Source organism: Streptomyces sp. NPDC025651, assembly GCF_055558735.1.
Map to the genome: position 1 here is coordinate 308,554 of NZ_JBVHLZ010000010.1, position 56,538 is coordinate 365,091.

A 56,538-nucleotide genomic window follows, 5' to 3' on the forward strand; every position below is an offset into this window, starting at 1 on the left:
TTGTCCAGGACCACCAGGCTGCCGCCCGCGACGACATTGCCGTCCGAGGTGCCGAAGATGCCGCTGACCTTGGCTTCCTTCACCGGTCCGTCGGTGGAGTAGCGGACGGTGTCGCCGACCTTGTAGCCGGTGCGCTCGGCGGTGCGCGAGTCCAGGCCGATCTCGCCCGCGGACTTCGGGGCGGCGCCCTCGGTGAAGTCGTAGCGCGGGTCCTTGCCGTCCTTGCCGGGGTAGTAGTTGGCGCCGGTGGTGCCCCACTCGCCGCCCACCAGCTTGCCGTCCTTGTCGGCGAGCGCGGTGAAGCCGGAGACGGAGCCGATGGCGGAGTCGGCGCCGGGCAGCTCCCGGGTCTTCTTCAGAAGGGAGTCGGTGAGCCGGGGCTGCTGCTTGGCCTCGTCACCGTCGCCGGAGCCGCCGTCGGAGAGGACGGCGACGGAGACGTGGTCGTAGCTCTTCGCCGACTTGTTCTTGTAGGCGTTGCCGAAGGTGTCGGTGAAGACCAGGGTGCCGGAGACGAACGCGACGCCGAGCATGACGGCGAGCACGGTCATCAACAGCCTGGCCTTGTGCGCGAGCACGTTGCGCAGGGCGGTACGGAACATGGTTTCTGTCCTGGGGAGAGAGGGCCTGGGGGCGTGCCCCGTCAGGGGCGCGGGGAACTGCGCGACCAGCCACGACGGGCCCGCGGAAGGAGAACCCGCGGACGTCGCACGGTGCTCAGCTGGTCCGCCCCTTGGCGTCGAAGTGCTTCATCCGGTCGAGCACGCCGTCCGCCGTGGGCCGGTGCATCTCGTCCACGATCCGCCCGTCCGCCAGGAAGATCACGCGGTCCGCGTACGACGCGGCCACCGGGTCGTGGGTGACCATCACGACGGTCTGCCCGAGGTCCCGCACGGAGTTGCGCAGGAAGCCGAGGACCTCGGCGCCGGAGCGCGAGTCGAGGTTTCCGGTGGGCTCGTCACCGAAGATGATCTCCGGCTGCGAGGCCAGGGCGCGGGCCACGGCCACGCGCTGCTGCTGGCCGCCGGAGAGCTCGGTGGGCCGGTGGCTGAGCCGCCCCGAGAGGCCGACCATCTCGATGACCTGCTCGAGCCACTGCTTGTTCGGCTTGCGGCCCGCGATGTCCATCGGCAGCGTGATGTTCTCAAGTGCCGTCAGGGTCGGCAGCAGGTTGAACGCCTGGAAGATGAAGCCGATCTTGTCCCGGCGGAGCTTGGTGAGCTGCTTGTCCTTGAGCGTGGACAGCTCGGTCTCGCCGATCCGCACGGATCCCGAGCTGAAGCTGTCCAGGCCCGCGACGCAGTGCATCAGCGTCGACTTGCCGGAGCCCGAGGGGCCCATGATCGCGGTGAACTCGCCCTGCCCGAAGTCGACGGAGACGCGGTCCAGGGCGACCACCTGGGTCTCGCCCTGTCCGTACACCTTGGAGAGATCCGTGGCACGCGCGGCCACGGCGGTGGCGCGGGCGGCGAAGGGGGTGGTGGTCACGGGACGGTGCTCCTGTCGGGACGACGAGTGGGGACGTACTCCATCGTCCTGGCCGATCCGTGCCCTGGAGTCAGCCGCTGTTCCGGTTCCGGGGGCCCTCTCGAGTCGGACCCGGGGGCGGGTTGTCATACCTGGGGATGACGTCCGCCCCTGAGAGGGGAGGGCCGGGGACGGGAACGTACGGGCGGCTAAATTCCGTCATTCCGTACGGAGACCCTCACGACCGGACCGGAGGGGGGAAAGGCCTCCGGCAAGTACCGATGGACCGTACCTGCGGCTGATGCACCCTCAGACGTCAATAAAATAAGACAACATCGGGAAGTCCTTCCGCTGTTCGGGGGATGCCTCCCGATAGGGTCGAATCCTCGACGCGGAGCCCATGGCCTGCCCGGATGGTGGAATGCAGACACGGCGAGCTTAAACCTCGCTGCCCCTCGGGGGCGTGCCGGTTCGAGTCCGGCTCCGGGCACCTCCGTTGCTCCTCCGCCGCTGTTTCGTACGCGGCCCCTTCCCTTTTCTGATGGTTCGTCAGATGGCCCCCCGGGGCGCGGTGTTGTCGCGTCAGTGCATGTGTACGTGGTTGAAGCGGGCCGCGGTGTGCAGGTCGGCCTCGATCGCCGCCGCCGTCGCGCGCAGCTCGGGGAGCAGGGCGTCGCGGGTGTGGGCCAGGGGTGCGGTGCCCGCGTGCCGCGCGACGTTCAGGGCGGCGACCACCCGGCCCGCCGCGTCCCTGACCGGCACGGCGACCGAGCGCAGGCCCTCCTCCAGCTCCTGGTCGGCGGTGGCGTGGCCGTCGGCGGCGGCCCGGTCGAGGAGGCGGGCCAGCTCGCCGGGGTCGGTCACCGTGCGCGGAGTGAGGGCGCGCGGCGGGTGCGACGCCAGCCTGCGGGCGCGCTCCGCCGGGGGGAGTCCGGCGAGCAGGACCCGGCCCATGGCGGTGGCGTACGCGGGGAAGCGGGTGCCGACCGTGATGTGGACGCTCATGACGCGGACCGTCGCCGCCCGCGCGACGTACAGGATGTCCGCCCCGTCCAGGACCGTGACCGACGCCGACTGGTGGACGCGGTCGGTCAGTTCGCGCAGGTGCGGCTCGGCGAGCTCGGCGAAGGTGAGGCGGGACAGGGCGGCGTGGCCCAGTTCCAGGATGCGGGGGAGCGGGCGGTAGAGGCGGCCGTCGTGCGCCGCGTACCCCTGCAGGACCAGGGTGTGCAGGCAGCGCCGCGCGGTGGCCCTCGGCAGGCCCGTGGCCGCGGCGATCTCCGTGAGCGGCAGCCCGTCCCCGCGCGCCCCGCCCAGCGCGCGCAGCACGGCGAGGCCGCGCGCGAGGGACTGCAGGAACTCGGGGCCCAGCTCGGCCTTGGCGGCGGTGGGGTCGGCGGGAGTGCTGGGGCTGGTGGGGTTGCTGGGGCAAGCCGAGTCGGTCGGGTCAGTGGGACCAGTGGGACCAGAAGGGGAGGCGAGTACGGGGCGGCCTGGGGGCGAGGGCTGCCCCGGCCCGGGCTCGGCCCGCCCCGGTTCGTCCGGCCCGGGCTCGGCCCGCCCGTCAAGATCCTCCAAGTGCTTCGCCTCGGCGCGCAGCCGGGGCAGCATCGCCTCCGCCAGCTCGTCCGCCGAGTGCCTGCTCGTGTGGCTCACCACCGACAGGGCGTAGCGCACGCGCCCCGCGGTGTCGTGCACCGGGACCGCCACCGCGACCAGGCCCGGCTCGATCAGCTGGTCGTCCAGGGCCCGGCCCGTCTCGCGCGCGTGGGCGACGCGGGCCGCGAGGTCCGGGGTGTCCTCGGGCGCGGGCCCCGGCGGCAGCGCGGGAAAGGCGTCCTCTGCGGGCCCCGCGGCCACGCGCGCACGCCATGAGGCCCACTGCCCCTCGTCCCACGCGGCGGCGAACAGGGCGCCCGGCGCGCACCGCTCGGGCGGCAGCAGGTCCCCGATGCGGAAGGCCACCGACATGGCGCGGCGCCGCGCGGCCTGCGTCACGAAGCGGACGCCGTCGCCGTCGGGCACGGAGAGGGACACCGACTCGTCGAGCTCGTCGGCGAGCCGTGCGGTGCGCGCCGCCACCTCGCCGGTCAGGCCGCTGGCCGCGAGGTAGGCGTTGCCGAGCTCCATCAGGCGCGGCGAGAGGCGGAGCTCCTGGCCGCGCACGCGTACGTAGCCGAGCCGGACCAGGGTCGCCACGACCCGGTCGACCGTGGAGCGGGCCAGGCCCGTGGCGCGCGCCAGGTCGCCGGCGCGGGCCCCGTCCTCGCGCGTGAGCGCGCGCAGGACGGCGAGGCCGCGCTCAAGGGGACGTACGCCCTGTTCGGACTCCGCCTGTCCGGACTCTGCTGGCACGGCGCCGCTCCTCGTCTCGTGGAATCGGATGCCGCACGACCGTTGACAGCGCACAGGCCCGGCCGGAGACTCCCGTCAGCACATTATGAACAAAAGTTCACCAGGCGAACAAGGCCGAGCCGAAGGGGCGATCGATGCGCACCACCGTCGGGATCATCGGGGCAGGACCGGCAGGGCTGCTCCTCGCCCGCCTCCTGCACAACGCCGGCGTCGAATCCGTCGTCCTGGAGAGCCGCGACCGCGCCTACGTGGAGCGGCGCCAGCGCGCGGGGATCCTGGAGCAGGGCACCGCCGACGTGCTGCGCGAGGCAGGCGCGGGCGCCCGCATGGACCGCGAGGGCCTCCCGCACGACGGCATCGAGCTGCGCTTCGACCGCCGCAGGCACCGCGTCGACTTCCCCGCGCTGACCGGCGGCCGCTCGGTGACGGTCTACGCCCAGACCGAGGTCTGCAAGGACCTCATCGCCCTCCGGCTCGCCGACGGCGGCCCGCTGCTCTTCGGGGCCGAGGCGCTGGCCGTGGAGGGCGCCGCGTCCGAGAACCCTCGCGTCCGCTTCCGCCGCGAAGGCGTCGAGGACGTCCTCGAATGCGACTACGTGGTGGGCTGCGACGGCTTCTGGGGCGTGGCCCGCAAGGCGGTGCCCCAGGCGCTCGCGCGGACCTTCGAGCGCACGTACCCCTTCGGCTGGCTCGGCATCCTCGCCGACGTGCCGCCCTCGCACGACGAGCTGGTCTACGCCCGCCACGACCGCGGCTTCGCCCTGCTCTCCATGAGGCCCGCCCGTCTCCCGCCACCGCCCCTCCAAGGAAGTCGCTCCGCTCCCTTGCTCCCTGCCGTCACGCGCGCCTACCTCCAGGTCCCGGACGGCACGGACGCCGACGACTGGAGCGAGCAGGAGATCTGGGACGAGCTGGACCGCCGCCTGGAGACCGACGACCCGGCGTGGGCACTGCGGCGCGGGCCCGTCACCGCCAAGTCCGTCACGCCCATGCGCAGCTACGTCCACGAGCCCATGCGGCACGGCCGGCTCTTCCTCGCGGGCGACGCCGCGCACATCGTCCCGCCGACCGGCGCGAAGGGCCTCAACCTCGCGGTCGGCGACGTCGTCACCTTCGCCCGCGCGCTGGTCCTGCTCCGCGACAAGGGCGACGCGAGCCTCCTCGACGCGTACTCCGAGACCTGTCTGCGCCGCGTCTGGCAGGCCGAGCGCTTCAGCTACGCGATGACGACGATGCTCCACCGCGCCCCCGACGCCACCCCCTTCGACGACCGCATCCAGCGCGCCCGGCTCGACCGGATCACCACCGCGCGCTCCGCCGAGGCCGACCTCGCGGAGGCCTACACCGGATTTCCCCTCGACTAGCGCGACTGGAAGGACAAGCCCGTGACCCCTCCGCGAAGCTTCGGGGACGTCGCCCCGGTCATCGCCCTGTGCTGGCTCGTCGTCTTCTTCGACGGCATGGACGTCAACATCTACGGCGCCGTGCTGCCGCACCTCATCGACGACGACGGCCTCGGCTTCACCGCCTCGACCGCGGGCACCGTCGGCTCCTGGACCACCTTCGGCATGCTCGTCGGCGCGCTCGGCTGCGGCACCCTCACCGACTGGGCCGGGCGCAGGCCGATGGTGACGGGCAGCGTCGTCCTCTTCTCGCTGGGCTCCGCGCTGTGCGCGCTCGCGCCGAGCGCCGCCGTCTTCGGCGCGGGACGCTTCGTCTCCGGGCTCGGGCTCGGCGGCCTGATGCCGATCGGGCTCGCGATCGTCGCCGAGTTCGCGCCGCCGCGCAGGGCCGCGCTCGCCACCGGGCTGATGATGACCTCGTACCACGCGGGCGGCATGGCGGCGACGGGCCTCGGGCTCGCGCTCGGCCCCGACCACGGCTGGCGCGTCGTCTTCTGGTTCGGCGTGATCCCCGCGGTGATCGCCGTCCCGCTGGTCCTGAAGTGGCTGCCCGAGTCGCCCGGCGTGCTGCTCGCCAAGGGGCGTACGGAGGCGGCCGATGCCGTCGCCGCCCGCTACCGGCTGCCCGCCCCGACGCCCGCCGAGGCGCCCGAGGCCGGCGCGAAGGGCCGCTTCTCCGCCGTCGCCTCGCTCTTCGGCCCCGGCCGGCGGCTCGCGACGCCGCTGATGTGGACCGCCTCCTTCGCCGGACTGCTCCTCGTCTACGGCGTCTCGACCTGGCTCCCCGAGCTGATGCGGGCCTCCGGCTACTCCCTCTCCTCCTCCGTCACCTTCCTGATGGTGATCAACGCGGGCGGCATCGTCGGCATGCTCGTCGCGGGCCGGACGGCGGACCGCTTCGGCGCGGTCAAGGTCTCCGCGGTCTGGTTCCTGCTCACCGCGTGCGGCGCCTTCCTGCTCAAGGCCCAGCTGCCGCTCGGCGTCGCCTACGCCATCGTCTTCGTCACCGGCATCTGGCTCTTCTCCGCGCAGGTCATGGTGTACGCGGCCGCCCCTTCCGTCTACACGCCCGCCCAGCGCGCCACGGGGCTCGGCTGGGTCACCGGCGTCGGACGCACCGGCGCGGTCGTCGGGCCGTGGCTCGGCGGGGCGGTCGTGGCGGGCGGGAACGCCTCGCTCGGCTTCACCACGTTCGCGGTGGCCGCGGTCCTCGGGGCCCTCGCCATCTCGCTGGTGCCACTCGCGCGGCGGAACGGTTCCGATCCGGGAACAGTGCGGGCGGTCCCGGGCGTTCTCCGTCACAGTGAGGGAAAGATCCTCCCCAAGCACTAGGCTCATCCCTTTGCCTACGCATTACTCTTGAACCAAAGCCACGCACGGTGGCCATGGAGGAGTGAAATGAGGAGCAGTAACCCGGTCTTCTCGCGACGGGGGTTCAGCCGCGACAACGGCTTCGCCGGCTTCGGCCAGCAGCCGCAGGCCGGGGGACCCGCAGGCGGCGCGACCCAGACCCAGCAGGGCAACCCGTACGCGCAGGGCAATCCGTACGCCGGCGGCCAGCAGGCCCCCGCGGGCAACCCCTACGCCACCAACCCGTACGCCCAGCAGGACGTGCAGCACGGCGCCCCCCAGGCGCCCGTCACCACCGCCGGCCGCATGACGATGGACGACGTCGTCATGCGCACCGCCACCACGCTCGGCACGCTCGTGGTCACGGCCGCGCTCGCCTGGGCGCTGCTGCCGGTGGACGACGCCAACATCAGCAAGTCGTACGGCATCGCGATCGGCGCCGGCCTCGTCGCGATGGTGCTCGGCCTCGTGCAGTCGTTCAAGCGCAAGGCCTCGCCCGCGCTGATCATCCTGTACGCCGCTCTTGAGGGTGTCTTCCTCGGCGTCGTCTCCAGCGTCGTCGACAACCGCATCGCGAGCGGCGCGGCCATGCAGGCCGTGCTCGGCACGATGGCGGTCTTCATCGGCGTCCTCGTGGCGTACAAGGCGGGCTGGATCCGCGTCAACCGTCGCTTCTACGGCTTCGTGATGGCCGCGGCGATGGGCTTCCTGCTGCTGACCGCCGTGAACCTGCTGTTCATGGTCTTCGGCGGCGGCGACGGCCTGGGCTTCCGCAGCGGCGGCCTCGGCATCGTCTTCGGCATCGTGGGCATCCTGCTCGGAGCGTGCTTCCTGGCCCTCGACTTCAAGCAGGTCGAGGACGGCATCGCGTACGGCGCCCCGAAGGAAGAGGCCTGGCTCGCGGCGTTCGGTCTGACGATGACGCTCGTCTGGATCTACCTCGAGTTTCTGCGCCTGATCGCGATTTTCTCGGGCAACGACTGAGACGGACGCTGAGGCCGGGGCGCCGCACAGGCGCCCCGGCCCACCGAAGGGCCCGTGGACCGATTCCGGTCCACGGGCCCTTCGCCGTGTGGTGTGAGGGAACTGATGAGGGTCGTTCGGGGGAACGTGGTCAGAGGAGCTTGCGGGCGGCCCGCCGTAGGTCGTACTCGTGGATGATCGCCTTCGCGTGGCCGTACGCGAGGTTGTGTTCTGCGCGGAGCCAGCTGACCTTCTCCTCGAAGCGGAAGAGAGAGGGGCCTTCGTCCACGGCGCGGAGCCAGTCGGAGACTTCACGACCGGTGCAGTGGGGGATTCGGGCGAGCAGGTTGCGGTGGGTCTCCTCGGAGAAGACTTGGGACATCGGCGCCTCCGGACGCGTCGCGATGTGTTCCGTCCTTCACGCCACCGTGCCTGAGCGTTGGGGCGTTGGCAACAGTCCGGGAAAGGCGCATAAGGTCGCGGGGTGCTCGATACGACGCCTTTGACGGCCGCAGTGGACCATTTCGCCGACCGCCTGCGGGCCGCGCCGCAGAGCCGGCTCCAGCGCGGCGCCGCGGCCGAAGCGCTGGCGCTGGCCAGGGAGTTGGCGGTGCGGGCCCAGCGCATTGAGGCGCCGGATGCGGCGCCGCGGGAGATGCCGGACGCGGGGATGTTCGCCGCGGCCGATCAGATCACCGTCGCGGGGCGGGATCTGGCTCTCGTCCTCGATGATCCCGCGGGGCTCGCGGAGGCGCTGGAGCTTGTGGCCGAGGCGCAGAAGAGGGCTGGGGTGTAGGGGCGTTCGGCGTCTGCGGGGCGAGTGTGGCTCGTCGCGCAGTTCCCCGCGCCCCTTACGGGGCTACACCGACGCGATGACCCGGTCCGCCAGGATGTAGATGTTCTCCGCGCCGCACTCGAAGGTCAGGGCGTACGCGCCCGAGATGCCGGAGCCGCCGAGCAGGAACGGGGTCTGGCCCTCGCGCAGGGCGGTGGCGAGGAGTTCCGCGGTCTCGCGGTGGCCGGGCGTCATGCACAGCGTCGTGCCGTCCGCGAAGACGTACACGTCCAGGGTGCCCAGCGGGCCGGGGCGGACGTCGGCGAGGGCGGTGCGGGCGACGGCCAGCTCCTCCAGGCACGCCACGGTGCGCTCGTGGTCGCCGTGCGCCTCGGAGGCCGGCGCCTGCACCGGCACGAAGTCCGGGTGCGAGGGGTGGCGGCGGCGGGCGGCGGCCAACTCCGGGGAGTCTCCGGCGAATTCGTCGGTGGCCGCAGGGTCGGCGAAGGGCTCGATCACCGGCTCCAGGCTGTCCGACTCGATGCCCGCGAAGTCGGCCTGGCGCGGCAGGAACAGCTCGTCGGCGATGCCCTCGGCGATGCCGGGCAGCCCCGAGAGGAGCGAGGGCCCTTCCGAGCCGTCGCGGGCCTCCTGGGCGGCCCAGAAGGCGCGGGCCTCGGCCAGCTCCCGCTCCCGCTCCTCGGCGAGCGCCTCGGCCACGGCCGCGCGTATCTCGTCGGTGTCCACAGTGGTGCGGGCACCGGGCACCGTGGGGTGCGCGGCGCCGGCGGCACGGCTGTCGGCCAGCTCGGTGCGCAGGGCTGTGATCTCAGCGAGCTGCTTCCGCAGGCCGTGCACTGCGTGCAGGGCGGCGGCGCCCACGGCCGTGGCAGCGGCCGTGGAGAGCAGCAGGGCAAGAGGCAAGGCGCTCACTGACGTACTCCCGGTTTCAAGTCGACCCCCGACTTCCTACATCAGCTTGAAGCCTGCACGATCCGCCTGTCAGTGCATTACGTCACGAATTGGACAGGTCTTTGGACCCGGGGTTTATCCACAGACGTGCTCTGAGCTGGGCATATGTATCTCCCCCAGGAGATAGGTCACATCCTGGGGGAGATTGGGTCACGAACAGATTCAGAGACTGAGCGTCAGTTCCGGGAACTGTGTGTCAGCGATGAACCCGGCCGGAATCCACTAGCTGAGGCGCTCGATGACCATCGCCATGCCCTGGCCGCCGCCCACGCACATCGTCTCCAGACCGAACTGCTTGTCGTGGAACTGGAGGGAGTTGATGAGCGTGCCGGTGATGCGGGCGCCGGTCATGCCGAAGGGGTGGCCGACCGCGATGGCGCCGCCGTTGACGTTGAGCTTGTCGATGTCGATGCCCAGGTCGCGGTAGCTCGGGATCACCTGGGCGGCGAACGCCTCGTTGATCTCGACCAGGTCGATGTCGTCGATGGTGAGCCCGGCGCGCCGGAGCGCCTGCTTGCTCGCCTCGACCGGGCCGAGGCCCATGATCTCGGGGGAGAGGCCGGTGACGCCGGTGGAGACGATGCGGGCGAGCGGGGTCAGGCCGAGCTCGCGGGCCTTGGTGTCGCTCATGATCACGAGGGCGGCGGCGCCGTCGTTCAGCGGGCAGCAGTTGCCCGCGGTGACCAGGCCGTCGGGGCGGAAGACGGGCTTCAGGCCCTGTACGCCCTCCATGGTGACGCCGGCGCGCGGCCCGTCGTCCTTGCTGACGACCGTCCCGTCCGGGGTGGTGACCGGGGTGATCTCGCGCTCCCAGAAGCCGTTCTTGATGGCTTCCTCGGCGAGGTTCTGCGAGCGGACGCCGAACTCGTCCATGTCCTGGCGCGTGACGCCCTTGGCGCGGGCGAGGTTCTCCGCGGTCTGCCCCATCGCGATGTACGCGTCCGGGATCAGGCCGTCCTCGCGCGGGTCGTGCCAGGTGGAGCCCTCGGACTCGGCGACGGCCTTGGTGCGGGCCTCGGCGTCGGCGAAGAGCGGGTTGTGGGTGTCCGGGAGGCCGTCGCTGGTGCCCTTCACGCTCCGGGACACCATCTCGACGCCCGCCGAGATGAAGACGTCGCCCTCGCCCGCCTTGATGGCGTGCAGGGCCATGCGGGAGGTCTGCAGCGAGGAGGAGCAGTAGCGGGTGATGGTGCACCCCGGGAGGTGGTCCATGCCCATCTGCACGGCCACGATGCGGCCGAGGTTGTGCCCCTGCTCGCCGCCGGGCAGACCGCAGCCCAGCATCAGGTCGTCGATGTCCTTGGGGTCGAGCCCGGGGACCTTGGCGAGGGCGGCCTCGATGATCGTGGCGGTCAGGTCGTCGGGGCGCAGGTCCTTCAGCGAACCCTTGAAGGCGCGGCCGATGGGGGTGCGGGCAGCGGAAACGATCACGGCTTCGGGCATCGCGTGCTCCAAGGGGGAGAGGGCAGGGCTCCCTGGGAAGTTACCCGCACGTATTGGTGTGGGTCATCGGGTGGGAGGTGTGACGCGGGACGCATTTCTAAGCGGGCGCTCAGGCCGCTGGGTCCTGGGCGCAGGGGTGCGGACTCTGTCTGCGGGTGGGTGGGGTTGCTCGCGCAGTTCCCCGCGCCCCTGACAGGGGCGCGGGGAACAGGGCGCCCAACCACACAAGGACCCGCGGCAAAAAAGCAACCCGTGTAACGCGAAGTTGCGCAAAGGCGAGCGGGGCGGGGTCTGGATCCGGCGCCGGCGGCGCCGCTTGAGCAGGGCCCAGGGCCCCCGCGGCCCCGTCGGCATCGCGGCGGTGACCTCCGTACCGCCCTCCGAGGCGGCCTGGGCGGCGGCCCGGGCCACCGGCAGGAAGCCCTCGCGCCGGGAGACGTCCGGGCGCTCCTCCTCCGGCCACAGCCCCAGCGCGGCGCACAGCGTCGGCAGCACCGCCATCGCCGCGGTCGCGTACCCCTCCGCGGAGGGGTGGTAGTTGTCGGGGCCGAAGAGCTCCCGGGGGTTCGCCGCGAACTCGGGGCCAAGCAGGTCGCCGAGGGAGACCGTGCGCCCGCCCTGCTCGACCACGCCGATCGTCTGCGCCGCGGCCAGCTGCCGCGAGACCCGGCGGGCCAGCCAACGCAGCGGCTGGTAGACGTTCTCGACCGTGCCGAGGTCGGGGCACGTGCCGACGACCACCTCCGCGCCCACGGTCCGCAGCCGCCGCACCGCCGCCGACAGGTACCGCACCGAGCGCGTCGGCGGCATCCGGTGCGTCACGTCGTTCGCGCCGATCATCAGCACGCACACGTCCGGTACCCAGGTCGGGTCCGAGAGGATCAGCGTGACCTGCCGGTCCAGGTCGTCCGACTGGGCGCCCGGCAGCGCCACGTTCCGCAGGTCGACGGGGCGCTCGGCGACCGCGGCGAGCCCGGAGGCGAGCAGCGCCGCCGGGGTCTGCCTGGCCCGGTGCACGCCCTGTCCCGCGGCCGTGGAGTCCCCGAGCATCGCGAACCGCACCGGTTCGAAGGAGGAGGGGCGGTCCGCGAAGGCGCGGCCGTAGCGGCCGTCGGCCCGTGGTGGATCCCCGTGCGCCCCGCCGCCCACGTTGCGCTTCGCCAGCTGCACCTCGGCGAGCACCAGGCCCACCGTGGCGGCCCCGATCAGCCCGATGCCTCCGCCGCCGTACGCCGCGCCCGCGGCGATCCGCCGTGCCACCCTCGCCCTCGACATGCCCCGCAGCCACCTCCTCGTTGCCGAATCGCCGTACATCCACTCATTGCCCCGTAAGCACGGTCGGCCAATCGCAAGCGGAGGTGAACGGATGAGCCGGACCCTTAGGCTGACCGCATCAATTCGTCGCACTACATCGCAGCCCGGAGACAACGGTGCAATTCCACGACTCGATGATCAGCCTCGTCGGCAACACCCCGTTGGTGAGGCTCAACAACGTGACCGCGGGCATCCAGGCGACCGTCCTGGCCAAGGTCGAGTACTTCAACCCCGGCGGATCCGTGAAGGACCGCATCGCGCTGCGCATGATCGAGGCGGCCGAGCAGAGCGGGGAGCTGAAGCCCGGCGGCACCATCGTCGAGCCCACCTCCGGCAACACCGGAGTCGGTCTCGCCATCGTGGCCCAGCAGAAGGGCTACAAGTGCATCTTCGTCTGCCCGGACAAGGTGTCCCTCGACAAGATCAATGTGCTGCGCGCGTACGGCGCGGACGTAGTCGTCTGCCCCACGGCCGTCGACCCCGAGCACCCGGATTCGTACTACAACGTCTCCGACCGGCTCGTACGCGAGACGCCCGGCGCCTGGAAGCCCGACCAGTACAGCAACCCGAACAACCCGCTCTCGCACTACCACTCCACGGGCCCCGAGCTCTGGGAGCAGACGGAGGGGAAGATCACCCACTTCGTCGCGGGCATCGGGACCGGCGGCACGATCTCCGGTACGGGCGGATACCTGAAGGAGATCTCCAAGGGCGCGGTCACCGTCGTCGGTGCCGACCCCGAGGGGTCCGTGTACTCGGGCGGCTCCGGCCGTCCGTACCTCGTCGAGGGCGTCGGTGAGGACTTCTGGCCGACGGCGTACGACCGCAACGTGACCGACGAGATCGTCGCGGTGTCCGACAAGGACTCCTTCCAGATGACCCGGCGCCTCGCCAAGGAGGAGGGGCTGCTCGTCGGCGGTTCCTGCGGCATGGCCGTCGTCGCGGCGCTGCGCGTCGCCGAGCGGCTCGGCCCGGACGACGTCGTCGTCGTGCTCCTGCCGGACTCCGGTCGCGGCTACATGAGCAAGATCTTCAGCGACGAGTGGATGAACGACTACGGCTTCCTGGAGCAGGCCGGGGACCAGCCGAAGGTCGGCGACGTGCTGCGCCGCAAGGAGGGCGGCGAGCTGCCCTCGCTGGTCCACATGCACCCTGAGGAGACCGTCGGCGAGGCCATCGAGGTCCTTCGTGAGTACGGCGTCTCGCAGATGCCGATCGTGAAGCCGGGCGCGGGCCACCCCGACGTGATGGCCGCGGAGGTCATCGGCTCGGTCGTGGAGCGCGAGCTGCTCGACGCCCTGTTCGCGCAGCGCGCCTCGCTCTCCGACCCGCTGGAGAAGCACATGTCGGACCCGCTGCCGCAGGTCGGCTCCGGTGAGCCGGTGGCGGACCTGATGTCGGTGCTCGGCGGTGCCGACGCGGCGATCGTCCTGGTCGAGGGCAAGCCGAAGGGTGTGGTGAGCCGTCAGGACCTGCTCGCCTTCCTCGCGGAGCAGCAGGGGCAGTGACCCGAACGCGGTGGGCCGGGGCCTTGGGGGGAACTTCGCGGAAGTGGTACGAGCGCGACACGTCCGCGCAGCACCCGCTTAACACGGCTCCGGCACATTGGTGGTCGTCGGCGTCAGGAACTCCGGAGCGGCTCCCGGACCTCCACGGACGCCGGGACGCCACCCGGCCCTGACCCGGTGCGCGTCCCCCCGCGGGGACCGCCGTCGTCCCGCCCCCCGGCAACCGGGGGTGCGGCGGTCCCCGCGGCAGCACTCTGTCGGCCCTGAAAGGGGCGCGGGCAACTGCGCGAGCAACCACAGCGAACCCGCACCGGAAAGCGGCCCGGTTTCAGTCGTCCCACTCCGACTTACGGCCCTCGCGGCGGCCGAGGCGGACGCCGCGGATCGAGTGCACCGCGTTCACGCCGAAGATGCCCGCCCACGTCACGACGAGGCCGGTCAGGCCCGCGTTGACCGCGCCGATCGCGGACAGCGGGACCGCGAGGATCAGCGAGACCACGCCGAACCCGAAGCGCTCGCTCCAGGAGTCGACGGCGCTGCCGGGGGTGCGGGCGCCGCGGGCGACGACCATCTGCTGCTCGGCCAGGTGCCGGCGCATGCGGCGGTCGATCGTGCCGTCCAGGCGCTGCTCGACCTTCCCGAGGAACGAGTCGACCAAGGCGGAGTCGTACTCTTCGCCGAGCTCTCTGCGGGCGTGCAGAGTGGCGTCGAGTTCCTTCTTGAGTTCGGCGTCACGGGCTTCCATGGAGCACCACGTTACGGCGTGGGGGACTCCGTGGCGGTGGGGCTAACCCCCCATTCCGACCGGGGGGAAGACCCCGGCATCGGGGTGTTCCGCCGGGCCAGCGCCCAGTACAGCGCCGCGGGCACCACGAGCCCCACGATCCATGAGATGTCCGCGCCGCCGAGGGGGTCGACGAGCGGCCCCGTGTAGAAGTGCGTGACGAGGAACGGCAGTTGGGCGAGGAGCCCGATGCCGTAGACGACGAGGGCGTCCCAGCGCCAGGCGCCGTAGCGGCCGCGGGGGTCGGAGAGCGCCGGGATGTCGTACCGCTCGCGCGAGATCAGGTAGAAGTCGACGAGGTTGATGGCCGACCAGGGCGTGAAGAACGTCAGCAGGAACAGCAGGAAGTCCTTGAAGGACGTCAGGAAGCTGTCCTTGCCGAGCAGCGCGACCGCCGTGCCCGCCACCATGATCACGGCGATGTAGGCGGCCCGGCCGCGCGGTCCGAGCACCTTCTGCCCGCGGAAGCCGCTGACGCTCGTGACCATCGACATGAAGCCGCCGTACGTGTTGAGCACGTTGATGGTCAGCTTGCCGAGCGCGATCACGAAGTACAGGAACGAGGCGATCAGGCCGGTCCCGCCGAGGCCGACGACGTAGCCGACCTGGTGGGCGAGGAACTTGTCGCCCGCGCTCGCCGCCACGAGCACCCCGAACGTCATCGACCACTGCGAGCCGAGCGCCGAGCCCGACAGGGTCCACCAGAACGTGGCCTTCGCCGAGGTCGTGCGCGGCAGGTAGCGCGAGTAGTCCGCGACGTACGGGCCGAAGGCGAGCTGCCAGGACGCCGAGAGGGAGACGGCGAGCAGGAACACCGGCAGGTCGAAGCGGGCGTCGGACAGGAGCGCCGAGAGGTCGACGCGGTCCAGGAGGCGGATGCCCAGATAGACGAAGGCGAGCGCGCAGATCACGCTGGTCACCCGGCCGAGCGCGTGGATGACGCGGTAGCCGACCGCCGCCATGACCGCGGTGACGAGCGCGAAGAGCACGATGCCGGTGGTGTCGTTCGTGTGCGTCAGCTCGGCGGTGGCCTGTCCGGCCAGGACGCTGCCGCTCGCGAAGAAGCCGACGTACATGAGGATGACCAGGAGCAGCGGGACGACCGCGCCCTTCACGCCGAACTGGGCGCGTGACTGGATCATCTGGGGCAGGCCGAGCTTCGGGCCCTGCGCCGAGTGCAGCGCCATGACCGCGCCGCCCAGCACATTGCCGACCACCAGGCCGACGATCGACCAGACCACGTCGCCGCCGAAGACGACGGCGAGGGCGCCGGTGACGACCGCGGTGATCTGGAGGTTGGCGCCGAGCCAGAGAGTGAACTGGCTGAAGGCGGTGCCGTGCCGTTCGTCGTCCGGGACGACGTCGATGGAGCGCCGCTCCACCAGGTCTTCCGCTGCCATGCTGTCCAGCTCCCCCTGAGGGCCGCCGCTGAAAATGAGAGTTGACAAGGCCTCTGACCTGCGCACTATCAATTAGATGGACATCGAAGTAGCGTGTGTTCGGGTCATCGGAAATGAGAGTGGCGCTGACCAGGTCTTATCGGGGGTGGCGGTGTGAGGACCTGAGGTTGGACGCCGCAAGGGGCGCAGCGCCTCTCAGCCTCTGTCGCAGGACCGTTTAGCGTCGCCTTCGTCGTTCCTGCAGTCGTCCAGCCGGTGCTTCCGGACCGACAGGGAAATCTGCGACTCGTGTTCAGGGCGCACCCAGATGGGTGATGATGTTGTGGTGAGCTTGGACTTCAGCAACTACGAACTCCGCTGGCCCACAGATCTTTTCGTTGCCGAAGGCGAGCGCATCCTCCGTATAACCGGCGCCAGCTGGGAGGAGCAAGCGAAGTGGCTCCTAACAGAGGCCCTCACCGGCGGCGCGGACCTGGACTTCGAGGAGACCCCGGGTCAAAGGGAATCAGCAGCAGATCCCTGGGCCACCACGACCAGCCGTTGGCGTCACGTGCCGAGTACACAGGACCGGTGTGACTGGTTCGAGGAACTCGTCCAGCGAGCACCCGAGCTCCGGCACGCGATTGCACCTCGGCCGTACTGGCCGCAGCGGCACGCAAGCAGTGCGTCCGCTGACGGCCACCCAGAGCGAGACGGTCGACAGGACTTCGCCCGCCTTATCGGGGACTTCGCTGGCAACGGATACCTGGCCGCAGTGTTCGGCGAGTATTGCGTCGATGACCACGACGACCTGCCCGACGCCTCCGAGTTGATCGAGCGCCGTCTCGGAACCCCCGGCCTGTGGCCGCTGGATCCGGAAGCGTGGGACGAGGACACCTTCTACGGCCTCATAGAGGTGTTCCACGACCTGGTCAGCCGCCCCCGGCGACGACACTTCCACAGCTTCGGCAGCTGCGGCTGGCACCACTCGGAGTTCCATAACGGCCCCGCACGCATCCTGTACAGGTGGCGAGTGAACCAACTGCTGCGCGAAGCCGGTATCGAATACGAGCTGGCCGCGGAAGGCGAGGACCTCGGACGACTGGTCGCCGTCACGGACCACGCCCGCGCCGAGCTGGTGCACCGAGCCCTCCACGACAGTCCGCCCGGCGTCACAGCGGGCGTTCGCCACGCCATCGCGCTTTTCCGAGGACGTGATGCGTCGCCCGAGAGCAAGAGGTCGGCGATCTTCAACCTCGCCCGCATCCTGGAGGAACGCCGCGCCCTGATCAAGGAACAGCTGGGGAAGGACGAGGGCGCTTTGTTCGAGATCGCCAACCGCTTCGACCTGCGTCACCGTCGGGCCGACCAACGCGGCGACTACGACGAGGCTTTCCTCGACTGGATCTTCTGGTGGTACCTGGCCACTGTGGAACTGACCAACCAGCTGATCACATCGCGCGAACCTCTCCCCAAAAGTTGAAACGAATCTTCAATCCCAACAGCAGATCCGGCCGACACGCAGTGTCGGCCGCTGCCTCAATGGCAGGAGAAGGAGGAACAGGGAGAACGTTTTAAGTCATCAGACGGCGACAAGCTGACTGCCATGCCCTGAGTCCTCGGACTCACCGATCCTACGAATGGCCGGCGTGGGCCCGCGTAGGAACCGCAGGACAAACTTAAGTCGGTCAGCTCTTGAGCTTCTTCGAAAGAACCAACGTCAGCTGCTGAGAGCGAACTCGGCGTGAGCCCAGGTCGGACGAGTTCCGGATGCCCGACGTATACTCTTCGATGATCTTTTCGACTTCCTCGGCCGTCATGTCGATCGTAGTGGCAAGAGATGCCAAGAGGTTGGCAGTTTCCCCATTCTCGCCATTGCGCTTCCTGGCCGAGACTGCACGCTGAAACAGGTCCAGAAGGTCCCGAATCTGCGTTTTCTGTTCTGGACTGGCCTTGCCTAGCTCCTTGCGCAGTCCCCAGGAGGCATGTAGCAGCGTGAACATGTCGACGATGTTGGACCATCTGGTTCGGCCAACCCACTTTACGGTATCGCTGAGGAGCGTCAGTAGTTCGAGAAATTCCGCCGAACGGTCCTGGTATTCCTCGAAATCTGCGGAGATCTTGTCATAGCGTTCGTTGAGTTCGGTCTTTTTGTTGGAAAGGCCGAAGATGCAGGTGCCGAAGACCTCGGCATAGAACTCCAGATCGCCACCTCGTTTGCGTCGTTCACCGCTGAAGATGCCGGATAGTGCGCTTATCTGGTGGGCTGCACAGTCTTTGAGGAAGTCGTTGAACGGGCCAGGCAGCAAAGCATTTCGGAGCTCTTGTTCCGTTAGCACCATATTGACCCTGTTGACGCGAGCAAAAACTGCGCGCACAAACTCGTCGGCAAGGTTGGACAGGCGTCGAATCGGGAAGCGGTATTGGAAGAACTCTTGACGTACATCGTCAGGCAACTCCTTGAAGAGCTTCCCCTCGAACTTTTCGCGTAGCTTCTCGTCCTCCAGCCCGTCCAGCGGGAACTTGTTGTTCAGAAACTCAAGCAAGGAGGTGAGGCGCTGCTGACCGTCGACAACGGACGCTGTCTGCTCCCCTTCCGGCGATGTCTCATACGATAGGTAGATCTCCGGGATCGGATACCCGAGGAGGATGGTCTCCATCAAGGACACCTTGGCGCGTTCGGGCCAGACGGCCTGGCGCTGGTACTCAGGCTGGAGGATTAGCTCGCCGGACTTGTCCAGCGACCGGAACTCCGCCACCGTTTTCGACTCGATCTCGAACTTGAGCCCGTGATCAGCCATGGTGCACGCCCTCCTCGATCGCGCGATCGCGCGCGATATTCACACTTTTCACCTGATAGCTTCTGAGTGACCTATGGTTGCGGTACAGCCGGTAATTGACCTCGCAGTTCCTGAAGGCGCCACCGAGATCCTGGATGAAGAGATCTCTGGACCGTGACCACTGCTCGCCAAAGGACAGTCGTGGCAGCACGATGTCGAGGGCAATGCACTCCTCGAAAACCAGCTTGCGCAGATAGTTCTTTTTTCTGGAGAAGAGCTCGTCCTCGATTATCTCTCGGAGCTCAGCCCATGCCTTGTCGAACAGCTCTGATGAGATCACCGCGATGTCCAAGTCCGAGCCTTCGTGGAACTTCCTGAAGTGCTTCTCCGGGTTTATGGAGTAGCCCAGACGAGCGCTTCCCACCAGTTGGACGGCCATCGGGTCCACGCCTAGCTCGGTTGCAACCAGATGCCGCCATCTGATGTAGTTGATTTCTTTAGGCCACACCGCGGGTGTTCCGTCGAACAGTCGGGCGGTCACAAAGTAGTCAACTTCTTGTCCCAGAGAACTGAACTCCTTCCAGAATTCGGGTAGCCCTGAAACATCGTCCATCGTGCCCCCTCAGCGAGCGTCGAGCCCAGCATGCACGTGCTGCAGCCGTTACATCTGCGCCGCGCTGGGTTGAAAGTGGTGAAACCGAAACCACCACCTCGACCGCGCGGTCACCGTGCGGTCTCCCAGGCATTCGTGCGGAGATCCTAGCGCTTTTCATCACTCCGCAGGTCTGATCGGTTTGGGCTTTGCTCACCACCCGGCAGGGGGGAGACCTGTCCGACCTATGTCCAGCCGCGGCTGGACACCGTCGCAGACCTGGCGGGAACCGCCGCCACCAGCGACGCCATGCACATCGAGCGCGAGCGCGCGGACGACCTCCTCGGCCGGGCTGCCCGCTACATCGTGATCGTCAAGGGCAAACAGAAGAAGCTGCACGGGCAGTGCAACTCCCTTCCCCGGAAGGACATCCCGCTTCAAGGGCGCACTCGGGGAACCGGCGACGGGCGCTCCGAGATCCACAGGATCAAGGTCACTGCCATGAACAGCCTCCTCTTTCCTGGAACCCGCCAGCCCGTTCAGATCAGGCACCGGCGCACCGACCGCATGACGGGCAAGACCACCGGCTAGACGGACTACCCCGTCACCAGCCTGGCCGCCGAGCAGGCCACTCCGGCCAGCCCGCCCGAATCGTCTGCGACCACTGGACGATCGTGACCCTGTGTTACGTCGCGATACCGCTTTCGCTGAGGAGGCCTCTCAGCTGCGGACCTTTAACGTGCCCGCGCGATGTCCATATAGTGCAATAATGAGGATTTTGGTTGCCGCAGAAGAGGGCTGGGTTTGCATCAAGGTCGCCTGGGGCTCTCAGAGGTGACGACGCATCACCGAAATGCATGTGGCTCGGGCAACGTTCGATCGGTCTCGGGGATACGGTACGCCGAGGTTCATGCCGCTGTCGGTGGTGATCGGAGGCTGCTGCCAGGCGAGACTCATCTGCGCGCCGGCCTCCGCTCGGGCTGTCGCCACGAGGACTGAGTAGGGGCCCGCGACGGCCGACGCCTCGATCTGGAGCCACGCCTGGTGGAAGGCCATCCGGGCCAAGAGACCGCTGACCTCGTCGGTTAGTTGTTGTCGTACGGCTGATGTGGAGTCGGGGCGGCGTCGTATGCGGTACGGCATCTCCAGGTACTCCTCGACCGCCGTCAGGGCTTCGGCGAAGGTCTTGGCCCGGCGTTCTTTGCGTACGGCCCGCTGGTTGAGGGCGTACGTCAGGAAAGCGCCGAAGAGGGCGATGCAGGGGACGATCAGTGCGGCCGTCTGGGCCCAGGTCCAGCCGCCGTCCGTCGCCTGTGCCGCCGCGATGACCGCCACGCACCACTCCCCGGCATGCCATGAGGGGCATCCTCCACCAGCCACTGGCCGCCCTGCTCACCGCCAGTGAGCCGCCAGTAGTGCTCGAGGAACAAGTGTGTGCGGACTATCTCGATGAGGTCCAGCAGACCTTTCGAACTTGTCCAGCGCCGCTCTTCCGGGTCTAGCGGGTACCAGAGGCAGAGGGCGTCGTCGAACTTATACCGGTGCTTCGATGGGACTCCGGGCCTGGCGTGCACGCGCGGGAAGTCCTCGGGCCGCTGGCCGTAGAGAGGGTAGGGCGGGTCCGCGTGGAAGCGGATTCGGACGTCGATGGGGTCGGGCTCGCCTATGACGTCGAGTCCGGTGAGTTCGTACGTCAATGAGCCACGGCGATACCTGCGTTGGAGTGCGTCACCGAAGTGCCTCCGGGCGTCCCGTTCGAGCGGGGCCCACCATGTCGGCTGGACCCCGTACCAGAGGGGCATGGGGGTCAGTCTCCCCATGCCCGGGGCCGGGTCGGCGTAACGAGCCGGGTGGTGAGCCCCAGTCCGGAGGCGGCTGTACCGCCCGCGACGACGGTGCTCGCGAGGCGGTCGGCCTCCTCCTGCGTACCGTCCGCATCCGGCACGAGTTCCGGGAGGACCTGGTGCAGCGCGTGCTGCGCGCTGAGCGGGCGCTCGGCCTTCTCGTGCTCGATCGCGAGATCGATGTACTTCCGGGCGGTGCAGAGCCGCTTGTGCACGTCGGCGCGCGGCATGTTGAGCGGGATCGGGCCGGCCACACCGGCCGGGTCGGGCGTCGGGCCCTTGTCGATCTCGTCCGCCGCGTAGGCGAAGAAGACCTGCAGTGCGTTGATCAGCGGCATGGGCTCGTCGAGACAGTCGAGGCACAGGGCCTTGATGTTCCAGGAACACATGGGCTTGCTGTGCGTGCAGTTCCAGTGCTTCAGCAGCCGGACCGTGCGGGCGAAGACGACCTTCGTGTCTTCGATGGCCTGGAGCACCATCCGCGTGTGGGTGATCGGGTCGGCGCGGTCCCACTGGTCCGCGATCTTCGTGTTCGGGATGTACAGCCCGCGGCCCGAGGGATGCGGGAGCGCGGTCATCACGTCCGCCGTGAAGTCGGCCTGCCCTGGGGTGACCGGGTCACCGAAGCGCACGAGTACGGCACGGCGCCGGCCTTCGACCTCGATGGTGAGCTTGTCGAACTCGTCGTCGAGGTCCTCGTGGATCACGTCGCGGACCTTCTCCATGAGGGCCAGGGCGCTCTCCTTGCCGGGACCGTACGGCTCGGCGTCCTTCTTGGTGAGGACGACCCCGAGGTCGACGTCGGTCAGGGGGGTGTTGGCATCGCCGTGCGCGACGCTCCCGTTGTAGTAGGTGGTCGAGCCGGGGAAGGCCCGGCGCGCGGACGCGGCCAGGAGTCGGCGGCGGCGCTTGGCCTCGGCGAGTTCCTCGTCGGCCACCTGGATCTTGCGGCGCCCGTCTTCGAGGAGCTGAGCAAGGGACTCTTTTCGAACCATCGGTACCTCTCCATCTGCTGGACGATCGGTAGACGCTGTACGTGCGTTGGCGTGCTGAGACAGCGCAGGTGTCATGAGCTGGGGTCTTGCCATCGATGAGCGAGCCGACTGAAGCGGGAGCGAAGGGTGCTGCGTCTGGTGCGGGCCCGCTCCGCCGCGAGGTGTCGTCCGGTGACGGTAGGTGCGGCATCGCCCAGGGCGAGCAGGGCTGTGTCGTACGGGCATCCGGGGGCGCACCCGTCGGTACGACGATCGAGGGTGCCGGTGGCGAGGTGGTACAGGTGGGCGCCGTTGTCGCTGACCCCGGCGGGCGCGGCCGCCATCGTGATGAACTGGGTCAGCTCGGCGGCCGCGGCCGCGGTGGAGAAGACGAAGACGTTCTCCTTGCGGCGCAGCGGGTGGTCATCGGGCAGGCCCGTGATGTAGGAGGGGTCCTCCAGCAAGCCGTCACGCTCCAGGGGGACGTACGCGGAGTCGTACTGGCCGAGGCATTCGAGGCAGGCACGGCCGGGGGCGGCGATATGGGCACGCCATTCGGCACCTCGGAGACTGCCGCCGCGGGCGTCGACGCTGACTCCGCCGTCGACGACGGGGATGAGGTGCGCGTATGCCAGATGGTTGAGGACGTGGCGGGGCCAAGGGCGGTCGACGCAGGAGAAGAGCACGTCGCAGTCGGCGGCCTCCGCGAAGCCGCCCGGTTCGGTGACGCTCGCCTCCAGCGCGGAGACACGGAAGGCCGGGGCCGTGGCAGCACGACGAGCTTCGCGCGCGGCCAGGCGGACTTTGGGCCGCTTCGCGCGGGCATCGTGTCGTGTGGCGTGCAGAAGACGGTCGAGGTTGACGGTCTCCACCGTGTCGAAGTCGAAGAGGGTGAGGCGGCCTACGCCGGTGCGCGCGAGAGCCTCGACGACCAGCATGCCGACCGAGCCGGTTCCGACCACACCGACATGGAGACGGGCCAGGGTGTCTTGAGTCTGCTGGCCCCACGCGGAGAGACTGCGCTGCTGTGCGCTCGTGATGGTCGGAGCGGGGAGCAGCAGGCTGTTGAAGGTGACGGTGAACTCTTCGCCGACCACGCGGACGCTCTCGGCGTGGAGCGGCCGGTAGCGCCGAGCTCCGTGCTCCTGCCAGATCCTGGCGCTGTGACTGGCATCGCCGCCGGCGAAGGTCATCCCGAGCAAGGGTCGGTTGGTGAGTGCCAGGGCCTGTGCCGCGAAGGAGGCTTCGGCGTCGTGGTCGACCTGATTCAGACGCTGCCAGCCATGACCCCGTGGGTGGGAGTGGATCAGGCCGACACCGCAGCCGTGCTCCGCGGCCAGGCCGGCGGCGCGCAGGAAGAAGGCGCTGATGAAATCGACGGTGCCGTGCACGATGCGCTCGCCTTCCAAGGGCAGCACGACATCGACCAGCACAGCGGTGATACGGCGGGCACCCGTGGCCGGACGCCACAGGACGAAACAGCAGTCCTCCTGCCCATCAGTACGGAGGAGGTGATCGCCGAGTCGTCGGGCGAGAGGCGAGGGCACGGCCGCGCTGAACCGGGTGGTCATGCCGCTGCCTGCTCGTCGAGCTGTGCGAACAGGGTGCGCAGGTGTCGTAGGTAGCCCCGGACACTACGGTCAGCGGCCCAGTGGGCAGTCGGACGGCTCCAGTACTCCCACTCTGTCCCCAGTCCGGAGGGGTGAACGGCCCCATGGGGGTGCCCGAGGCGCGGACTCACGTGCGGTCCGCTGGGCGGAGTCGTCGGGAAGTCCGCGCCGGTCTGCAGGCCGACCTTGACGGTGCGCCCGGCGTGCGAGCCCGCCTCGATGGTGTAGTCGAAGACGATGAAGCCGTTCTGCTGCTCGGGTGCGTAGCCGGCGGCCTGGAGGCCTGCCTGCAGCGCGGCAGGCCCCCAGAGCGGCTCAGTTGTGGTCATGAGGTGGGGGTCGGCCCCGTGGACAGCGACACGAACTTCTCGTGCTCGTGCACGGTGATGGGCTCCTCGCCCCGGCCCTCGAAGGACTCCTGGTGACGGCCTGTGATCTTGACGAGGTAGTGGCTGGCGGGGTCGATGCCGGCCAGCCGCAGGATCTCGTTCGGTGTGGTGTGACGGGGCACCCCGGAGACCGGCTCGCGGTCCACGGTGATGGTGACGGTCTTGGGGGCGGCGTCTGCCATAGCCATGGCGAGACCTCCTTGTCTCCCGGCGAGGCCGGATTCAAGCGGGACACATCCCGCGAGGTACCTGTGGGCCCATGAACAGGCACAATGGCCAGGTGGAAGATTTGCATGCACCGACTTGGTGCATGCAAATCTTCGATCTTGCGCCGATGTTAGCATGCACCAAGCCTGTTAACGCAAATGATTCGTGAGGCGGCCGGTGAAGCTCTCCTTCCTCGACGTCGAGCTGGCCCGGTCCTGCAACGACGACGCCATGCGTGAGCGCCGCTACGGCCCGGCGCTGGCCGCCGTACTGCGACGGCGGCTGGCGGAGATCTACGCCGCGGCTCATCTGGCCGACCTGGCGCGTCTGCCGGCGGCCCGGCTCCGCCCGAGCCCGGACCGTCCTGGCCTGCTGCTTGTGTCTCTGGGGCCGCAGGCGGATCTGCATCTGCGTCCGCGTGCCGAGCCCCCTCCCCAGCTTTCCGACGGAACACTCGACTACGCCGACGTCCGCGCTGTGATCGTCACGGACGTCCAGTCCGAACTCGCTGCCACCAACTACCGCCCCGCACCCCTCCGTGCCCGAAGAGAGGCATCGTGATGACCCCCGGCGCTGACCCGACGGCGTACGCGCCCCAGACCGTTCCGTCCCCCGGGGAGACCCTGAAGGAGACCCTGGAGATCCTGGGGATCCCGCAAGCCGACCTCGCGCGCCGAACCGGACTGTCCACCAAACACATCAACCAAGTCATCCAGGGCACAGCTGCACTGAGCCCCGACACCGCCCTGCTGCTGGAGCGCGCCACAGGGGTGCCTGCTGGGCTGTGGAATGCGCGAGAGGCCGCCTGGCGCACGCAACTTGCCCGAGAGGAGGAAGAGCGAGCCCTGTCCGAACACCTCGGCTGGCTCGAGCGCTTCCCCTTGCGTGAGCTGGTCAGCCGCGGTGTCCTGCCCGACAGGTCCAAGAACGTGAGGAACCTGCGCCTGCTGCTCGACTTCTTCGGTGTCGCCACCCCCGAAGTCGGCCAGAATGTGTGGCACGGCTACCAAGCCGCGTTCCGTCGCTCCTCCGTGCTCAGCCGGGACGAATACGCGACCGCGACCTGGCTGCGTCTGGCCGAGCGTGAAGCGCGCAAACAGGACTGCGAGCCGTACGACCGAGCGGCGCTCACCGCCCTGCTGCCCCGCCTGCGGGAACTGACGCTCACGGAGCAGGACGTCTGGTCAGAGGAACTACCGCGGCTCTGCGCCCAGGTGGGGGTCGCTCTGGTGTTCGTCCCGGCCCTTACCAAAACCAACGTGTCCGGCGCTACACGCTGGCTCACGTCCGACAAAGTCATGGTGGCCCTGAGCGACCGGTTCAAGACGGACGACCAGTTCTGGTTCAGCCTCTTCCACGAACTCGCGCATGTCCTGCTGCATGGCAAGCGACTGACCTTCATGGACGATCGCGACAACCTCTCGCCCGCCAAACGCCACGAAGACACCAGCGAAGACGAGGCAAACGCGTTCGCGGCCAGCGTACTCCTGCCACCTGAACACGCCTCGGGGTATCGGCGGCTGGCTGCCACCCGCTATCTCTCGCTCGCGGCTATCGAGGCCTTCGCGCGTACTGCCGGGATTGCACCAGGCATCGTCGTCGGACGGCTCCAGCACGACGGGGTCTACGAGTGGGGCCACGGCAACAGCCTCAAGCGCAAGGTCGCGCTCGGCTGACAGCGGCGCCGAGCCGTCATTCCCTGAAATCAAGGGCACGGCCATTCGGTTCCATCGTCCAGTGCAGGTCTCCCGTCTCCGGCGTGATGGCCCAGGCGGCCAGGACCCCCTTGCCCACCAACTGTTGGAGCAACAGAGGAAGTGCCTCGCCCTCCGATCCGAACTCGCGTACCATCAGGTCCACTTCAGCGCAGCCGTGGTCATTTCCTCTGGGGATGCGGGAGGCTTGCGATGTGATGCCAGAGGCGCCGCTCACCGGCCCTTCTTTGGTGAGTGGACCGTACACGTCGGCCGTGTCCAACAGGATCCCCCGTCGGCGCGGAGGCTCTCGGCCACCACGACGAGAACACCACCCGGCTCCGCAACGAGACCAGCGGAACACGGAACCGATGCGTCCCGGGGGATCACGCGAGGACACCAACAGGGTGGGCTCCTCGGGGAACCGGTCAGAGCTGAATGCCGAGCCCACCAGTGCCCAGGACCCGGTCGTCGCCTGGTGGCGGAAGCAGTGGGCTGTGCTGATACCGATTCGGCTCTGCGTGATGGCCCTGAGCCGCCTGCTCGGCCGTGGGTAGGGTGAGCAGGCGCCGGGCGGTGATGCGCCTGTCTTCGGCTGCTAGGGACTGAAGCCGAGCGAAGCGGGCCAGGGCAAGGAGGGCGAGTTGAGCCAGCTGTCATCGAACAGATACGGAGGCGTCTGCGCGGCAGATCACTGCTCCCAGTACGTGCAGCCCAATGCTGGCGTTCGCGTTCGACTCGGCGACCGTTGGCAGGTGTACTGCCGGGCAGACGCTCCGGAGCACCGAGTCCGTGGGACTGCCCTGCAGGCGGTCGCGGATCCGTCTACCGACATCGCGCCCCAGGACGAGTCGAATCGGTTCGATGGGGCGTGTGTGGACTGCTCGATCCAAGTCGCGGCAGGCGCGGGTGTGCTGGTCCCCTGTGAGGACGGCAAGAGAAGGGTCCAGTGCCCCGTGTGCCAGGAGGTCGCCTTCCGGCATGAACGCTGGGACGAAAGCGACCAGTTCGGCACCGAGCCGTGGATCTCGGATGTGGTTCCGGCAGGCTGCGCTGCGACGATTTCCCTTCGCGTTCTGACATTGGATCGCTCGTGCTGGAAGTGCGGCGAAGTCACCACGTGCGTGGTCGGCCTGTATCCGAGCCGTCCCTCCCAGGCGGACTGCTATGCGAAGACCATGGACGAATTCTCGCGGGTGTGGATCAAGGAGTTGTTGGAGGAAGCCGGATACACCCCACTCGCCGACTCGATCAAGCCCCGGTGGAGTGCCACGGTGGGTAGGAGATACCTGAGCAACGGCTGTCTCCACTGTGACGCCCTCCAAGGCGACTTTCCGGTGGAGGAGGAAGCCTCCGATCTTGTCAGGGAGGAAGGCGTGGGAGCGTTGAGCACGTTGCTGGTGGTGGAGGTGCCCGCTCCGGTGTGGCAGCGGCTGGTCCATGGTGATCATGGTGAGGGCGGCGGACTGCTGATGTGAGTAGTCACCGCCGCATGCCGCGTGAGCACCAGTTGCTACGTCGGAAGATTGAGGCTGCCAGGAGGAGACCGTGGACGTGCGGGGCCCCTTGCGCCGGCTCGCTCTGGTGCCCGATCCCTGCCCCGGTGAGTCCCTGCGGAGTTGGGTCGACGCGCTCGCGCGGCTCAACCAGGTGTCCCGGACGATGGTGTTGCGGATGACAGGAATGTCCAACGCCAGCGCTGTGTCGGACATCTTCGGCTACCACGTGAGTGACGCCTTCGTACAAGCGGTGCGGCACACCACCGGGGTGACGGAGGAACAAGTGCGGAGCATGACGCTCGCCCACTACGCCGAGAACGCACTGGACCCGCTGCCACAAAACAGCCCGGAAGGACATGACGCTCTCACCACATGGAGGAACCGACAGCGGATGGTCCTGCGGAAGCGATCCCATGCCTGCCCGGCATGCCTGCGGGAGAACGGTGCCCGATGGCTCCTCAAGTGGCGACTGGCCTGGTCATTTGCATGCGTACGGCATGAGCGTTACCTGATCTCGACGTGCCGGGGCTGCGGCGCAGTCTTTCATCCCCCGCGGCCCGGGATCCCGGAATCCTGGATCTGTCCCGGCCCTGCCGCGGGACCGTGGACCTACACGCCGAAGCAGCCGTGCGGCCGCGACATCCGCCGCATGCGCGCCGTGCCGGTCCACGACCTCCGGCTCCTTGACTGCCAGCAGCGGATCGACCGCCTCCTGGAAGGCTCGGAGGACTTGCCGCAGACACAAGCACACGACATCTTCGAGGCGTTACACCGGTCTATCCAGGACGCGTGGGCCGCAGTGCCGCCACTGCGCCTGCCTCGCACCGACGCGGCAGTTCACCAGGCCTGGGACGGCTACACGGTGTCCCGCGACCTCAGCGAGCAGCACTGGCCACTGGTTGTGGCTGCCGCCGTGAAGATCGCAACTGAGGCCGGACTGGACGCGACCGGCGACGAAGAGGCTGAAAGAGCAGAAAACGGGAACGGGCTGGCGAACTGGGGCCCTCTGCTGCCACGACGTTCGGTTGCCCACGGGGACCTTCAGTTGCCTGTCAACCGATTCGGCGGGCGCTGTCGCCGCCCTGGCTGCTCCGCCTGGACTCCGGCCGGGCACGGCGCGGTGCTCACCGACACAATGGGCTGGAGCACCTACTGCCCCCGGCACGCGGACGAGTTCATGGTTCGGGCACGGCCCCGGGAACACTCCGGGCCGATCACATGCCCTGACCCGCGCATCCGATTCCTCGATGCCCGGCTCCGCGAAGAGGAACAGCGCCTGGGCGAGAACGAGGGCGATCTGCCACGGCACCGGATCGAGTCCCAACGGCTGATCTTGGACGCCTACGAAGCCGTCGATTCCCGCAGCACGGTGGCCAAGTCCCTACTGTATGCCGTGCGGTGCCTGCTTGTGCCGTATGTGACGCACCCGGACTTCCGTCCGGCGTGGCTACCTCGCCGGGGTGAGGATCCCGTGCGTCTCTTCGTGGACTCAGGCGATGGAGTAGACCGGGCAGCGGTAGGTCATGGGTGAGGACGCGCTGGCCGGGCGACTTGGAGTCGTACCGCCTCCGGTTGCCGGAGAGTCGTTCGTTAGCTGGGTCGACATGATCGCGGTCACGTTGCGGTTGTCCCGGGTCGCGGCGCTGACGGCGCTGGGGCTACTGGGTACGGCGGGTTTCAGCGCCTATCAGTTCCGCCTGAGCCCAGAGGAACTGTCGCAGGTGCAGAAACGGACGGGGCTGAGGCCGGGACAGGTCGAGCGGATGCTCTTCAGCTTTTACGCACCGACAGTACTGCCGCAGCTCTCCCCGGACGGCGGCCGCAGTTGGCAGTCGAGGGATCAGTGGCTTCGGCGGGAACACTCGGCGGCGTGCCCGTTGTGTGTTCAGGCGTCAGGAGGCCGGTGGCTGCTGAGCTGGCGGTTGAAGTGGACCTTTCTGTGCGCGGACCACCTGGTGTACTTGGTGGATCGCTGTCCCCGCTGTGATCTGCCCCTGTACTGGCGTCTCGCGGCGACCGGCGCAGGACAGCGCACGCACTGCACCCGCCCGCAGGGGCGTAGCCAAGGCCGTGGCCGGCGACTGGGAGTCCAGGTGTGCGGGTTCCCAGTGGCCGAGATACCGACCACCCTGGTGGCAGACGAGGAAGCTGTCCATGTCCAGCGACGGGTTTCCGCGCTGGTGACGCCGGCCGACGCCTCGCACAATGAGCAATCGCGCCGTCTCCTGCAACGCCTGGGCCGCATTGTCCACGACGTCGCCGGACGTACGAGTACCGCGGGCTTGCTGGACAGGATGGAGAGCGCCGTCATCCAAGCCGTGCACGACAGCCAGGGATTGCCTCCGCAGCCGCCCCTCTCCTGGGTTCTGGAGCGCGGGTCGCCGACCGCGATCTCCGCGCTCGTGCGTATTGCCGCCCGCATGGTGCTGTTGGACAACCCGCATCCGGGGGTTCCCGGGTGACGGAGCACTCGTAAGGAGGAGAGTTAGTTACCGAAGGCCGCCAGTGAGGTGGCTGATGTGCGCCGGGCACAGGGTGTGCGGTCCGTTCGGGGAGTCGACGACGCATCCGTGTCCGGGGGGTACCCAGTTCGCGCAGGCGGTGGCGCGACACGCGTTTCCGAAACGATTGGCCGGTGGTGCGTCGGCGTGCGGCCGGGGGAAGCCATCGGGCGACCACGAGGCCAGGTCCGCATCAACGCGAGCCTCCCGAGAGCTGCCGAGGCCGCCCGCTGTCGCGATCTTGATGAGGGCCGCGGTCAGCAGCGGATCGCCCGGGTACTGGAGGGCTCCGCCGTGGCCTTGCCAGCGCCGGTGGAGTACGGCGTCGGTGTCCGGCAGCGGCGGCGCGTCGTCGTAGCAGGTGTGGATGTCCTCCAGTGCCAGGTGCAGGCCACGCAGGATCTCCTGGCCGACCGCACGGTGCGGATCGTCGAGGAGCCCGTCGAGGCGGCGCTGGCACTCCAGCAGGTGTTCGTCGGACAGTGGCGGAGGGCGCATGCGAGCGATGACGCGTCGACAGGTGCGGGGCGGCTGGGAGGCGGGATACTGGCCGCACATGACGGCGCTTCCCGGCCGGGAAGTATCTGGTGCAGGCCTTTTCCACAGCTGCGACAGGCGCCGATCAGGAAGACGCGGTGGCGTACACAGGCGAAGGACCAGACGAGGCGCCACTGCAGCAGCCAGCGCCCGCCGTTCTCGCGCAGACAGGGCGGACAGGCGAGCGAACCGATCGGCAGAGCGATACGGAGCCGGGTCAGCCACGCGGCGACGGTATGCCGGTGCGGACGAAAGGGCGCTGAGGGCAGGACACCATCGGCGTAGTGCATCAGGGTCATCCGGTGCTGTCGCTCGGCGGACAGCCCGGTGGTGACCTGGACCCTGGCCATCGCCTCCGCCGTCAGATAGCTGCCAAAACGCACGCTGGGCCGGTACCAAGAGGCGCCGGGGCGGACGAAGGCTGCGATGCGCAGAGCCTGGAGACGGCCGACGCGATTGAGCGCCGCGAACGCGTCCACCCAGCTGAGCAGGGACTCGCCGGGGTAGGGCTCCGGCACCAGTGCGAGGCGGCGCAGCGGCGTGTGCATGCCGCAGAGAATGCCAGGCGGTCCGATGCTGCCGCCACGTCGAAGAACGCCGAGTTCCTCAGGCGCTCCCGTCAGCCGCCGGTTGCTGCTTGCCCGCGGCCTTCGGCCGCTTGCGGGACTTCAGTTCCGTCACCTTGGCGTAGGCACGTTCATGGGCGTAGGACAGCACGATGGAGTCCATGGTCTCCCGCGTGATCGCCTCGGTTCCCTGCTGGATGGCGCGTACCGCGCTGCGGCGCAGGAGGGCATGGAGGCCTGCGATGCTGCCGTCAGTTCGCTCGTGCAGGTAGCGCCAATGCCGGCGGGTCAGGCTCTCCTTCTTGTGGAGGTAGAGGGACAGCGCTCCCTCCAACGAGCGGACGACGCCGACCCATTGCAGGATTTCGGCTTTGGTGTCGAGGGCGAACGGGTTCAGTTCCTGACGGCTGAACCGGCCGGCGGTCTGGGTACGGGGGCCGCTGGCCGCGGTTTTGACGCGGCTGTTTCGTTTGACGGGGCCGGTGGGGCCTCCCTCACTGAGCAGCGGGCTCTCCTCAAGGTCGGCACCCGTGCCGATGATCGTGCAAGGCGCGTGATTGGCGAGGAACTTGATGTGGTCGTTGGAGGCCCTGCCCTCCTTGAAGGAACAGTCCAGGAAGTGCAGGTCATCGAAGATGATCAACTGGGTGCCGCATGCCGTGAGCGCGGTGAGGACGCGGTCGTCGATGGTGTCCTTGGTGCCGCTGGTCGGGACGTTGAGGTAGCGGGCGATCGCGATGGAGATCTGCTTGGGAGTGACCTGGTCGGTGAGGGAGATGTAGACGACGGGGACATAGGAGCCCAGCCGCTCGGGGATGAACCGTTCGGGGAAGTCCTCGCGAAGGTCCTGCTCGAACTTCCGGGCGATCATCTTGACCAGCGTGGACTTGCCGACGGTGGGCGGACCGTCGATGAGCAGTCCGAGCCGGGCGCCGGGCGGAGCCATCTCGTTGGCGGCCAGCAGCTCCGTGATCTCTGTCTCGAAGTGCGATATGGCCGGTGTCCAGGCCAGTACCAAGGCACTGTGATAACGGTTGCGGATGCGGTTCAGGCGACGCCGCTCAGCGCCCTCCGGGTCCATCGCCATGTAGACGTCGTACGGGGGCAGCAAGGGGCGGGTCGGCGGTTCGTAGAAGACGTACGTGAACCAGTCCTCCTTGGTACGGGGTTCAGCCAGTCCTGGGTGCGTGGAGTCGGCCCCTGCCAGGGGAGGCGGGGCCATTACGGGGCACCGTCCTGCTCCGGGTGGCCGCCCCACACCTCGTACGACGGCAGGGCATCGAAGTCGATGGCGATCTCCTCGTCGTTGGCAGGTGGCGGTGGCACGGCCCGCAGACGGGGCTCCTTGACGGGGGCGTCGGCCGCGGAGTCAGCCAGCTCAGTATGAGCCTTGTCCCGGGCCGCTGCCCTGGCCCGCTCGGCGTCCCGGGCCCGCGCCCGGCGAGAGCGGGCGGTGGACGCCTCGACGGCGTCCGTGCGGTTCTGCAGATCCAACAACGCGTCAAGGACGGCCTCTTGGTTCTGTGGATCGCGGCCGCGTTCGCGCAACTCCTGCTTGACCTGGCGCAAAGTGATGTCCGTGAAGGGCTCCAGACCGGTCAACGCGTGGGTCCAGCGCAGCGTGTGCCAGACGCCGGCGTAGGGATCATGGAAATACACCTGCGTCATGTCCCGCGGGTCATAGCGGATCGGCCAGGCGCCCTTGGCCTGCGCGTACGGGGATTTGGCCCCGTTGTGGACGCCCATGACGGACGCGCTGTAGTGCAAGTAGTCCTTCTGGATCCGCCGGTTGGAGATCGCGCACCAGTAGATCGGCAGCAGTTCCAGGAACAGGTTGGGATCGCGCGGAGCGGCGATGTAGCCGCAGCGGTGAACCGCCAGCCGGTAGGCGTCGTTGGGCGACAGCGCGATTTCCGGGAACCCTGGCAGCACCAGCCCCGTGTGCTGGCGGCGCTGGTAGACCGCGACCACGTACTCGGCGAAGAACTCCTCCAGCTCCTCGATCGTCCACCGGGCCGCGGCATCCACGTCACGGCCGCGGTGCACCACGTGATTGCCCTTGTAGCCGGCGATGTGTTCGGAGAACTGGCTCCGGATCGTCTTGAAAGCGGCCTCCACCTGAGGCTTGTCGGTGGGCTTGTATTTACGCGTGTCCTGGATGGTGATCCCGTAGCGGCGACAGACGTTCTTCACCGGCTGCGAGGCGAACGCCTTGCCGTGGTCGATCACGATCTTCTCGGGGAACACCACCGGGCGGGCAGCGGCGGCCGCGAACCGCTCGTCTTGCGCGAGCAGCGGCTCGCACGGCAGGCGCAGCATGCGGTGGCGCAGTCCCTCCGGCCAGCCCGGGCGCATAGGTTCCGGCATCATCGCGTCCGCGATCACCATGCCCGCGTCCACGCCCTTCGTCCCTTTGGGAACCAGACGCCACCCCAGCAGGGCACGGGTGCACACGTCGATGGCGATCGTCAGGTCCACCGAGAAGACGACGTCTTCGACCGGATCGTAGGCACGTACATCCAGCCAGCTGGTGTCGATCATGACCAGCTCGCCGGGGCGGCTGGCGGTGATCGGCTGGTAGTGCCCGTCGGGCCTGTTGGCGACCGACTGACGCGTCGTGGCCGGCCCGGTGGTGTAACGGCCGGGCAGGAGCGCGGCGACGTACCGGTTGAAGGTCTTCTGTATCGGCACTTTCACCGCGTCCGGGCCGTGGACGTCGGCCAGACGGCGTTCCACTCGTCGGCGCAGCCGGTTCAGGCTGCCGGTCGAGTCGTCCTCCTCCGTCACGTAATGCTGAGTGATGATCGCGTCGATCAGCCGTTGGTCCACCCCCGCCAGGGGATGCGACGGCCGATGACTGCGCCGGTCCACCAGCCCCCACGGGCCCTCCTCCCGCCACTTGCGCAGGCGCCGCCATATCTGCGGCTCGCTGTAGCCCAGTTCCCGCGCCTTGTTCTTCACCCGCTTGGCCAGCGAAAGGTCCGGGTCGTACGGCGGCCTGGGCTCCCCGGGCAAGGCGCCCTCCGGGCTCCCATGGCGAAAGCCGGTGGTCATCTCCAGGAGGTGCTCCTGGGCGTACTGGAGTTGCTCCAGTTGCTTGTCACTCAGCTTGTCGAACAGGGCTGCGGCATCCAGCCACAACTTCGCCGAGGCGTCGTGCTCAGCCGAGTCCCCGCTCTCCGGGACCGCCTCGTCGTCGCAGGGACGGAAGGTCGGGTCCGCCAGGAGGTGCCCCACACCGATCACCGTCCACGAGCCGCTCTCCGAACGCAGACGCACCCCGTCGTCGGTCACCCCGGTCACCGTGTGCACCTCGTCGTCCAGCCACACCCGGGTTCCCCGCTTCAGCCGCACCGCGCCATCGACCGTCATGTCAACGACTCCTTGGAGGTCCTCACCAGCGTCGTCTCCCGCAAGGGACGGTCCAGGTCCGTGACGATCCGCTGATGCCACATCAGGTGATACAGCACCCCGCGTGCCAGGTCCGGGAACTCCATGAACCGCATCAGCTCCCCAATCTCCACCGGCTCACGGGCCAGTTCCAGCAGACGCGGCACCAGATCCGCCCCCAGGTGCAGCGGGCGCCGGGCGCTGGAGAGCAGATCGACGTTCACCCAGCGCTGCCCGCTCGGCTCCGACACCATCGCGTAGTCCCAGCCCAGCCGCTCACACACTCGCCGGGTGCGTTCCTCCTGCAGCCGTACCTTCGGATTGTCCCGCAGCTCGGGGTTCTTCACGTCCAGCAGCAGTACGCTGCCGTCCCGGCGGCGCGCGAAGACATCCGGCGTGTGCAGCCATGTCCCGCGGTCGTCGATCGCGTCGAACTCCAAGGGCTGTGTGACGAACGCCGTCACCTGCGGGTCGAAGTCCAGCAGCGTCAGCCACTTCGACTCCAGCACGCTCTCGTAGTCGACGAGGTCACCCCACTTCGCCGCCCAGTAATGGCCCGGCATGTGTCCCTGGTCCCGGTGGCTGGGGATGGACCGCACCATCCGGCCGTCCTCGAACGGCACGTCGGCGGCCTCCTCCAGCCGCATCAGATGCTCGACCCCGTCGGCATCGACGTACCGCACCCGCACCAGGTCGATCTCCCGGGCCGCGGGCCCCGGCTCTCCCATATCAGCGCTCACGGTGTCCCTCCCTTTCCCAGGGACTCCTTGCCGAGCGGCCCACAGGAACCTGCGCCGCTACCGCCTCCGCGAAGACCTCCGGTACGGCAAGACGCGCCAACGGCCTGGCCGCCAAAGACCCCTCATCGACAGCCGTCCGCACCAAGGGGGCCAACCGCCGCGACAACTCCCGCACCTCAGCGGCCTCCAGCAGGGGCATCACCAACGTGAGGAACGCCGATGCTGCCGCAGCTGATGCCGGTCCCCACCCGAACTGGCTCCGGTGCAGACCGCGTTCAACGCGCTCCTCCAGAAGAACGCGGCCGCACCAGTCAGGCACACCCGGCAGACGCTCAAGATCCTCGGAAGCCCGAGTCGTAACAGGATCACGCACGCCCGGAACGCCGCGAACCACTCGCCTCTCGGCACGTCCACGCCTCCCAGAGCGGCGCGTGCCTGGCCGTACGCGATGTCCAGCCAGCACCGCTGCGCGTCAGCCGTCCGCTCAAGGGCCCGGCTCGCACGAACCGCCGGCAGCCACTGTGAACACGGCGTGCCGCCCACGGAGTTCGCGCAACAGGTCGGAAGCCTGACCCACCGCGCGGGCACCACTCGGGGCCGGTCCCGCCCCATCGCAGCACCCACCCGCACGACGGACAACGATCCATCAGCGTCACCCTGTGCTCAGGACACACCGCCGCACACGACAGCTTCCACCACAACTGCCATACCCCACCCGACGCCAGCAGGCAGCGCGGACAGGCGCGACTGCCGTACACCTCCGCCCACTCCCGCCCAGCTGACGGCCGGTGTGCATTGCCCGCCGAGAGCACCGCGTCCACATTCAACGGCCCGCCCTCGAACGAGGACAGGTGCATCCCGTCCACAAGGGCGTCGGGGACACCGGTCGCCGCGTACACCTTCTGCCGAACCGCTGGATCCGACCGCACCCCGAACACAGGCGGCCGGACATCCGAGGAAGCCCCTCGCAAGCGAAGCCCCATCAGGTCGGCGATCTCAGCCGAGGGCATCGATTCGCTCGCGCCATCCGGTCTATCCACGATCCGAAGGACTCATTCGCGAACGGGGCTGTGACCAGGGCTAATCGCCTGGGAGAGGACATGCCCACCCCCTGAAAGTGATCTACGTCACTATCATATGGGTGTGCATACTGTCAAGTGCACTCTCATTTTGAGGTGCACACTCTCATTTTCAAGGATGGCGCTCACCCCCCTGCTCGTGGGGCCGGCGTTCTTGCCTGGCTGTATATCGTCATGCAGAGTTCTTGCTGTCTGAATAGGTTGTCAATGCTCCGGCGTGAATCGCCGGCAAGAAGTGGCCGACGGGTAAGACGGGATGTCCGGTTGAGGAGGAAAAGCGCGTGAAGTCGTCTCGTATCGCGGACGCCGCGGCCGACGGCGGGGGAGCGGTCGTCGTCCTGGACGGCCGGGGCATGAGCGTTTCGGACGTCGTACGCCTGGCTGATTCCGCCGCCCGCCCGGTGCCGGCGACCGACGGCATGAAGCGTGCCGAGGACTCCTGGAACGCGGCCCGCGAGATCGCCGCGTGGGGTCGCGTCTACGGCCGCTCCACCGGCGTCGGCGCCAACCGCAACGAGGACGTGCCCACCGAGGCGGCCGCCGACCACGGCCTCAGGCTGCTGCGGTCGCACGCCGGGGCCATCGGCGCCGAACTGCCCGCCCGCCAGGTCCGCGCGATGCTCGCGGTCCGCGCCAACCAGCTCCTCGCGGGCGGCGCCGGGCTGCGGCCGAGCGTCGTCACGGCGCTCTGCCTGGCCCTGGAGAGCGGCGCGTACCCCACGGTCAACGAGTTCGGCTCGGTCGGCACCGGCGACATCGCCGCCCTCGCCCAGATGGGCCTCGCGCTCGCGGGTGAGCACCCCTGGCAGGGCACCGGGACGCCGCCCGAGCCGCAGCCCCTCGACAACAACGACGCCCTCGCCCTGATCAGCAGCAACGCCCTCACCCTCGGCCAGTCCGCGCTCGCCCTGCACGAACTGCGCGGCCTGATCGGCGCCACCCAGGTGGTCGCCGCGCTGTCCCTGATGGCGGTCGACGGTTCGTACGAGGCGTACGCCCTGCCCGTCCACGAGGCGCGGCGCCACCCCGGCTCGTACGCGGTCGCCGCACGCATGCGCCGGCTGCTCGGCGCCCCCGACCGGCCGACGCCGCCGCTCGGCCGCATTCAGGACCCCTACGGCTTCCGCTGCCTGCCGCAGATCCACGGTCCCGCGCACGACGCGGCGAACGCCCTGGAGGGCGTCCTCGCCGTCGAGATCAACGCGGCCGCCGAGAACCCGCTGATCTGCCCCGAGGACCTCGCGGCCTACCACCACGGCGGCTTCTACCTCGCCCAACTCGCCCTTGCGCTGGACCACTTCAGGCTCGCGGTGACGCAGGTGGCCCGCCTGTCGACCTCACGGCTCTCGACCTTGAACGAACCGGCCTTCACCCGCCTGCGGCCCTTTCTCGCGGACGGCGAGGCGGCCTCGTCGGGCGTCATGATCCTGGAATACGCGGCTGGGGCGGCCCTCGGCGACCTGCGGGCCTTCTCCGCGCCCGCCTCGCTCGGCCACGCGGTGCTCTCCCGCGGCGTCGAGGAGCAGGCCAGCTTCGCCTCGCTCGCGGCCCGTCAGACCCTGCGCGCCTGCGCGGCGTACCGCCTGGTGGTGGGGTGTGAACTGGTCGCCGCGGTCAGGGCGTTGAGACAGCGTGAGCTGCGCCTGGATCCACGGGCCCCGCTCTGCCGGGCCTTCGGGCTCGCGAACTCCGTCCTGGCCGCGGAGCTCGCCGACCGCCCGCTGACGGATGATGTGACGGCGGCGGCCGGGCTGCTCGACCGGTTCACCGAGCTGTGGGCGGGGCTGGGCGGCGGGAACGGAACGGCCTTCGAGGGATCGGGTGTGGTGAGGGGAACGGTATGAGTGACAGTCCTGCGGCACGGCTGCAAGTGCTCTTCGAGGGTCATCGGCTCACGCCCACACAGCGCCGCATCGCGCACTGCATGGTGCGGCGGGCGGCGGACGTCCCCTTCCTCTCCAGCGTCGAACTGGCGGAGCTCGCCGGGGTGAGCCAGCCCTCCGTGACCCGGTTCGCGGTGGCGCTCGGCTTCGACGGCTACCCCGCGCTGCGCAAGCACCTGCGCGACGTGGCGCCCCCGGAGACGTCCTTCGGCGACTCCCTCAACGAGTACCAGCAGGCGGTCGAGGCGGAGATCGAGAACCTGCGGCACCTGGCGGAGCTCCTGGCGGACCCGGCGCCGGTGGAGCGCGCGGGACGGCTCCTCGCCGCCTCCCGCCCGCTGCCCGTCCTCGGGCTGCGGGCCGCCGCCTCGCAGGCGTACGGCTTCTCGTACTTCGCCGCCAAGGTCCACCCCGACGTACGCCTCCTCGACGAGGGCGGCACGATGCTGGCCGACCGCGTCGACGCGGCGGTACGGGCGGGCGCCACCGCCCTGCTCTGCTTCGCGCTGCCCCGCCACCCCCGCGAGGTCGTCGACGCCCTCGCCTACGCGCGGTCGGCGGGCCTCACGGTGGTCACCGTCGCGGACTCGGCGTTCGCCCCGGTGGCCGCCCACTGCGACCTCCTCCTGCCGGCCGCGGTCGGCACGGGCCTGGCCTTCGACACGGCGTGCGCGCCGATGCTGCTGGGCCGGGTCCTGCTGGAGGCGATGTGCGACGGCCTGCCCGACGCGCAGGCGAGGCTGGAGGAGTTCGACGTGCGGGCGGCGGCGCGGGGGCTGTTCGTGGAGTAGCGCACCCTCGGACTTCCGAGGTACCCCGGGGCCGCGCCGGACGGCATGGTCGTGCCAAGCCGCCGCCGACGGGGCGGCGGGCAACGGGGAGGAAGACCATGCGCAGGATGAAGTTGGCCCTGGTCGGCGTCGGCTCGGCGGTACTGCTCGCCACCGGGGGGACGGTGTCGGCGGGGGCGGTGACGCCGGGCGCGGCGTCCCAGGGTGTGGAGGCCACCCGGGCATGGGACTGCACCAAGGGGGCCATCTGCTTCTACACGAAGAAGAACGGCGGCGGCACGAAGCACGAGCGCTTCGACGACACCAACAAGAACATCTACGGCATCAACTCGGTCCGGAACAACGGCAGGACCGACGTGCCCCGGGACCACGTGAAGGTCAAGTGGAACTTCTCGGGCGAGGGCCCGAGTCGCTGGTCCTGCGTCAAGCCGGGTGAGAAGTCGAGCTTCGAGAGCATCACCGTCGACGCCGTCCGCTGGGTGAACAGCTGCTGAACCCCGGCGTGCGACCCGACAGGCCCCGTACGAGTGAGCGGATCGCGGCTCGTGCCGGGGCCTGATGCCGCGGCGTACGCTCGGAGACGTGACCGCAGCCGAGGACTACCAGCACCTCCAGCACTTGATCGACCGGTTGCCGACGGAAGAGCTGCGGCACCTGCGGGTCCTCGTGGACACCGACCCTGAGATCGCCCCTTTCACGGACGAGGGGAGCGCCATGCCGCCGGCGATCGAGCGGCCGGGCTTCGCCGCGTTCGCGGGGATGGGGCGCTCGGGGCACACCGACACGGCGCGCAGGCACCGCGAACTCATCGCGGAGTGGAGCGACGAGAACCGGTGAAGTGCCACCTCCTGGACACGGGTGTTCTTTACGCGGTCGCAGACGAGGACGATGCCGACCACGCACGGTGTGTGGCGCACGTCAGCTCCCTGCGCGGGCGCCTGCTGGTCCCCGCCCCTGTGATCGTCTGTGATCGTCGAGACGGCACAGCTCGTCGAGCGCCGCTTGGGCCCCGACTACGAAGCCGTATTCCTCGACTTGTTCACGGTAGGCACCCTGGAGCCGGTCGACCTCGTCGCTGAGGACTTCGTCCGCGTCGCCCAACTGATCCGCAAGTACGCCGACTTCCCCCTCGGCACCGTCGACGCTTCCGTCGTCGCGGTGGCCGAACGCCTCGGTCTCGCCGATGTCGCGACGCTCGACCACCGCCACTTCTCCGCGATCCGGCCCAGCCACGTCAAGGCCTTCACGCTTCTGCCCTGAGCCCTCCCCTCAGTCTTCGCCCCTCGTCTTCAGGACCGCCTTGTTGACCACCCACAGCCCGATGCCGATGGCGATCAGTACGCCCGCGCGGATGTAGACCTCCGCCGGCCGGTCCGCCAGCGGGCTCGCGAGGATCAGCGCCGTGATCGCGCCGAGCACCGGAAGCACCGTCGGCGTACGGAAGTGCTCGTGGTCGACGGGGTCGCGGCGCAGCACGAGGACCGCGATGTTGACCACCGCGAACACGCACAGCAGCAGGAAGGCGGTGGTGTCCCCGAGGCCTTCGATCTCTCCCGTCGACACCAGACCGATCGCGAGCAGCGACACGAAGACGATGCCGACGACCGGCGTGCGGCGCTTCGCGAGGACGCGGCCCATGGCGCGCGGCAGGATGCGTTCGTTGGCCATGCCGTAGCAGAGCCGCGAGGCCATCATGATGTTGATCAGCGCCGAGTTGGTGACCGCGAACAGGGCGATCAGCGCGAAGAGTTTGTGCGGGAAGTCGACGCCGCCCGCCTTCACGACTTCGAGCAGCGGTCCGCTGGAACCCTCCAGGGTCCTGGAGTCGACCAGGAGGGACGAGACCAGCGCGACCAGGACGTAGATGGTGCCGGTGACCGCGACGCCGATGAAGATCGCGCGCGGGAAGGTGCGCACGGGGTCCTTCGTCTCCTCGGCCATGTTCACCGAGTCCTCGAAGCCCACGAAGGCGAAGAAGCCGAGCGCCGTCGCCCCCAGCACGCCGGTCATCAGGGCGTATCCGGTGCCGTCCGTCTCGAACTCGGTGAGCCGCGAGGGCTCGCCGTCGCCGCTCAGGACGGCGTACGCGCCGATCGCGAGGATGATCATGAGGCCGGTCAGTTCGACGAGCGTGAGCACCACGTTCGTCTTGACCGACTCCGAGACGCCCCGCATGTTCAGGGCGGCGAGCAGCACGATGAAGGTGATCGCGATCAGCGTCGGCGGCAGCGCGTCGCCCGTCAGCTCGCCGAGGTAGTCGCCGCTGAAGGCGCGGGCGGCCGCGCTCGCGGACGAGAGCCCCGAGCACATCACCATGAAGGCGATGATGAAGGTGAGGAACGGCGTCTTGAACGCCTTCTGGGTGTAGAGGGCGGCACCGGCCGCCTTCGGGTACTTGCCGACGAGTTCGACGTACGACGCGGCCGTCAGGATCGCCACGACGAAGCCGATCGCGAACGGCAGCCACAGCGCGCCGCCGACCTTCCCCGCGACCTTGCCCGTGGTGGCGTAGATGCCGGTGCCGAGGATGTCGCCGATCACGAACAGGATGAGCAGCTTGGGGCCGATGGCGCGGTGCAGGGCGCCGTCCTCGGCGGGTGGTGGTGCGGTGGTGGACGTGTCGGATGTCGTCACAGATGCCTCCCCCGAGACCGATGGCGGGTCGAGGGAGGATCTGCCCGTGATCCACGTCACTATGCGCGAGTTGAGGAACCTCAGAGGTGGCGCAGCGCGTCGCGTTCCGCGCCGCCGCCCGCCTCCGCGACGATCTCGTCGAGCGTCTGCGGCTCGCGCACCGCGGCGAAGCGCACCTCGTCGGCGTGGGCCGAGAACCCGTACACCCCGGGCCTGGCAAGGCTGTTGTACGAGTAGTGGTGCGCGAAGTAGTAGGCGCCGGTGTCCAACGCGGCCACGTAGTCGCCCTGTTCGAGCAGCGGAAGGGGGCGGTTCTCGGCGAGCAGGTCGCCCGCGAAGCAGGCGGGGCCCGCGACGTCCTGGCCGACGGCGGGCCCCGCCTTGGGGCGCCCCTTGGCGTCGTACGCGCTGATCCGCAGCGGCCACGACGCCGGTGCGTACACGGTCCGGGTCGCCACCTGCACGCCCGCGTGCGTCACGGCGATGGGCCGCCCGCCCGCCTGCTTCGCGTACTCGACGCGGGCCAGGACCGTGCCGTGCTTGGCGAGCAGGGAGCGGCCGAACTCGGTGACCAGGCCGTAGCGCCCGTCGAGCAGTCCGGGGACGCGGGACTTGAGGCGGCGCGCGTACTGCGCGTGGGTCGGACTCTCGTCGTCCGAACCGAAGTTGACGGGCAGGCCGCCGCCGATGTCGATGGTGTCGATCTGCCGCCGCCCGGCGCGTTCGTTGATCTCCTCGGCCAGTTCGTACGCCGCTCCGACGCCGCGCACCATCATCTCCAGGGGCATGCCCTGCGACCCGGAGTGCGCGTGCAGCCGGGTCAGCCACGGCCGGTCCAGACAGGCCTGGATCACCCACTCCCGCGCGCCCTCGTCGCGCAGCGGCACGCCGAACTTGGAGGTGGACGTCGCCGTCGACAGGGCGCCGATCGAGCCGCCGCCGATCTGCGGGTTCACGCGTACGCCGACGGGGGAGCCGGACGGGGCCGACTGGATCATGGCGTCGATGCGGGCAAGCTCCTGCGGGTTGTCCGCGTTCACGGCGATGCCGAGGGCGAGGGCCTCGCGCAGCTCGGCCGGGGTCTTGGCGGGCGAGTCGAGGACCGTCTCGGCGGGCGGCACCCCGGCCGCCCGCGCCAGGGCCAGCTCGCCGGGGCTCGCCACCTCGGCGCCGATCCCGGCCGAGCGCAGCAGCCGCAGGACCGGTACGAGGGGGGTCGCCTTCACCGCGAAGGCGTGCAGGACGGGGGTGCCGGGCGGGGTGACCGCCTCGAAGGCGGCGCGCAGGGCGGCGGCGCCCGCCCGGATCCCGGCGACGTCGAGCAGGCCGGCGACGGGGGCGGTGGGGCCGACGACGCCCTGTTCGACGGCGGCGCGGACGGCCTGGTCGCGGCGGGCGGCGGAGTCGGCTCCGGCGCCGGGGGCGGCGTCTGCGCGGAGGTCCCGGGTCCGCTCGTTGCGGAGGTCCTGGGTCTGCTCGTCGGCGTTGTCCTCGTCGTGGCCCATGTGATCCAGCCAATCATCCGGGGCGCGGCGGCGCTGGCGTACCGGGCATTCGTTCGCTATTGACTAGCCCTATTCAGGACATCAGGATGTGAATAACAAGGTCACAGCAGGATGCGAGGAGGCATTGCCATGTCAGGACCCCGCCCCGTACGGGCACCGCGCGGTACGGAACTGAGCGCCCTGGGATGGCAGCAGGAAGCCGCCCTCCGCATGCTCCAGAACAACCTCGACCCCGAGGTCGCCGAGCACCCCGACAAGCTCGTGGTCTACGGCGGCACCGGCAAGGCGGCCCGCGACTGGCGCTCCTTCGACGCCATGGTGCGCACGCTGAGGACCCTCAAGCAGGACGAGACGATGCTGGTCCAGTCGGGCCGCCCCGTCGGCGTCATGCAGACCCACGAGTGGGCCCCGCGCGTCCTGATCGCCAACTCCAACCTCGTGGGCGACTGGGCCAACTGGGAGGAGTTCCGCCGCCTGGAGCAGCTCGGCCTCACGATGTACGGCCAGATGACGGCAGGCTCCTGGATCTACATCGGCACGCAGGGCATCCTCCAGGGCACGTACGAGACGTTCGCGGCGGTGGCGGCGAAGAAGTTCAACGGCACGCTGGCGGGCACGATCACCCTCACCGCCGGCCTCGGCGGCATGGGCGGCGCCCAGCCGCTGGCCGTCACCATGAACGACGGCGTCGCGATCTGTGTCGACTGCGACCCGCGCGCCATCGAGCGCCGCATCGAGCACAAGTACCTGGACGTGAAGGCCGACAGCCTCGCCCACGCCCTCCAGCTGGCCACCGAGGCCCGTGACGCCCGCCGCCCGCTCTCCATCGGCCTGCTCGGCAACGCCGCGGACCTGCTGCCGCAGATGCTGGCCGAGGGCGCGCCGATCGACATCGTCACGGACCAGACCTCGGCCCACGACCCGCTCTCCTACCTGCCGACGGGCGTGGCCTTCGAGGACATGGCGACGTACGCGACGAAGGACCCGGCGGGCTTCACGACCCGCGCGCGCGAGTCGATGGCCAGGCACGTCGAGGCGATGGTCGGCTTCATGGACGCGGGCGCCGAGGTCTTCGACTACGGCAACTCGATCCGCGGCGAGGCCCAACTCGCGGGCTACGACCGTGCCTTCGCCTTCCCCGGCTTCGTGCCCGCGTACATCCGCCCGCTCTTCTGCGAGGGCAAGGGCCCGTTCCGCTGGGCGGCGCTGTCGGGCGAGGCGTCCGACATCCACAAGACCGACAAGGCGATCCTCGACCTCTTCCCGGAGAACGAGTCCCTGCACCGCTGGATCAAGATGGCCGGCGAGCGCGTCCACTTCCAGGGCCTCCCGGCCCGCATCTGCTGGCTCGGGTACGGCGAGCGGGACAAGGCGGGCGAGCGCTTCAACGACATGGTGGCGAGCGGGGAGTTGCAGGCCCCTCTGGCCATCGGCCGCGACCACCTGGACTGCGGCTCGGTGGCCTCCCCCTACCGCGAGACGGAGGCCATGCTCGACGGCTCCGACGCGATCGCCGACTGGCCGCTCCTGAACGCCATGGTGAACGTGGCCTCGGGCGCGTCCTGGGTCTCCCTCCACCACGGCGGCGGCGTCGGCATGGGCCGCTCCATCCACGCGGGCCAGGTCTCGGTCGCCGACGGCACGAAGCTGGCGGGCGAGAAGATCCGCCGCGTCCTCACGAACGACCCGGGGATGGGCGTGATCCGGCACGTGGACGCGGGGTACGACATCGCGGAGTCGGTGTCGGACGAGAAGGGCGTACGGGTTCCCATGCGCGAGGGTGGGAACGCGTGAGTGATCAGGCCGCCGCGCCTGTGGGCAGTCGTGCCGCTGGGGCGGCACGGGTGGGCACAGGCGCACCCGCAGACGGCAGCGCACCTGCACCCACCCCAGCACAGCCCCCGTCCTTCCAGGAGATGTGGCGTGACCTGAAGCCCATCGGCAGGGACAAGGACAGCCGTGGCTACCGCCGCTACGCCTGGACCGGCGCCGACGCCGACTGCCGCACCTGGTTCAAGGCGCAGGCCGAGTCCCGCGGCCTCACCTACGAACTGGACCGCAACGGCAACCAGTGGGCCTGGCTCGGCGACCCCGCGGCGGGCGACGCCGTGGTCACCGGCTCCCACCTGGACTCCGTCCCCGACGGCGGCGCCTTCGACGGCCCCCTCGGCGTCGTCTCCTCCTTCGCCGCCCTGGACGAACTCCGCGCCAGGAACGCCGAGTTCACCAAGCCCCTGGCCGTCGTGAACTTCGGCGACGAGGAGGGCGCCCGGTTCGGCCTGGCCTGCGTGGGCTCCCGCCTCACCGCGGGACAGCTCACCGTCGAGGCCGCGCACAAGCTGCGGGACGGCGACGGCGTCACGCTGCCGCAGGCGATGGAAGCGGCGGGCTACGACCCCTACAACATCGGCCCCGACCCCGAACGCCTCGCCCGCATCGGCGCGTTCGTGGAACTGCACGTCGAGCAGGGCCGGGCCCTGGACCTGTCCGGCGACCCCGTGGGCATCGCGTCCGCGATCTGGCCGCACGGCCGCTGGCGCTTCGACTTCCGGGGCGAGGCCAACCACGCGGGCACCACCCGCCTGGTGGACCGCCGCGACCCGATGCTCTCGTACGCGGAGACGGTCCTCGCGGCCCGCCGTGAGGCCGAACTGGCAGGCGCGGTCGCGACGTTCGGCAAGATCTCCGTCGAACCGAACGGCGTCAACGCCATCCCGTCGCTGGTCCGCGGCTGGCTGGATTCGCGGGCGGCCGACCAGGCCACCCTCGACACGGTCGTCACCGGCATCGAGAAGGCCGCCCGCGAGTACGCGGAGCGGCACGGCATCGACCTCGACGTCGTACGCGAGTCCTTCACGCCGGTGGTGGAGTTCGAGGACGCGTTGCGCGACGAGCTGGGCGCGATCCTGGGCACGGACCAGGAACGGCCCCTCCCCGTCCTCGGCACCGGCGCGGGACACGACGCGGGTATTCTGTCCGGCTCGATCCCCACCGCCATGCTGTTCGTGCGGAACCCCACGGGCGTCTCGCACTCCCCGGCGGAGTACGCGGCCGAGGACGACTGCCTGGCCGGGGTGACCGCACTCGCCGACGTACTGGAAGGGCTGGCGTGCAGGTGACGACGTACTGGCTGGAGCAGGCCTGGCTCGACGCGTTCGTGGAGCCGGGCGTGGCGGTGGAGGTGACGGGCGACCGGATCACGGCGGTCCGCAAGGACGTCGGGACACCCCCGCCCGGCGCGACGGTCCTGCGCGGCCTGACCATCCCCGGCCTGGCGAACGCCCATTCGCACGCCTTCCACCGCGCCCTGCGCGGCACCGTCCAGGTCGGCTCGGGCACCTTCTGGACGTGGCGCGAGGTCATGTACTCGGTGGCGGACCGCCTCACCCCCGAGACGTACCACGCGCTCGCGCGGGCGGTGTACGCGGAGATGGCGCTGGCGGGCATCACGACGGTGGGGGAGTTCCACTACCTCCACCACGGGCCCGGCGGCACCGCGTACGCCGACCCGAACGCGATGGGCGAGGCCCTGATCCAGGCCGCGGCGGACGCGGGCGTGCGCATCACGCTCCTGGACACGGCGTACGTGGCCTCCGGACTCCTCGACGAACAGCGGGGGAAGCCGCCCAACCGCCACCAGCTCCGCTTCTCGGACGGCACGGCTCAGGCGTGGGCGGAGCGCGCGTCGCTCCTGAAGGACCGCGACCACGCGCGCATCGGCGCGGCGATCCACTCCGTACGGGCGGTCCCCGCGGGCCAGTTGGGCGTGGTGGCCCAGTGGGCGGCCGACCGGCGGGCCCCGCTCCACGTCCACCTCTCCGAGCAGACCGCGGAGAACGACGCGTGCCGGGCGGTCCACGGCCGCACCCCGACGCGGCTCCTCGCCGACCACGGGGTGCTCGGCCCCCGCACCACCGGCGTCCACAACACCCACCTCACGGACGAGGACATCGCGCTGCTCGGCTCCTCGACGACGGGCACCTGCATGTGTCCGACGACGGAACGGGACCTGGCGGACGGCATCGGTCCTGCGGTCGCCCTGCAGCGCGCGGGCAGCCCGCTCTCCCTGGGCAGCGACAGCCACGCGGTGATCGACATCCTCGAAGAGGCGCGGGCCATGGAGCTGAACGAGCGCCTCCGCTCGCACACGCGGGGCCACTGGACGGCGGCGGCGCTGCTCCGCGCCGCCACGGCCGACGGCCACGCGGCGCTCGGCTGGGCTGACGCGGGCGTGCTCGAACCGGGTGCGCTGGCCGACCTGACGACCATCGCCCTGGACTCGGTGCGCACGGCGGGCCCGGTGCCGCGCCTGGCCGCGGAGACGGCGGTCTTCGCGGCGACGTCGGCGGACGTCCGGCACACGGTGGTGGGCGGCAGGCATGTGGTGCGGGACGGCGCGCACGCGTTGGTCCCGGACGTCGCCGCAGCCTTGGCGGAGGCGGTGGCGGCGCTAAGAGACTGACACTTTCCCCAACCCCGCCCCTTCCCGAACGTTGCGGCTCCGCCGCCCGGGGCTCGGTCCATCGCGCTCCGCGCTCGTCCTCAAACGCCGGACGGGCTGACACATCGGCCCGTCCGGCACTGAGTCTTTCAGGAGCGGGGTCCGGGGCGGAGCCCCAGTTTCGGGAAGGGGCGGGCTCGGGGAAGGAAACCCGCTCGAACCTCAGCCTCACCCACCCGGAGAAACCCCATGCCCCGCACCACCCTCATCACCAACATCTCCAGCCTCGTCACCAACGACCCGGCCCAGGGTGACGGAACCGCCCTCGGCCTCCTCACGGACGCCGCCGTCGTCCTGGACGGCGAGACCGTCGCCTGGGTCGGCCCCGCCGCCAAGGCCCCGGCGGCGGACACGACGTACGACGCACAAGGAAAGGCCGCGATCCCCGGCTTCGTCGACTCCCACTCCCACCTCGTCTTCGCCGGCGACCGCACCCAGGAGTTCAACGCCCGCATGTCGGGCCGCGCCTACTCCGCCGGAGGCATCCGCACCACCGTCGCCGCCACCCGCGCCGCCACGGACGCCGAGCTGGAAGCGAACGTCGTCCACTACCTCCGTGAGGCACTCCGCCAGGGCACGACGACGTTCGAGACGAAGTCCGGCTACGGCCTCACCACGAACGACGAGGCCCGCGCCCTGCGCGTCGCGGCGGCGCACACGGACGAAGTCACGTACCTGGGCGCGCACATCGTGTCTCCCGACTACGCCGAGGACCCGGCCGCGTACGTCGAACTCGTCACGGGCGAGATGCTGGACGCCTGCGCCCCGCACGCCCGTTGGATCGACGTCTTCTGCGAGAAGGGGGCCTTCGACGGCGACCAGGCCCGCGCGATCCTGACGGCGGGCAAGGCCAAGGGCCTGCACCCCCGCATCCACGCGAACCAGCTGAGCCACGGCCCCGGAGTCCAGCTGGCGGTCGAACTGGACGCCGCCTCCGCCGACCACTGCACCCACCTCACGGACGCCGACGTGGACGCCCTGGCGCAGGGCGGCACGGTGGCGACCCTCCTGCCCGGCGCCGAGTTCTCCACCCGCGCCGAATGGCCGGACGCCCGCCGCCTCCTGGACGCGGGCGCCACCGTCGCCCTCTCCACGGACTGCAACCCGGGCTCGTCCTTCACGTCCTCGATGCCCTTCTGCATCGCCCTCGCCGTACGGGACATGGGCATGACCCCGGACGAGGCGCTCTGGTCGGCAACGGCGGGCGGCGCGGCGGCCCTGCGCCGCACGGACGTCGGCGTCCTGCGCGAGGGCGCCCGCGCGGACCTGGCCCTCCTGAACGCCCCGAGCCACGTCCACCTCGCCTACCGTCCTGGCGTACCGCTCGTCTCCGACGTGTGGCAGCGGGGTGCGATTCTGGGCCGATGAAGACCATCGGCCTCATCGGCGGCATGAGTTGGGAGTCGAGGCCGCCGGCGCCGACCTCGTGCTGATCTGTACGAACACCGTGCACAAGGTGGCCGGGCAGGTCGAGGCGGCGCTCGGGCGGGGCGTCATCCTCGGCTGCACCGAGATCGAGCTGCTCGTCGGGGCCGAGCACAGCCCCGTGCCGGTCTTCCCGACGACCCGTCTGCACGCGGAAGCGGCAGTGGACGCCGCCCTCAGGAGCTGAGGGCGGCGTCCACCGATGGAGTCACTCCCGGGCGTCCCCGGATCACTCCTGCGTCATTCCTCCAGGGTCAGGCCCTTGCGCAGCCTGACGAGCGTCCGCGAGAGCAGGCGCGAGACGTGCATCTGTGAGATGCCGAGCTCGTCGCCGATCTCCGACTGCGTCATGTTGGCGACGAAGCGCAGCGCGAGGATCTTCCGGTCGCGCGGCGGCAGTTCGGCGATCAGCGGCTTCAACGACTCGACGTACTCGATGCCTTCGAGTCCGTGGTCCTCGTAGCCGATGCGGTCCGCGAGCGCGCCCTCGGAGTCGTCCTCCTCGGGCTGGGCGTCCAGCGAGCTCGCCGTGTAGGCGTTGGAGGCGGCCATCCCCTCGACGACCTCGTCGTTGGAGATGCCCAGGCGCTCGGCGAGCTCGCCCACCGTGGGGGCGCGATCGAACTGCTGGGCGAGTTCGTCGCCCGCCTTGGCGAGGTCCAGTCGGAGTTCCTGCAGACGGCGCGGGACCCGCACCGACCAGCTGGTGTCGCGGAAGAAGCGCTTGATCTCGCCGACGATCGTCGGCATCGCGAAGGTGGGGAACTCCACGCCGCGGCTGAGTTCGAAGCGGTCGATCGCCTTGATCAGGCCGATCGTGCCGACCTGGATGATGTCTTCCATCGGTTCGCTGCGGGAGCGGAACCGGGACGCCGCGAACTTCACCAGGGCGAGGTTGAGCTCGACCAGGGTGTTGCGGACGTAGGCGTATTCGTGGGTGCCTTCCTCGAGCGACTCGAGGCGCCCGAAGAGGGTCTTGGACAGGGCCCGCGCATCCAGCGGCCCCACCTCGTCGTACGGCGGGATCTCGGGGAGCTCGGGAAGGCCGTGGAGCCCTTCGGGGGCGTCCTGAGCCGGCTGCGGCTCGTGGGCGGGACCCGGGATCTCGATTGCGGAGCGGTTCGGCGGGGGTGTCGACGTCGCTTGGTCAGTGCGCGATTCGTCGAGCCGGGGTGACATGGTGTCCTCCATCGTTCTCGGCATATGGCTGCCGATGCCAATACGTGCACTGCGGTGTGCGGCGCCTCCAAAGCCGTCCGTGTCGATTGATGTCTCTTCTACCCCTACCCGCTTCCATGCTCGGGTCGCAAGTGCGTTCTGCGGCGAAATGTCCGAATTCGGGGGGATGTTCGGGTACCCCGCGCCGTACGGAAGGCGTAATGTTCAGGGGCGTCATCAACAGCCACGACGGTCGGAAGAGAGTGACGGCATGGACCGCGGGACGGTCGGCAGCGCACACAGGGGCCGCCTTCTGGTCGAGGTGCGAAAAGAGGGCACGAGTGCCGTCGTGACCCCGGCGGGTGAGTTGGATCACCACACCGCCGATCTGTTGCGTGAGCCACTCGAGAGCTGCCTCTCGGAGGGCTACGCACGGCTCGTCATCGACTGCTCACGTCTTGAGTTCTGTGATTCCACCGGACTCAATGTGCTGCTCGGGGCCCGGCTCAAGGCCGAGGCGGCGGGCGGCGGAGTTCATCTGGCCGGGATGCTGCCGGTGGTGGCCCGGGTCTTCGAGATCACCGGCGCGGAGGCCGTCTTCACCGTCCACCGGACGCTCGACGCGGCCCTGGCCGACTGAGTCCGTGCTGGTCACGCGCGAAAGTTACGCGTCAGTTGTCTCTGCGTGATCATGGCGTTACCAGCGTCACACGGACCGTGCCGAACAAGTGGGTGTTCTCACGGTTCGGCCGGGCAGGAGAGACCTGGATCCGCCGACAGCGGTTCTCAAGTCAACAGTCAGAACGGCAAGCAGCCGATGTCCCCTACTCGCCCAGAGTTCTCTACTTGTCCAGAGACCTCAGTCCTCTTGTCGGTGAGGTGAAGCGCTGATGAGCACCACCCGGCCTTACTCGCCGGGCGATCGCGGCCCGGAGTCCGAGGCCGCCGTCGCGGACGCTCCCGCGGACCGGGTCTCCGGGGTGCCCGCGGCTCGACAGGTCCGCAGGCTGAGCCTGAACGGCGCGAGCGGCATCGTCCCGCTCGCCCGGGACTACACGCGCCAGGCGCTCCACGCGTGGGGCTGGCTGCCCGCGGACAGCGCCGACCGGCGGGCCGCGGCCGAGGACGTGCTCCTGGTCGTGTCCGAGCTCGTCACGAACGCCTGCCTGCACGCCGAGGGGCCCGACGAGCTCTGGCTCTCCTGCGACGGCAAGGTCCTGCGCATCGAGGTCTCCGACCGCGGCGCGGGACAGCCCGCGCCGCGCACGCCGCACCGCGCCGGGCGGCCCGGCGGGCACGGGATGTTCATCGTCCAGCGGCTCTGTCTGGACTGGGGTGTTGTCAGGACCCCAGGGGTCACGGGCAAGACGGTCTGGGCGGAGCTGGGCGCCCCCGCCTAGGGCCACGGCTGTTACCCACGGTTCGCATGCGCGCCGGATCACTACGGATCCGGCGCGTCTTTTGTCTTCCCTCGACAAGGTCCCGGGCGTACCTTGAGCGCCCAATCTGATGTGCCGTCAGTAACACGAGCAACTCCGCACCGCGGCACGCCACGACCGGCATGAGGGGACAAACGAGGTGTCGCACACGAAGAAATCGGCCGCGCTCGCGCTCGCCACCGTCCTGGCCGGCGGCTCAGCGGTGCTGCTGGCCGCCCCCGCCGCGCAGGCCACCGTCCAGGACGTCGACTACCAGTGCAAGACGCCCATCGGGAACAAGGGCGCCGTCTCGCCGATCGACATCAAGAGCGTCAAGAGCGGCAGCGGCTACAAGCTCACCATGTCCTTCCAGAAGGGCGTCTCCTCCAGCCCGGTGGAGCTCGGCAAGGGCGCGATGAAGCCAAGCGCGGTGATCAAGCTGGGCGGGGCCGAGAGCGGCACGGTGCCGGTCTCCGGCGCCACCAACTCCGAGGCGATCCCCGCCAACACCCCCATCAAGATCAGTGACCTGTCGGGCACGTACACGCCCAAGAAGAGCGGCAAGGTCACCTTCACGGCCGGCGTCCTCACCATCAAGGCGCTCGGCACGACCACCACCTGTACGCCCTCCAACAACCCTAAGCCCTCGCTCGAACTGGACGTCAAGGGCTCGGGCGGCGGCTCCGACACGGGATCCGGCGGTACGTCGGGCGGCACGGACGGCGGCTCGACCGGCGGCGACAGCGCCTCCGGCGGCTCCGACAGCGCACCCTCCGGCGGCGACGAGCTCCCGCAGACCGGCCCCGCGGACTCCGCGATCGCGCTCGGCACCCTCGGCGGCACCGTGCTGCTCGCGGGCGCGGCCGGCGCGCTCTGGCTGACCCGCAGGAACCAGGCGGCGCGCTCGCGCTAGCGCGACCCGAGAGACCGGCCCACCGAACGACGCCCCAGGAGCCGCCGATGCCGCCGAAGTCGCCCAAGCCGTCCTCCACGCGTGCAGCCCTGTGCGCGGCCGCCCTGCTGGCCGTCGCCGCGACCCCCGCGCACGCCGACGGCGACGGCTCCGCCCCGTGGTCCGCGGCGCCGTCCTCGGGCGGCGGCGCGCGCCCCGCGAAGGACGGGCGGCCCTACTTCTACGCGGAGGGCACCCCGGGCACGGTGCTCCAGGACGCCCTGTCCGTCACCAACCCGGGTGCGAAGCCCCGCACGGTCACCCTGCGCGGCGCTGACGCGGACAACACAGGATCCGGCGCGTTCTCGCTGACCCCGGCCAAGGGGAGGCCGAAGGACACCGGGGCCTGGATCACCTTCGCGAAGCGGCGGGTCGAGGTGCCGCCGCGGACCCGCGCCGAGGTGCCGTTCGCCATGAAGGTCCCCGAGGACGCGCTGCCCGGCGACCATCCCGGGGCGATCGTCGTGAGCGGCGGCGGCCACACGGTGGGCGTGCGCGTGCACCTGAGGGTCGGCGGGCCGACGCTCTCGGCGCTCACCGTGGAGCGCGTCAGGGTCGACGGCGACCGCAAGCGCATCGCGTACGACCTGGTCAACCGCGGCAACACCGTGCTGACCCCCGAGCTGGCGGTGCACGCCGAGGGGGTCTTCGGCACGCTCGTCGACCGCCCCGCGCGCAGGCTGCCGGTCGAGCTGCTGCCCGGGCGCCGCGTCTCGCTGACCGAGCCGTGGCCGGACGCCCCGGCGCTCGACGCGGTCGACGTGAGGCTCACGGCCACGGCGTCGGGCGGCGCCCACGACACCGCCACGGCGTCGGGCCGCTTCGTGCCGTGGGGCGCGGTTGCGGGCGGCGGCGTCCTGCTGCTCGCCGTCGCGGGCGGCGCGGCGCATCTCGTACGCAGACGGAGACGGAGCCCCGAGGCGTCCGAACCGGAGGGCGAACAGGCGAGCGGTGCAAGGGAGTTGGCCGGAGCGGGGACGGGAGAGGGACTGTGAAGGGGAAGAGCGGGAGCCGGTCGAGGGCGAGGGCCGGCGCCGTACTGCCGGCCGTCCTGGCCGTGCTGGCCGTGATCGGCAGCACGCTGCTGCCGCAGGCCACGGCGGCCGCGGCCGACAAGCCCACCGTCACCCTGTCCAAGTCCCAGGCGGGCAAGGGCGGTTCCGTCACCGTCAAGGGCGAGGGGTGGCGCTCCGAAGCGCTGCTCATGATGCTCGTCTGCGGCCGGTCCACGCCCGGCCGAGGCGTCATCGGCGGCACCAACTCCTGCGCCAACTCCGAAGGCCTCGCCGTCACCACGGACAAGGACGGCGCCTTCAGCAAGAAGCTCCCCGTGTCCGAGCCGCCCGAGCCCTGCCCCTGCGTCGTCCACGTCGCCACGGTGACGGGCGAGAAGGCTCAGGTCGACACCGCGCTGAAGGTCGCGGGCCACCCCGTGAAGGCGCTGCCCGCGCCGGGCGCCGACGGCAGGCTCTCCGTCCTCACCGACACCCGTCTTGAGGGCTCCAGCGGGATCCTGACCTGGTTCGGCGCCCCGGCCCGGCGCACGCTGGTCTTCACGGTCGGCAACGTCGGCTCGGCGCCCGTCAAGGATCCGGTCTTCCAGGTCGGCACCTCCCACGGCGTGTTCGCCCCGCAGTGGGAGGAGCAGCAGTGGCGCGGCACGATAGCGCCCGGCAAGAAGGCGCAGATCAAGCTGCCGGTGGAGCTCTCGGCCGGCGCGCACGGCGACTATCTCGTCTCGCTGAAGTTCGGCGGGAAGGTCCTGGCCGAGCAGCCGTGGGGCGTGGGCCGCCCCTGGGGCGTGACCCTCTTCTGGATCCTGCTCTGCGTCGTGGTGCCCGCGGCCGTCTTCCGCATCGGCATGGCGATCGTCGACCGCCTGCGCCCCCACCGCCGCCGGTCCTCCCGCGGCGGACGGCACCGCGGCGGCCGCATCGCCGAACTCGCCGAGCGGCTGCCGAAGTTGCGGCTCCCGCAGGGCGCCGTCGAGGCCGACGAGAGGGCCAGGGCGCCGCGCACACCACGTACGAAACCTTCGACGGGCCCGGGCGCGGGCGGCTCCGGCACGACGGAGCCGACGGCCACGACCGCCCTGCCCTGGTTCACCCCCGACACAGACCCCGGCGCACCCGCAGGCCGGCTCTCCGCACCGTCCGACAACAGTCCGACGAAGGGAAACACGTGATCACGCATCGACGGAGAGCGGGCGCGGCCTCGGTCGCGCTCCTGCTGGGCGGGGCGGGCATCCTGCTCACCGCGGGCCCGGCGCAGGCAGCCGAAGTCGCGTACAAGACGGAGTGCGTCCCCCCGTCGATCTCGGGTCTGCCGCCCGTGCAGGGCACCACGAAGGTGGAGATCACGGCGCCCGCCACGGCGAAGGTGGGCGACGAGGTCGACGTCGTGTGGAAGACGACGCAGGCCGCGTCCAAGAACCCGGACGTCCTCGACCTGGACGAGAACACGGTGCAGCCGACCGGCACCATCAAGTTGGGCGGCGGCCAGACCGGTGACCTGAAGGTGCGGGGGGAGCGCAGGAACCCGCCCATCAAGAAGAACAGCCCCATGATCCTGTCCGACATGAAGGGCAAGCTGAAGCTGACCGCCGCGGGCGAGGTGACGCTGACCCCGGACGCGTACGACATCAACGTCAGCAAGCCGATCTCGACGGACACCAAGTGCGCGCCCAAGGAGCAGGTGAAGGCGGGCGCGACCATCAAGGTGACGGCGGGCGGCGGCAGTTCGGGCGGAACGGGCGGTACGTCCGGTACGTCGGGCGGGTCCTCCGGCGGTGCCACCGGCGGGACCTCCGGTGGCGGCGACGGGAAGACCGACTTCCCCGGCAAGGAAGTCATGACCCCCTACCAGTGCAAGACGCCGATCGGTGACAAGGAAGCGACCTCGCCGGTCCAGATCAACGCCAAGAAGGACGGCGGCAGTTACGGCCTGACCGTGCAGTTCAAGAAGTCCGTGATGGACAGCCCCGCCGACATCCCCGCGGACTCGGTGAAGCCGTCGATGGAGGTCGAGCTGGGCGGCTCGGACAAGGGCACGGTGCATGTCGAGGGCCCGGCCAACAAGGAGCCGATCAAGTCGGGCGACCCGATGGCCATCCCTGACCTGACCGGCACGTACAAGCCGGGGGCGGACGGCAAGTCGACGCTGTCGCCGGGCGTCCTGACGGTCAAGGCCCTCGGTACGACGACGACGTGTACGCCGACCAAGGCCGAGGTCTCGCTGGAACTGGACACGGCGGCGCAGCCGGGCGGGGCGTCCGGCGGTTCCGGCTCGGCCGGGGGTTCGGCGGGCGGTTCCGGTACGGGGGGCTCCACCTCGGGCGGCTCCGCGAGCGGCGGCGGCCTCGCGGACACGGGCGCGGAGGACAACGGGGCGTTGCGGGCGCTCGGCCTGGTGGCGGGGACCGTGATCCTTCTGGGCGGTGCGGTGTTCACGTTCTTGCCGAGCCGACGAAGGGGCCTGCGCTAGGCGCCCCTTCGGGGGCGCTAGTGAACCCGGAGCCAGCGAAGGACCGACTGCGCCATGCCGGGGGTCTTGAGGAGCGGGGCCCCGTGGGCCGAGCCCCGGACCGTCCGTACCGTCACGTCCCCCAGCCCCGCCCGGCCCTGCGCGGCGGCAAGCTCCGCGGAGTGGACCGGCGGGACGAAGTCGCCCGCCGAGTGGACCAGCAGCAGCGGCGCGTCGTCCGCGCCCGAGGCGTGGGACGTGACAGCCAGGTCGGCCCACTGCTCCCGGCAGCGCAGCGGCGAGCACCCCGCGAGCCGCCGCGCGGCCCGCCGCAACGCCACCCGCTCGCCGGAGGCACCCGGCACGGCCCCGGCCACCCACGCGCGGTAGGGCGAGGCCACCGGGGAGAGGGCGACGACCCCCCGCGCCCGTGAGCGCCCCGCCCCGTACGCCCCCGCCTGAAGGGCCAGGTGGCCGCCCGCCGACGAGCCGAGCACCAGCGGCCGCTCGCCGCCCTCGCGCCGCTTCACCCACCGCAGCGCCGCCCGCACGTCGTCACGCTGCGCGGGCCAGACCGCGTCCGAGGCCAGCCGGTAGTCGGTGTCGTACACGGTGAAGCCGCGGGCCGCGAACCACCGCGCCCAGCCGCTCCAGTCGGTGTCCTCGGACCAGTAGCCGCCGTGCAGGATCACCA

General features: G+C 69.9%; 52 protein-coding genes, 1 tRNA gene and 2 pseudogenes (2 of these 55 cut by a window edge). 29 read left to right on the forward strand and 26 right to left on the reverse strand.

All coding sequences use genetic code 11. The annotated features are described in order from the left end of the window. On the reverse strand, positions 1-602 hold the beginning of the coding sequence (locus ACZ4D5_RS32015; RefSeq protein WP_467775945.1) for an ABC transporter permease. It extends 1,915 nt beyond the left edge of the window; 602 of the gene's 2,517 nt are visible here — the first part of the coding sequence; its start codon is at positions 600-602; its stop codon lies beyond the left edge, outside the window. Between the two features lie 115 nt (positions 603-717). Continuing rightward, a complete protein-coding gene (locus tag ACZ4D5_RS32020) occupies positions 718-1,488 on the reverse strand; it encodes an ABC transporter ATP-binding protein (RefSeq protein ID WP_467775946.1) in 771 nt (256 codons plus the stop codon). Positions 1,489-1,874: 386 nt separating this feature from the next. Between ACZ4D5_RS32020 and ACZ4D5_RS32025 the strand changes: the two genes are divergently transcribed. After that, positions 1,875-1,957, forward strand: a tRNA-Leu gene (locus ACZ4D5_RS32025). Between the two features lie 92 nt (positions 1,958-2,049). Here ACZ4D5_RS32025 and ACZ4D5_RS32030 read toward each other — a convergent pair. Next, the gene (locus ACZ4D5_RS32030) at positions 2,050-3,822 is read right to left on the reverse strand and encodes an IclR family transcriptional regulator domain-containing protein (RefSeq protein ID WP_467775947.1); all 1,773 of its coding nucleotides are present in this window, start codon (positions 3,820-3,822) and stop codon (positions 2,050-2,052) included. A 134-nt stretch (positions 3,823-3,956) separates the two neighbouring features. Between ACZ4D5_RS32030 and ACZ4D5_RS32035 the strand changes: the two genes are divergently transcribed. From ACZ4D5_RS32035 to ACZ4D5_RS32045, 3 genes are all read left to right on the forward strand, one after another. Beyond that, complete coding sequence (locus ACZ4D5_RS32035; RefSeq protein WP_467775948.1) at positions 3,957-5,186, forward strand: 4-hydroxybenzoate 3-monooxygenase; 1,230 nt, start codon at positions 3,957-3,959, stop codon at positions 5,184-5,186. 21 nt (positions 5,187-5,207) lie between these two features. Beyond that, positions 5,208-6,557: an MFS transporter gene (locus ACZ4D5_RS32040; protein WP_467775949.1), complete on the forward strand. Its 1,350-nt coding sequence runs from the start codon at positions 5,208-5,210 to the stop codon at positions 6,555-6,557. A 66-nt stretch (positions 6,558-6,623) separates the two neighbouring features. Continuing rightward, positions 6,624-7,559, forward strand: a complete 936-nt coding sequence (locus ACZ4D5_RS32045) for a Bax inhibitor-1/YccA family protein (protein ID WP_467775950.1) — start codon at positions 6,624-6,626, stop codon at positions 7,557-7,559. A 130-nt stretch (positions 7,560-7,689) separates the two neighbouring features. On the opposite strand, the gene ACZ4D5_RS32050 is transcribed toward ACZ4D5_RS32045, so the two are convergent. After that, positions 7,690-7,920, reverse strand: coding sequence for a DUF4287 domain-containing protein (locus ACZ4D5_RS32050; RefSeq protein WP_356262997.1), 231 nt, complete (start codon positions 7,918-7,920; stop codon positions 7,690-7,692). 102 nt (positions 7,921-8,022) lie between these two features. On the opposite strand from ACZ4D5_RS32050, the gene ACZ4D5_RS32055 reads away from it, so the two are divergent. Then, positions 8,023-8,334, forward strand: coding sequence for a hypothetical protein (locus ACZ4D5_RS32055; protein WP_467775951.1), 312 nt, complete (start codon positions 8,023-8,025; stop codon positions 8,332-8,334). A gap of 63 nt (positions 8,335-8,397) precedes the next feature. On the opposite strand, the gene ACZ4D5_RS32060 is transcribed toward ACZ4D5_RS32055, so the two are convergent. The 3 genes and pseudogenes from ACZ4D5_RS32060 to ACZ4D5_RS32070 form a co-directional block, all read right to left on the reverse strand. After that, positions 8,398-9,246 carry a hypothetical protein gene (locus ACZ4D5_RS32060; RefSeq protein ID WP_467775952.1) on the reverse strand — a complete coding sequence of 283 codons (849 nt, stop codon included), beginning with the start codon at positions 9,244-9,246 and terminating at the stop codon, positions 8,398-8,400. Between the two features lie 261 nt (positions 9,247-9,507). Beyond that, positions 9,508-10,728 (reverse strand): acetyl-CoA C-acetyltransferase, encoded by a 1,221-nt coding sequence (locus ACZ4D5_RS32065; RefSeq protein ID WP_467775953.1) that lies wholly within the window; start codon positions 10,726-10,728, stop codon positions 9,508-9,510. A 270-nt stretch (positions 10,729-10,998) separates the two neighbouring features. Beyond that, a pseudogene (locus ACZ4D5_RS32070) lies at positions 10,999-12,003 on the reverse strand (SGNH/GDSL hydrolase family protein); the annotation flags it as partial. Between the two features lie 155 nt (positions 12,004-12,158). Between ACZ4D5_RS32070 and ACZ4D5_RS32075 the strand changes: the two are divergent. After that, entirely contained in the window at positions 12,159-13,550 is a 1,392-nt protein-coding gene (locus ACZ4D5_RS32075) for a cystathionine beta-synthase (protein WP_384550911.1), read from the forward strand. A gap of 328 nt (positions 13,551-13,878) precedes the next feature. On the opposite strand, the gene ACZ4D5_RS32080 is transcribed toward ACZ4D5_RS32075, so the two are convergent. Then, positions 13,879-14,295, reverse strand: coding sequence for a hypothetical protein (locus ACZ4D5_RS32080; RefSeq protein WP_467775954.1), 417 nt, complete (start codon positions 14,293-14,295; stop codon positions 13,879-13,881). A gap of 11 nt (positions 14,296-14,306) precedes the next feature. Then, positions 14,307-15,734 (reverse strand): purine-cytosine permease family protein, encoded by a 1,428-nt coding sequence (locus ACZ4D5_RS32085; protein WP_467775955.1) that lies wholly within the window; start codon positions 15,732-15,734, stop codon positions 14,307-14,309. 307 nt (positions 15,735-16,041) lie between these two features. Here ACZ4D5_RS32085 and ACZ4D5_RS32090 point away from each other — a divergent pair, with 307 nt between their 5' ends. Then, a complete protein-coding gene (locus ACZ4D5_RS32090; protein ID WP_467775956.1) occupies positions 16,042-17,196 on the forward strand; it encodes a hypothetical protein in 1,155 nt (384 codons plus the stop codon). Positions 17,197-17,401: 205 nt separating this feature from the next. Here the strand turns inward: ACZ4D5_RS32090 and ACZ4D5_RS32095 are convergent, their stop codons facing one another. Beyond that, entirely contained in the window at positions 17,402-18,514 is a 1,113-nt protein-coding gene (locus ACZ4D5_RS32095; protein ID WP_467775957.1) for a DUF262 domain-containing protein, read from the reverse strand. Further along, on the reverse strand, positions 18,507-19,106 hold the full coding sequence (locus ACZ4D5_RS32100) for a hypothetical protein (protein WP_467775958.1): 600 nt from the start codon (positions 19,104-19,106) through the stop codon (positions 18,507-18,509). The genes ACZ4D5_RS32095 and ACZ4D5_RS32100 overlap by 8 nt, the downstream gene beginning before the upstream one ends. Before the next feature lie 288 nt (positions 19,107-19,394). Between ACZ4D5_RS32100 and ACZ4D5_RS32105 the strand changes: the two genes are divergently transcribed. Continuing rightward, positions 19,395-19,676, forward strand: a complete 282-nt coding sequence (locus tag ACZ4D5_RS32105) for a hypothetical protein (protein ID WP_467775959.1) — start codon at positions 19,395-19,397, stop codon at positions 19,674-19,676. Positions 19,677-19,913: 237 nt separating this feature from the next. Here ACZ4D5_RS32105 and ACZ4D5_RS32110 read toward each other — a convergent pair whose 3' ends face one another. From ACZ4D5_RS32110 to ACZ4D5_RS32130, 5 genes are all read right to left on the reverse strand, one after another. Next, the gene (locus tag ACZ4D5_RS32110) at positions 19,914-20,420 is read right to left on the reverse strand and encodes a hypothetical protein (RefSeq protein ID WP_467775960.1); all 507 of its coding nucleotides are present in this window, start codon (positions 20,418-20,420) and stop codon (positions 19,914-19,916) included. A 472-nt stretch (positions 20,421-20,892) separates the two neighbouring features. Further along, the gene (locus ACZ4D5_RS32115) at positions 20,893-21,924 is read right to left on the reverse strand and encodes a hypothetical protein (protein ID WP_467775961.1); all 1,032 of its coding nucleotides are present in this window, start codon (positions 21,922-21,924) and stop codon (positions 20,893-20,895) included. Between the two features lie 71 nt (positions 21,925-21,995). Further along, the gene (locus tag ACZ4D5_RS32120; RefSeq protein WP_467775962.1) at positions 21,996-23,474 is read right to left on the reverse strand and encodes a ThiF family adenylyltransferase; all 1,479 of its coding nucleotides are present in this window, start codon (positions 23,472-23,474) and stop codon (positions 21,996-21,998) included. Further along, positions 23,471-23,842 (reverse strand): hypothetical protein, encoded by a 372-nt coding sequence (locus ACZ4D5_RS32125; protein ID WP_467775963.1) that lies wholly within the window; start codon positions 23,840-23,842, stop codon positions 23,471-23,473. The genes ACZ4D5_RS32120 and ACZ4D5_RS32125 overlap by 4 nt, the downstream gene beginning before the upstream one ends. After that, positions 23,839-24,090 (reverse strand): hypothetical protein, encoded by a 252-nt coding sequence (locus ACZ4D5_RS32130; protein WP_179203075.1) that lies wholly within the window; start codon positions 24,088-24,090, stop codon positions 23,839-23,841. The genes ACZ4D5_RS32125 and ACZ4D5_RS32130 overlap by 4 nt, the downstream gene beginning before the upstream one ends. A 184-nt stretch (positions 24,091-24,274) precedes the next feature. Here ACZ4D5_RS32130 and ACZ4D5_RS32135 point away from each other — a divergent pair, with 184 nt between their 5' ends. Beyond that, the gene (locus tag ACZ4D5_RS32135; RefSeq protein ID WP_467775964.1) at positions 24,275-24,670 is read left to right on the forward strand and encodes a type II toxin-antitoxin system RelE/ParE family toxin; all 396 of its coding nucleotides are present in this window, start codon (positions 24,275-24,277) and stop codon (positions 24,668-24,670) included. After that, positions 24,670-25,785, forward strand: coding sequence for an ImmA/IrrE family metallo-endopeptidase (locus tag ACZ4D5_RS32140; protein WP_467776044.1), 1,116 nt, complete (start codon positions 24,670-24,672; stop codon positions 25,783-25,785). The genes ACZ4D5_RS32135 and ACZ4D5_RS32140 overlap by 1 nt, the downstream gene beginning before the upstream one ends. A 16-nt stretch (positions 25,786-25,801) precedes the next feature. Here the strand turns inward: ACZ4D5_RS32140 and ACZ4D5_RS32145 are convergent, their stop codons facing one another. Further along, on the reverse strand, positions 25,802-26,086 hold the full coding sequence (locus ACZ4D5_RS32145) for a hypothetical protein (protein ID WP_467775965.1): 285 nt from the start codon (positions 26,084-26,086) through the stop codon (positions 25,802-25,804). A 592-nt stretch (positions 26,087-26,678) separates the two neighbouring features. Between ACZ4D5_RS32145 and ACZ4D5_RS32150 the strand changes: the two genes are divergently transcribed. The 3 genes from ACZ4D5_RS32150 to ACZ4D5_RS32160 all read left to right on the forward strand — a co-directional run bounded on the left by ACZ4D5_RS32150 (position 26,679) and on the right by ACZ4D5_RS32160 (position 29,764). Then, the gene (locus ACZ4D5_RS32150) at positions 26,679-27,281 is read left to right on the forward strand and encodes a hypothetical protein (protein ID WP_467775966.1); all 603 of its coding nucleotides are present in this window, start codon (positions 26,679-26,681) and stop codon (positions 27,279-27,281) included. Positions 27,282-27,351: 70 nt separating this feature from the next. After that, positions 27,352-28,833, forward strand: a complete 1,482-nt coding sequence (locus tag ACZ4D5_RS32155; RefSeq protein WP_467775967.1) for a TniQ family protein — start codon at positions 27,352-27,354, stop codon at positions 28,831-28,833. Beyond that, entirely contained in the window at positions 28,826-29,764 is a 939-nt protein-coding gene (locus ACZ4D5_RS32160) for a TniQ family protein (protein ID WP_467775968.1), read from the forward strand. The genes ACZ4D5_RS32155 and ACZ4D5_RS32160 overlap by 8 nt, the downstream gene beginning before the upstream one ends. A 296-nt stretch (positions 29,765-30,060) precedes the next feature. On the opposite strand, the gene ACZ4D5_RS32165 is transcribed toward ACZ4D5_RS32160, so the two are convergent. From ACZ4D5_RS32165 to ACZ4D5_RS32185, 5 genes are all read right to left on the reverse strand, one after another. Beyond that, a complete protein-coding gene (locus ACZ4D5_RS32165) occupies positions 30,061-30,888 on the reverse strand; it encodes a TniQ family protein (protein WP_467775969.1) in 828 nt (275 codons plus the stop codon). A 58-nt stretch (positions 30,889-30,946) separates the two neighbouring features. Then, positions 30,947-32,128, reverse strand: a complete 1,182-nt coding sequence (locus tag ACZ4D5_RS32170; RefSeq protein WP_467775970.1) for a TniB family NTP-binding protein — start codon at positions 32,126-32,128, stop codon at positions 30,947-30,949. Further along, positions 32,128-34,278 (reverse strand): transposase, encoded by a 2,151-nt coding sequence (locus tag ACZ4D5_RS32175; protein ID WP_467775971.1) that lies wholly within the window; start codon positions 34,276-34,278, stop codon positions 32,128-32,130. The genes ACZ4D5_RS32170 and ACZ4D5_RS32175 overlap by 1 nt, the downstream gene beginning before the upstream one ends. After that, positions 34,275-35,036 carry a TnsA-like heteromeric transposase endonuclease subunit gene (locus ACZ4D5_RS32180; protein ID WP_467775972.1) on the reverse strand — a complete coding sequence of 254 codons (762 nt, stop codon included), beginning with the start codon at positions 35,034-35,036 and terminating at the stop codon, positions 34,275-34,277. Before ACZ4D5_RS32180 ends, ACZ4D5_RS32175 begins: the two co-directional genes overlap by 4 nt. A 365-nt stretch (positions 35,037-35,401) precedes the next feature. Beyond that, positions 35,402-36,046, reverse strand: coding sequence for a TniQ family protein (locus ACZ4D5_RS32185; RefSeq protein WP_467776045.1), 645 nt, complete (start codon positions 36,044-36,046; stop codon positions 35,402-35,404). 422 nt (positions 36,047-36,468) lie between these two features. On the opposite strand from ACZ4D5_RS32185, the gene ACZ4D5_RS32190 reads away from it, so the two are divergent. The 5 genes from ACZ4D5_RS32190 (at position 36,469) to ACZ4D5_RS32210 (ending at position 40,049) form a co-directional block, all read left to right on the forward strand. Further along, positions 36,469-37,959, forward strand: coding sequence for an aromatic amino acid ammonia-lyase (locus ACZ4D5_RS32190; RefSeq protein ID WP_467776046.1), 1,491 nt, complete (start codon positions 36,469-36,471; stop codon positions 37,957-37,959). After that, positions 37,956-38,789 carry a MurR/RpiR family transcriptional regulator gene (locus ACZ4D5_RS32195; RefSeq protein ID WP_467775973.1) on the forward strand — a complete coding sequence of 278 codons (834 nt, stop codon included), beginning with the start codon at positions 37,956-37,958 and terminating at the stop codon, positions 38,787-38,789. The genes ACZ4D5_RS32190 and ACZ4D5_RS32195 overlap by 4 nt, the downstream gene beginning before the upstream one ends. A gap of 98 nt (positions 38,790-38,887) precedes the next feature. Next, positions 38,888-39,283: a peptidase inhibitor family I36 protein gene (locus ACZ4D5_RS32200; protein ID WP_467775974.1), complete on the forward strand. Its 396-nt coding sequence runs from the start codon at positions 38,888-38,890 to the stop codon at positions 39,281-39,283. An 88-nt stretch (positions 39,284-39,371) separates the two neighbouring features. Further along, entirely contained in the window at positions 39,372-39,626 is a 255-nt protein-coding gene (locus tag ACZ4D5_RS32205) for a hypothetical protein (RefSeq protein ID WP_467775975.1), read from the forward strand. 129 nt (positions 39,627-39,755) lie between these two features. Then, positions 39,756-40,049, forward strand: coding sequence for a type II toxin-antitoxin system VapC family toxin (locus tag ACZ4D5_RS32210; protein WP_467775976.1), 294 nt, complete (start codon positions 39,756-39,758; stop codon positions 40,047-40,049). A 9-nt stretch (positions 40,050-40,058) separates the two neighbouring features. On the opposite strand, the gene ACZ4D5_RS32215 is transcribed toward ACZ4D5_RS32210, so the two are convergent. Together ACZ4D5_RS32215 and ACZ4D5_RS32220 are read right to left on the reverse strand one after the other, a co-directional pair. Then, the gene (locus ACZ4D5_RS32215; protein ID WP_467775977.1) at positions 40,059-41,423 is read right to left on the reverse strand and encodes an APC family permease; all 1,365 of its coding nucleotides are present in this window, start codon (positions 41,421-41,423) and stop codon (positions 40,059-40,061) included. Positions 41,424-41,503: 80 nt separating this feature from the next. Further along, positions 41,504-42,928 (reverse strand): type III PLP-dependent enzyme domain-containing protein, encoded by a 1,425-nt coding sequence (locus ACZ4D5_RS32220; protein ID WP_467775978.1) that lies wholly within the window; start codon positions 42,926-42,928, stop codon positions 41,504-41,506. Between the two features lie 129 nt (positions 42,929-43,057). On the opposite strand from ACZ4D5_RS32220, the gene hutU reads away from it, so the two are divergent. The 5 genes and pseudogenes from hutU to ACZ4D5_RS32245 all read left to right on the forward strand — a co-directional run. Next, the gene (gene hutU, locus ACZ4D5_RS32225) at positions 43,058-44,722 is read left to right on the forward strand and encodes a urocanate hydratase (protein WP_467775979.1); all 1,665 of its coding nucleotides are present in this window, start codon (positions 43,058-43,060) and stop codon (positions 44,720-44,722) included. A 122-nt stretch (positions 44,723-44,844) separates the two neighbouring features. Then, entirely contained in the window at positions 44,845-46,047 is a 1,203-nt protein-coding gene (locus ACZ4D5_RS32230; protein ID WP_467775980.1) for an allantoate amidohydrolase, read from the forward strand. Then, the gene (locus ACZ4D5_RS32235) at positions 46,038-47,390 is read left to right on the forward strand and encodes a formimidoylglutamate deiminase (RefSeq protein ID WP_467775981.1); all 1,353 of its coding nucleotides are present in this window, start codon (positions 46,038-46,040) and stop codon (positions 47,388-47,390) included. The genes ACZ4D5_RS32230 and ACZ4D5_RS32235 overlap by 10 nt, the downstream gene beginning before the upstream one ends. A gap of 228 nt (positions 47,391-47,618) precedes the next feature. Continuing rightward, complete coding sequence (gene hutI, locus ACZ4D5_RS32240) at positions 47,619-48,797, forward strand: imidazolonepropionase (protein WP_467775982.1); 1,179 nt, start codon at positions 47,619-47,621, stop codon at positions 48,795-48,797. Positions 48,798-48,903: 106 nt separating this feature from the next. After that, positions 48,904-49,041: pseudogene (locus ACZ4D5_RS32245) on the forward strand (aspartate/glutamate racemase); the annotation flags it as partial. 53 nt (positions 49,042-49,094) lie between these two features. On the opposite strand, the gene ACZ4D5_RS32250 reads toward ACZ4D5_RS32245, so the two are convergent. Then, the gene (locus tag ACZ4D5_RS32250; RefSeq protein WP_467775983.1) at positions 49,095-50,045 is read right to left on the reverse strand and encodes an RNA polymerase sigma factor SigF; all 951 of its coding nucleotides are present in this window, start codon (positions 50,043-50,045) and stop codon (positions 49,095-49,097) included. 238 nt (positions 50,046-50,283) lie between these two features. Between ACZ4D5_RS32250 and ACZ4D5_RS32255 the strand changes: the two genes are divergently transcribed. The 6 genes from ACZ4D5_RS32255 (at position 50,284) to ACZ4D5_RS32280 (ending at position 55,865) form a co-directional block, all read left to right on the forward strand. Next, complete coding sequence (locus ACZ4D5_RS32255; protein WP_467775984.1) at positions 50,284-50,652, forward strand: STAS domain-containing protein; 369 nt, start codon at positions 50,284-50,286, stop codon at positions 50,650-50,652. A gap of 250 nt (positions 50,653-50,902) precedes the next feature. Further along, positions 50,903-51,412, forward strand: a complete 510-nt coding sequence (locus ACZ4D5_RS32260; protein WP_467775985.1) for an ATP-binding protein — start codon at positions 50,903-50,905, stop codon at positions 51,410-51,412. Positions 51,413-51,590: 178 nt separating this feature from the next. Continuing rightward, complete coding sequence (locus ACZ4D5_RS32265; RefSeq protein WP_467775986.1) at positions 51,591-52,343, forward strand: LPXTG cell wall anchor domain-containing protein; 753 nt, start codon at positions 51,591-51,593, stop codon at positions 52,341-52,343. Between the two features lie 47 nt (positions 52,344-52,390). Continuing rightward, positions 52,391-53,377 carry a COG1470 family protein gene (locus tag ACZ4D5_RS32270; RefSeq protein WP_467775987.1) on the forward strand — a complete coding sequence of 329 codons (987 nt, stop codon included), beginning with the start codon at positions 52,391-52,393 and terminating at the stop codon, positions 53,375-53,377. Positions 53,378-53,421: 44 nt separating this feature from the next. After that, complete coding sequence (locus tag ACZ4D5_RS32275; protein WP_467776047.1) at positions 53,422-54,567, forward strand: hypothetical protein; 1,146 nt, start codon at positions 53,422-53,424, stop codon at positions 54,565-54,567. Then, positions 54,567-55,865 carry a hypothetical protein gene (locus ACZ4D5_RS32280; RefSeq protein ID WP_467776048.1) on the forward strand — a complete coding sequence of 433 codons (1,299 nt, stop codon included), beginning with the start codon at positions 54,567-54,569 and terminating at the stop codon, positions 55,863-55,865. The genes ACZ4D5_RS32275 and ACZ4D5_RS32280 overlap by 1 nt, the downstream gene beginning before the upstream one ends. A 17-nt stretch (positions 55,866-55,882) precedes the next feature. On the opposite strand, the gene ACZ4D5_RS32285 is transcribed toward ACZ4D5_RS32280, so the two are convergent. Next, positions 55,883-56,538, reverse strand: partial view of an alpha/beta hydrolase fold domain-containing protein gene (locus ACZ4D5_RS32285; protein WP_467775988.1) — the 3' portion only. The gene runs 157 nt beyond the window's last position; 656 of the gene's 813 nt are visible here — the last part of the coding sequence; its start codon lies beyond the right edge, outside the window; it ends in the stop codon at positions 55,883-55,885.

Coding starts and splice junctions, on each gene's coding strand:
- ACZ4D5_RS32035 (WP_467775948.1), top strand. CDS start 3,957: ATGCGCACCACCGTCGGGATCATCGGGGCAGGACCGGCAGGGCTGCTC.
- ACZ4D5_RS32045 (WP_467775950.1), top strand. CDS start 6,624: ATGAGGAGCAGTAACCCGGTCTTCTCGCGACGGGGGTTCAGCCGCGAC.
- ACZ4D5_RS32050 (WP_356262997.1), bottom strand. CDS start 7,920: ATGTCCCAAGTCTTCTCCGAGGAGACCCACCGCAACCTGCTCGCCCGA.
- ACZ4D5_RS32065 (WP_467775953.1), bottom strand. CDS start 10,728: ATGCCCGAAGCCGTGATCGTTTCCGCTGCCCGCACCCCCATCGGCCGC.
- ACZ4D5_RS32080 (WP_467775954.1), bottom strand. CDS start 14,295: ATGGAAGCCCGTGACGCCGAACTCAAGAAGGAACTCGACGCCACTCTG.
- ACZ4D5_RS32085 (WP_467775955.1), bottom strand. CDS start 15,734: ATGGCAGCGGAAGACCTGGTGGAGCGGCGCTCCATCGACGTCGTCCCG.
- ACZ4D5_RS32090 (WP_467775956.1), top strand. CDS start 16,042: ATGGGTGATGATGTTGTGGTGAGCTTGGACTTCAGCAACTACGAACTC.
- ACZ4D5_RS32095 (WP_467775957.1), bottom strand. CDS start 18,514: ATGGCTGATCACGGGCTCAAGTTCGAGATCGAGTCGAAAACGGTGGCG.
- ACZ4D5_RS32100 (WP_467775958.1), bottom strand. CDS start 19,106: ATGGACGATGTTTCAGGGCTACCCGAATTCTGGAAGGAGTTCAGTTCT.
- ACZ4D5_RS32105 (WP_467775959.1), top strand. CDS start 19,395: ATGCACATCGAGCGCGAGCGCGCGGACGACCTCCTCGGCCGGGCTGCC.
- ACZ4D5_RS32115 (WP_467775961.1), bottom strand. CDS start 21,924: ATGGTTCGAAAAGAGTCCCTTGCTCAGCTCCTCGAAGACGGGCGCCGC.
- ACZ4D5_RS32120 (WP_467775962.1), bottom strand. CDS start 23,474: ATGACCACCCGGTTCAGCGCGGCCGTGCCCTCGCCTCTCGCCCGACGA.
- ACZ4D5_RS32125 (WP_467775963.1), bottom strand. CDS start 23,842: ATGACCACAACTGAGCCGCTCTGGGGGCCTGCCGCGCTGCAGGCAGGC.
- ACZ4D5_RS32130 (WP_179203075.1), bottom strand. CDS start 24,090: ATGGCTATGGCAGACGCCGCCCCCAAGACCGTCACCATCACCGTGGAC.
- ACZ4D5_RS32140 (WP_467776044.1), top strand. CDS start 24,670: ATGACCCCCGGCGCTGACCCGACGGCGTACGCGCCCCAGACCGTTCCG.
- ACZ4D5_RS32160 (WP_467775968.1), top strand. CDS start 28,826: ATGGGTGAGGACGCGCTGGCCGGGCGACTTGGAGTCGTACCGCCTCCG.
- ACZ4D5_RS32165 (WP_467775969.1), bottom strand. CDS start 30,888: ATGCACACGCCGCTGCGCCGCCTCGCACTGGTGCCGGAGCCCTACCCC.
- ACZ4D5_RS32170 (WP_467775970.1), bottom strand. CDS start 32,128: ATGGCCCCGCCTCCCCTGGCAGGGGCCGACTCCACGCACCCAGGACTG.
- ACZ4D5_RS32175 (WP_467775971.1), bottom strand. CDS start 34,278: ATGACGGTCGATGGCGCGGTGCGGCTGAAGCGGGGAACCCGGGTGTGG.
- ACZ4D5_RS32185 (WP_467776045.1), bottom strand. CDS start 36,046: ATGCCCTCGGCTGAGATCGCCGACCTGATGGGGCTTCGCTTGCGAGGG.
- ACZ4D5_RS32190 (WP_467776046.1), top strand. CDS start 36,469: ATGAGCGTTTCGGACGTCGTACGCCTGGCTGATTCCGCCGCCCGCCCG.
- ACZ4D5_RS32195 (WP_467775973.1), top strand. CDS start 37,956: ATGAGTGACAGTCCTGCGGCACGGCTGCAAGTGCTCTTCGAGGGTCAT.
- ACZ4D5_RS32200 (WP_467775974.1), top strand. CDS start 38,888: ATGCGCAGGATGAAGTTGGCCCTGGTCGGCGTCGGCTCGGCGGTACTG.
- ACZ4D5_RS32220 (WP_467775978.1), bottom strand. CDS start 42,928: ATGGGCCACGACGAGGACAACGCCGACGAGCAGACCCAGGACCTCCGC.
- hutU (WP_467775979.1), top strand. CDS start 43,058: ATGTCAGGACCCCGCCCCGTACGGGCACCGCGCGGTACGGAACTGAGC.
- ACZ4D5_RS32230 (WP_467775980.1), top strand. CDS start 44,845: ATGTGGCGTGACCTGAAGCCCATCGGCAGGGACAAGGACAGCCGTGGC.
- hutI (WP_467775982.1), top strand. CDS start 47,619: ATGCCCCGCACCACCCTCATCACCAACATCTCCAGCCTCGTCACCAAC.
- ACZ4D5_RS32250 (WP_467775983.1), bottom strand. CDS start 50,045: ATGGAGGACACCATGTCACCCCGGCTCGACGAATCGCGCACTGACCAA.
- ACZ4D5_RS32255 (WP_467775984.1), top strand. CDS start 50,284: ATGGACCGCGGGACGGTCGGCAGCGCACACAGGGGCCGCCTTCTGGTC.
- ACZ4D5_RS32260 (WP_467775985.1), top strand. CDS start 50,903: ATGAGCACCACCCGGCCTTACTCGCCGGGCGATCGCGGCCCGGAGTCC.
- ACZ4D5_RS32270 (WP_467775987.1), top strand. CDS start 52,391: ATGCCGCCGAAGTCGCCCAAGCCGTCCTCCACGCGTGCAGCCCTGTGC.